At 38.4% G+C, this 57,671-nt stretch carries 43 protein-coding genes and 2 pseudogenes (1 of these 45 running past the window's edge); 39 read left to right on the top strand and 6 right to left on the bottom strand.

All coding sequences use genetic code 11. The annotated features are described in order from the left end of the window. Nucleotides 1–1,422, bottom strand: partial view of a YccS family putative transporter gene (yccS, locus tag A9260_RS08470; RefSeq protein WP_068698031.1) — the 5' portion only. 732 nt of this gene lie to the left of the window's left edge; the window shows 1,422 of its 2,154 coding nt (coding positions 1–1,422); its start codon is at nucleotides 1,420–1,422; its stop codon lies off the left edge, out of view. 506 nt (nucleotides 1,423–1,928) lie between these two features. Between yccS and helD the strand changes: the two genes are divergently transcribed. Both helD and A9260_RS08460 read left to right on the top strand, forming a co-directional pair. Beyond that, a complete protein-coding gene (gene helD, locus A9260_RS08465; RefSeq protein ID WP_068698029.1) occupies nucleotides 1,929–4,007 on the top strand; it encodes a DNA helicase IV in 2,079 nt (692 codons plus the stop codon). A 39-nt stretch (nucleotides 4,008–4,046) separates the two neighbouring features. After that, nucleotides 4,047–4,286 carry a hypothetical protein gene (locus A9260_RS08460; RefSeq protein WP_068698027.1) on the top strand — a complete coding sequence of 80 codons (240 nt, stop codon included), beginning with the start codon at nucleotides 4,047–4,049 and terminating at the stop codon, nucleotides 4,284–4,286. Between the two features lie 84 nt (nucleotides 4,287–4,370). Here A9260_RS08460 and A9260_RS08455 read toward each other — a convergent pair whose 3' ends face one another. After that, nucleotides 4,371–4,826 carry a methylglyoxal synthase gene (locus tag A9260_RS08455; RefSeq protein WP_068698025.1) on the bottom strand — a complete coding sequence of 152 codons (456 nt, stop codon included), beginning with the start codon at nucleotides 4,824–4,826 and terminating at the stop codon, nucleotides 4,371–4,373. Between the two features lie 181 nt (nucleotides 4,827–5,007). Here A9260_RS08455 and queC point away from each other — a divergent pair, with 181 nt between their 5' ends. The 28 genes and pseudogenes from queC to A9260_RS08320 all read left to right on the top strand — a co-directional run bounded on the left by queC (nucleotide 5,008) and on the right by A9260_RS08320 (nucleotide 37,078). Continuing rightward, nucleotides 5,008–5,694, top strand: a complete 687-nt coding sequence (gene queC, locus A9260_RS08450; RefSeq protein ID WP_068698023.1) for a 7-cyano-7-deazaguanine synthase QueC — start codon at nucleotides 5,008–5,010, stop codon at nucleotides 5,692–5,694. Nucleotides 5,695–5,896: 202 nt separating this feature from the next. After that, on the top strand, nucleotides 5,897–6,244 hold the full coding sequence (locus A9260_RS08445) for a helix-turn-helix domain-containing protein (RefSeq protein ID WP_068698021.1): 348 nt from the start codon (nucleotides 5,897–5,899) through the stop codon (nucleotides 6,242–6,244). A gap of 147 nt (nucleotides 6,245–6,391) precedes the next feature. Then, nucleotides 6,392–7,375, top strand: coding sequence for a bile acid:sodium symporter family protein (locus A9260_RS08440; protein ID WP_068698019.1), 984 nt, complete (start codon nucleotides 6,392–6,394; stop codon nucleotides 7,373–7,375). Nucleotides 7,376–7,932: 557 nt separating this feature from the next. After that, the gene (locus tag A9260_RS08435; protein ID WP_231892586.1) at nucleotides 7,933–9,210 is read left to right on the top strand and encodes a polysaccharide export protein; all 1,278 of its coding nucleotides are present in this window, start codon (nucleotides 7,933–7,935) and stop codon (nucleotides 9,208–9,210) included. 25 nt (nucleotides 9,211–9,235) lie between these two features. Beyond that, nucleotides 9,236–9,661 carry a low molecular weight protein-tyrosine-phosphatase gene (locus A9260_RS08430; RefSeq protein ID WP_068698017.1) on the top strand — a complete coding sequence of 142 codons (426 nt, stop codon included), beginning with the start codon at nucleotides 9,236–9,238 and terminating at the stop codon, nucleotides 9,659–9,661. A gap of 105 nt (nucleotides 9,662–9,766) precedes the next feature. Beyond that, nucleotides 9,767–11,950: a polysaccharide biosynthesis tyrosine autokinase gene (locus A9260_RS08425; protein ID WP_068698015.1), complete on the top strand. Its 2,184-nt coding sequence runs from the start codon at nucleotides 9,767–9,769 to the stop codon at nucleotides 11,948–11,950. A gap of 283 nt (nucleotides 11,951–12,233) precedes the next feature. Further along, nucleotides 12,234–13,106: pseudogene (locus tag A9260_RS08420) on the top strand (ISAs1 family transposase). A gap of 338 nt (nucleotides 13,107–13,444) precedes the next feature. Continuing rightward, entirely contained in the window at nucleotides 13,445–14,956 is a 1,512-nt protein-coding gene (locus A9260_RS08415; protein ID WP_068698013.1) for a hypothetical protein, read from the top strand. Between the two features lie 52 nt (nucleotides 14,957–15,008). After that, entirely contained in the window at nucleotides 15,009–16,025 is a 1,017-nt protein-coding gene (locus A9260_RS08410; protein WP_068698012.1) for a nitroreductase family protein, read from the top strand. A gap of 85 nt (nucleotides 16,026–16,110) precedes the next feature. Continuing rightward, entirely contained in the window at nucleotides 16,111–17,205 is a 1,095-nt protein-coding gene (locus A9260_RS08405) for a polysaccharide pyruvyl transferase family protein (protein ID WP_068698010.1), read from the top strand. A 324-nt stretch (nucleotides 17,206–17,529) separates the two neighbouring features. Further along, the gene (locus tag A9260_RS08400) at nucleotides 17,530–18,357 is read left to right on the top strand and encodes an EpsG family protein (RefSeq protein ID WP_068763685.1); all 828 of its coding nucleotides are present in this window, start codon (nucleotides 17,530–17,532) and stop codon (nucleotides 18,355–18,357) included. Nucleotides 18,358–18,364: 7 nt separating this feature from the next. Then, nucleotides 18,365–19,468, top strand: a complete 1,104-nt coding sequence (locus A9260_RS08395) for a glycosyltransferase (protein ID WP_068698006.1) — start codon at nucleotides 18,365–18,367, stop codon at nucleotides 19,466–19,468. A 5-nt stretch (nucleotides 19,469–19,473) separates the two neighbouring features. Further along, nucleotides 19,474–20,535 (top strand): glycosyltransferase, encoded by a 1,062-nt coding sequence (locus A9260_RS08390; RefSeq protein ID WP_068698005.1) that lies wholly within the window; start codon nucleotides 19,474–19,476, stop codon nucleotides 20,533–20,535. A gap of 530 nt (nucleotides 20,536–21,065) precedes the next feature. Further along, on the top strand, nucleotides 21,066–21,818 hold the full coding sequence (locus tag A9260_RS08385) for a glycosyltransferase family 2 protein (protein ID WP_068698003.1): 753 nt from the start codon (nucleotides 21,066–21,068) through the stop codon (nucleotides 21,816–21,818). Between the two features lie 478 nt (nucleotides 21,819–22,296). Then, nucleotides 22,297–22,554, top strand: coding sequence for a transposase (locus tag A9260_RS08380; protein WP_068698001.1), 258 nt, complete (start codon nucleotides 22,297–22,299; stop codon nucleotides 22,552–22,554). 155 nt (nucleotides 22,555–22,709) lie between these two features. Next, nucleotides 22,710–22,886 carry a hypothetical protein gene (locus tag A9260_RS16910; protein ID WP_156684021.1) on the top strand — a complete coding sequence of 59 codons (177 nt, stop codon included), beginning with the start codon at nucleotides 22,710–22,712 and terminating at the stop codon, nucleotides 22,884–22,886. A 115-nt stretch (nucleotides 22,887–23,001) separates the two neighbouring features. After that, nucleotides 23,002–23,638, top strand: a pseudogene (locus A9260_RS08375) (ISAs1 family transposase). 270 nt (nucleotides 23,639–23,908) lie between these two features. Next, nucleotides 23,909–25,075 (top strand): nucleotide sugar dehydrogenase, encoded by a 1,167-nt coding sequence (locus A9260_RS08370; protein WP_068697999.1) that lies wholly within the window; start codon nucleotides 23,909–23,911, stop codon nucleotides 25,073–25,075. A gap of 189 nt (nucleotides 25,076–25,264) precedes the next feature. Next, a complete protein-coding gene (galU, locus tag A9260_RS08365) occupies nucleotides 25,265–26,131 on the top strand; it encodes a UTP--glucose-1-phosphate uridylyltransferase GalU (RefSeq protein WP_068697997.1) in 867 nt (288 codons plus the stop codon). Between the two features lie 523 nt (nucleotides 26,132–26,654). Beyond that, complete coding sequence (gene wecA, locus A9260_RS08360) at nucleotides 26,655–27,731, top strand: UDP-N-acetylglucosamine--undecaprenyl-phosphate N-acetylglucosaminephosphotransferase (protein WP_068697995.1); 1,077 nt, start codon at nucleotides 26,655–26,657, stop codon at nucleotides 27,729–27,731. A 739-nt stretch (nucleotides 27,732–28,470) separates the two neighbouring features. Next, complete coding sequence (locus A9260_RS08355) at nucleotides 28,471–29,658, top strand: CDP-glycerol glycerophosphotransferase family protein (RefSeq protein ID WP_231892592.1); 1,188 nt, start codon at nucleotides 28,471–28,473, stop codon at nucleotides 29,656–29,658. Further along, nucleotides 29,655–30,767 (top strand): glycosyltransferase family 4 protein, encoded by a 1,113-nt coding sequence (locus A9260_RS08350; protein ID WP_068697991.1) that lies wholly within the window; start codon nucleotides 29,655–29,657, stop codon nucleotides 30,765–30,767. The genes A9260_RS08355 and A9260_RS08350 overlap by 4 nt, the downstream gene beginning before the upstream one ends. Before the next feature lie 2 nt (nucleotides 30,768–30,769). Then, nucleotides 30,770–31,165: an adenylyltransferase/cytidyltransferase family protein gene (locus A9260_RS08345; protein WP_068697989.1), complete on the top strand. Its 396-nt coding sequence runs from the start codon at nucleotides 30,770–30,772 to the stop codon at nucleotides 31,163–31,165. 8 nt (nucleotides 31,166–31,173) lie between these two features. After that, on the top strand, nucleotides 31,174–31,944 hold the full coding sequence (locus A9260_RS08340) for an ABC transporter permease (RefSeq protein ID WP_068697987.1): 771 nt from the start codon (nucleotides 31,174–31,176) through the stop codon (nucleotides 31,942–31,944). After that, complete coding sequence (locus A9260_RS08335; protein ID WP_068697985.1) at nucleotides 31,944–32,684, top strand: ABC transporter ATP-binding protein; 741 nt, start codon at nucleotides 31,944–31,946, stop codon at nucleotides 32,682–32,684. The genes A9260_RS08340 and A9260_RS08335 overlap by 1 nt, the downstream gene beginning before the upstream one ends. Nucleotides 32,685–32,689: 5 nt before the next feature. Then, a complete protein-coding gene (locus tag A9260_RS08330; RefSeq protein ID WP_068697983.1) occupies nucleotides 32,690–33,631 on the top strand; it encodes a glycosyltransferase family 2 protein in 942 nt (313 codons plus the stop codon). 1 nt (nucleotide 33,632) lies between these two features. Next, a complete protein-coding gene (locus tag A9260_RS08325; protein ID WP_068697981.1) occupies nucleotides 33,633–35,810 on the top strand; it encodes a bifunctional glycosyltransferase/CDP-glycerol:glycerophosphate glycerophosphotransferase in 2,178 nt (725 codons plus the stop codon). 8 nt (nucleotides 35,811–35,818) lie between these two features. Next, nucleotides 35,819–37,078 carry a glycosyltransferase gene (locus A9260_RS08320; protein WP_068697979.1) on the top strand — a complete coding sequence of 420 codons (1,260 nt, stop codon included), beginning with the start codon at nucleotides 35,819–35,821 and terminating at the stop codon, nucleotides 37,076–37,078. Nucleotides 37,079–37,140: 62 nt separating this feature from the next. Here A9260_RS08320 and A9260_RS08315 read toward each other — a convergent pair whose 3' ends face one another. Then, complete coding sequence (locus A9260_RS08315) at nucleotides 37,141–39,012, bottom strand: nucleoside-diphosphate sugar epimerase/dehydratase (protein WP_068697977.1); 1,872 nt, start codon at nucleotides 39,010–39,012, stop codon at nucleotides 37,141–37,143. Nucleotides 39,013–39,128: 116 nt separating this feature from the next. On the opposite strand from A9260_RS08315, the gene A9260_RS08310 reads away from it, so the two are divergent. The 3 genes from A9260_RS08310 to A9260_RS08300 all read left to right on the top strand — a co-directional run bounded on the left by A9260_RS08310 (nucleotide 39,129) and on the right by A9260_RS08300 (nucleotide 42,462). After that, the gene (locus tag A9260_RS08310; protein ID WP_068697975.1) at nucleotides 39,129–40,094 is read left to right on the top strand and encodes a UDP-glucose 4-epimerase family protein; all 966 of its coding nucleotides are present in this window, start codon (nucleotides 39,129–39,131) and stop codon (nucleotides 40,092–40,094) included. 15 nt (nucleotides 40,095–40,109) lie between these two features. After that, on the top strand, nucleotides 40,110–40,655 hold the full coding sequence (locus tag A9260_RS08305) for a sugar transferase (RefSeq protein WP_068697973.1): 546 nt from the start codon (nucleotides 40,110–40,112) through the stop codon (nucleotides 40,653–40,655). A 451-nt stretch (nucleotides 40,656–41,106) separates the two neighbouring features. Then, nucleotides 41,107–42,462 carry a Fic family protein gene (locus tag A9260_RS08300; protein WP_068697971.1) on the top strand — a complete coding sequence of 452 codons (1,356 nt, stop codon included), beginning with the start codon at nucleotides 41,107–41,109 and terminating at the stop codon, nucleotides 42,460–42,462. A 152-nt stretch (nucleotides 42,463–42,614) separates the two neighbouring features. On the opposite strand, the gene malT is transcribed toward A9260_RS08300, so the two are convergent. Then, complete coding sequence (gene malT / locus A9260_RS08295) at nucleotides 42,615–45,320, bottom strand: HTH-type transcriptional regulator MalT (protein ID WP_068697969.1); 2,706 nt, start codon at nucleotides 45,318–45,320, stop codon at nucleotides 42,615–42,617. Nucleotides 45,321–45,889: 569 nt separating this feature from the next. On the opposite strand from malT, the gene A9260_RS08290 reads away from it, so the two are divergent. From A9260_RS08290 to A9260_RS08270, 5 genes are all read left to right on the top strand, one after another. Further along, nucleotides 45,890–48,343: a glycogen/starch/alpha-glucan phosphorylase gene (locus A9260_RS08290; RefSeq protein WP_068697967.1), complete on the top strand. Its 2,454-nt coding sequence runs from the start codon at nucleotides 45,890–45,892 to the stop codon at nucleotides 48,341–48,343. A gap of 166 nt (nucleotides 48,344–48,509) precedes the next feature. Then, on the top strand, nucleotides 48,510–50,696 hold the full coding sequence (gene malQ, locus A9260_RS08285) for a 4-alpha-glucanotransferase (RefSeq protein WP_068697965.1): 2,187 nt from the start codon (nucleotides 48,510–48,512) through the stop codon (nucleotides 50,694–50,696). 458 nt (nucleotides 50,697–51,154) lie between these two features. Beyond that, nucleotides 51,155–53,332 (top strand): 1,4-alpha-glucan branching protein GlgB, encoded by a 2,178-nt coding sequence (gene glgB / locus A9260_RS08280; RefSeq protein ID WP_068697964.1) that lies wholly within the window; start codon nucleotides 51,155–51,157, stop codon nucleotides 53,330–53,332. A 297-nt stretch (nucleotides 53,333–53,629) separates the two neighbouring features. Then, nucleotides 53,630–54,010, top strand: coding sequence for an MAPEG family protein (locus A9260_RS08275; RefSeq protein ID WP_068697961.1), 381 nt, complete (start codon nucleotides 53,630–53,632; stop codon nucleotides 54,008–54,010). 142 nt (nucleotides 54,011–54,152) lie between these two features. Further along, the gene (locus tag A9260_RS08270) at nucleotides 54,153–55,022 is read left to right on the top strand and encodes an alpha/beta hydrolase (RefSeq protein ID WP_068697960.1); all 870 of its coding nucleotides are present in this window, start codon (nucleotides 54,153–54,155) and stop codon (nucleotides 55,020–55,022) included. Nucleotides 55,023–55,284: 262 nt separating this feature from the next. Here the strand turns inward: A9260_RS08270 and A9260_RS08265 are convergent, their stop codons facing one another. Beyond that, nucleotides 55,285–56,469 carry an NnrS family protein gene (locus A9260_RS08265; protein ID WP_068697958.1) on the bottom strand — a complete coding sequence of 395 codons (1,185 nt, stop codon included), beginning with the start codon at nucleotides 56,467–56,469 and terminating at the stop codon, nucleotides 55,285–55,287. 326 nt (nucleotides 56,470–56,795) lie between these two features. Here A9260_RS08265 and A9260_RS08260 point away from each other — a divergent pair, with 326 nt between their 5' ends. Further along, the gene (locus A9260_RS08260) at nucleotides 56,796–57,374 is read left to right on the top strand and encodes a class I SAM-dependent DNA methyltransferase (protein ID WP_068697956.1); all 579 of its coding nucleotides are present in this window, start codon (nucleotides 56,796–56,798) and stop codon (nucleotides 57,372–57,374) included. Between the two features lie 30 nt (nucleotides 57,375–57,404). On the opposite strand, the gene A9260_RS08255 is transcribed toward A9260_RS08260, so the two are convergent. Further along, a partial coding sequence (locus A9260_RS08255) for a transposase (protein ID WP_197485277.1) occupies nucleotides 57,405–57,671 on the bottom strand: 267 nt, incomplete at its 5' end.

Raw genomic sequence — 57,671 nt, 5'->3', positions numbered from 1 at the left:
CACACTAGAAATCACGATAACAAACAGTTGTCCTTCCACATCAGGGATCAGAGATAGCATGATCACGCCAATAATTAGACCGGCAAATGTCCCGCTAATTCGATGAAATAACTTCTGTTTGGTAGAACTGAAGTTGTGCTGACAAACAAATAAGGTCGTCAACAGTATCCAAAAACCATGTTCGATAGAGAACAGTTCAATAATTGCATAACCTGCTGTTAATGCGAGAGAAAGCCGAACTGCATGACGAAATAACATCGATGAAGGTGACAGACTATCGCGAATTCGTTGCCACATCTGAGAGGCTGTATGCGCCGTCTTATCATCAAGCACATTATCACTCGAGGGAGCGTCAGGGTTATTGACGTTATTTAGTAGGCGGTCAACAGTGCATAAGTTATCAAACAAGTATTGAAGTTGTCTTAATGAATGCTGCCATTGCGGATTATTTTGTTGTTGAAGGTGATTCATTGCCCCTTGCAGTTCATCTAATGCAAACACAGAGCTTTGGCTACGAACATAGGGTTGATTTAGTCGTATCGATTTTGCAATATCTCGACATTCTTTGGCATAAGTTTGCAGCAAGTGCTTAAAGCGAAATAAGACGTCAGAACGCTCAAAGTGTGAGGCTAAATCGTTATAGCGGTAGTGACTGGAATTCAAACGTTCGTGAATATCTTGAGCTAAAAAGTAAATACGCAAAAAACGATCGCTAGGGCCATCAACATGCCCTTTTTTCGAACGCTTGATAAAGGTATCTCGACATAAGTCCAATGCGGTAACCGTATTTGCATTTAGCCTGGCTTCTTCGATGCGCATAGACTGAGAGTGATTACCTAGCGAAGGATGAAAGCGACTACTTTTAGCTTGCAGATAATAAGACATCTGTAAAAAGGTTTGTGACAAGCTTAATTGGACGGGTTGCATTGGCCATAAGCTTTGCCAAATCAACGACAGCAAGTAATACCAAGCAGCGCCACTTAATAGCAAAATTGGCTGAGTGAAAATACTGCTGCTTTCACTTGCTCCGAGCATGGTGTATATCGCAATAAGCAAAGAGCCAAAGGCAATGCTTGCATAACGAGCACCAATAGCGCCTAGCATGATAAAGACGAAGGTCGATAAACAAAGACCTAGACCAAATAAAATCGGGTAGGGGTATAAGATCTCGATAGAAAGGCTGGCAATAGCAAAACAAATGAAGGTTAATACCAAAGCTTTGAAGCGACCCCAGAGGTTGTCATCGGTCTCTGCAAGAGCTGCCGCAATGACCCCCAGAACTAAAGGTGTGATCTCCGCATATTGTTCCATGTACCAACATGGCACCACCACCCCTAGCATTGTCACTAAGATCAGTAGGCTGTAATTGATTGTTTTACTCGCCAACATTTGACGAAAAGAGACAAGAGTCTTTACTGACATTTAACGCTAACCTTATGCAATACAAGGATACTTTACACAGGCTTGTGCGGTTTTGCACTTAATTGAATAGGCCACCCATGAATATTTCACTTTTTAGTCAAAAAATACACAAACTGATCCTTCTACGAGAATAAGATAGATCACGCATTTCTAATTTTAATCTGGACACCCATAGTTAAATTCATGAGTTTAACTATGGGTGTCTCTATTTTTCTTCTTCTCTCGAGTTTCGATCTAATAGCGGATACCGAGAGTTGACCCACTTACATTTTATCTTGGGTGTCCACATTTATAATGACCCAGCTTAATAAGGCCAAACAAACCACAACAAAGGCAAAGCCAAATTGAAACGTGAAGAATAACTAGATATCGACTTAACTATGGGTGTCCAGATTCTGGGAAATACAAAGAAAAATACAAATTTATATCCCGCATGATGCGCTATGTTGATGAATCATAGTAAACTGAGTGGGTTAAGCCCTATTTTCAAGGACAAGAAAGCCCTCATGCAGTTGCAAGCGACCTCTTCGGCACAGTTTTTTTTACAAGACGAATACTTTGATATTAAGTTGGAAAAGGATCAGCTGATTCTTACTTCTCAACAAAATCAGACCTTGATTCCTTTTTCTGAGTGGAGTGGCAAAACTTCAATTGAGCGCGGTGTCGTATGGGGGAATATTACCTTTTACGGCTATGAGCAAGAATTGCCTAGTGGTGATTTTGAGCGAAGCGCTTGGCGAGTTCAGGGGTTGCCGTGGGGGAAAGCGAAATCGTTTGGGCGCACTGCGGTGCAATATTATGAAAAATGGCATCGCTTGCAATGTCGTCAGCTCAATTTGTATTTACCTAAATGGCAGCAAAAATTACAATTATTGCAAAAGCAACCTGCATACTTAGCCAACTCACAGTGTCTCGCTTGGCAAGAGATGGTGCTGAGCGATCTTAAAGAAATGAACATCAGCCTCAATGACGCCAACCAACGTTTGTCGGACGGCATGCAGGAAGTCAATGCATGGCTTGCCGATAGTGCAGATGTGGTGACGGCGCGTAATGATGTCTGGTTAGAAAACGAAGTGAACAACTGGCAAGTGCTGTTTAATCAAATTGAACACTCACCGCTTAATCCATCGCAGCAAAAAGCCGTATTGCTAAATAATGATCACAACTTGATTCTTGCAGGAGCCGGTACGGGTAAAACCAGCGTGTTAATGGCAAGAGTGGCCTACCTGTTACAAAGCCACCAAGTTCAGGCTGAAGAAATTGCATTGTTGGCGTTTGGTAAGGATGCGGCAAGTGAAATGTCGGAGCGCTTGTCTAATAAAATTGGTGTGACTTCGCAAAAGGTCAATGTCAGCACGTTCCATAAAATGGCGCTGCAAATTATTCAGCAGGTAGAGGGTCAACCTGCCAAGGTCAGTTCTTTGGCCTATGAAGCGAAACAAAAGCAGCAATGGTGTGCCATGTGGCTAAAAGGCCACTGGACTAATGCCACCAATTTTAAACGCTGGGAAAAGCACTTATCTTTATGGCCCATCGCCTTTTTAAAAGGGGATATAGAGCTAGACAGTCAATATGAAAACCCGAAGTTAATTGCTTGGCTTGATCAACAAGTCGACCAACTTTGCACTATGGGTGTGACCAAGAAAAGCATTCAACAACAGCTGGTGGATCACCCAGAATATTCTCGCTTAAATAGTGAGTTGCAGTTGGTTTGGCCATGTTATCAAGCATGGAAACAATACTTAAAAGACCAAGGCGAACTCGATTTTCATTCGATGATTGAAAAAGCGACCGATTACGTCACTAAAAATCGTTTCAAAGCCCCATGGCGCGCAATTATGGTGGACGAATATCAAGATATCTCACCGGCACGCCTTGCATTGATAGAAGCGCTGATCAATCAGCCATCAGAGCAGGGCAGACGCTCATTATTTGCTGTGGGTGATGACTGGCAGTCTATTTATCAGTTTGCTGGTTCGGATGTGAATTTAACCACACGTTTTGTCGAACGATTCCCGTATGCAACAACCCATTATTTAGATACGACTTATCGCTTTAATTCTCAGATAGCGGATATTGCTGGCGAGTTCATTTTACAAAACCCGCACCAGTTGAAAAAAACTTTAACCGCTCACAAACAGCAAAAACAAAAAGCGGTGTCAGTGGTTAAAGAATCGAAATTGCAAAACACACTGCAGCGCATCAACAACACGCCTAAGCCCCTATCTGTATTAGTCTTGGGGCGCACACACAAAGATGAGCCAAGCCAATTAAAACAGTGGCAGAATGAATATACTCATTTACAGCTAAGCTTTATGACCTGTCATGCAAGTAAAGGTAAAGAAGCCGATGTAGTGTTGATCATGGGTGTCAATGAAAACAACTTCCCGCAAAAAGAGCGTGCGCCGCATTTAGATGTCGCACTTAAATCAACCAACGAATCTTTCCCATTTGCCGAGGAGCGACGTCTATTTTATGTCGCATTAACTCGCGCAAAACAAGAAGTGGTGGTCAGTTACGATCTTCAGCCATCAGTGTTTGCTACAGAACTGCTAGAAGGCCAATATTCGGTAAAGAAAAAGTAGTAATCAGGCTTAGTTTGGATAAACACAAGGAGGTGTTAAGTGAAGAAAAAAGTAATGACATTATTCGCCGTGATTTTCATGGCAACCTTGGCCGCTGTAAATATGGACTCTAATAGTCAGGTAATGGCGCACACTACTGTCTATGAACAAGGCATCAGCATGTCATCAAGCATTGATGTTGCGGAAAATAGAGCCGGCACTAGCAATGATGACAGAGCAAAGCGTCGCTCTTCTAAAAAGTCCAAAGATTGCAAGCCACAAACAAGCAAAAGCGCTTAGCTATATATGAAAATGAACCTGTTAATACCATGGTCGTAATTGGCTGATAACAGGTTCATCTATTATACGAATACATTTGAGCAACTAAGTGCGTTTTTCCAAATAGCTCTGATAATCAGGAATAGAAATCTCTACTTCTTGGTCAATAAGAGAAGAGTCAAATAAGAAGCGAGCGGTCGCGCGGTTAGTGGCAATTGGAATATTCCACACACTAGCAATACGCAGCAGTGCTTTTACATCAGGGTCATGGGGGGCGGCATTTAATGGGTCCCAGAAGAAAATCATGACATCTATTTTGCCTTGCGCGATTAATGCACCCAACTGCTGGTCGCCACCCATAGGGCCACTCATTAAGCTTTCTATTTCAAGACCCGTTTCACGGCTTAAAAGGTTACCTGTTGTGCCGGTGGCGTAAAGTGTGTGCTTCTCAAGCTTTGCTTTATTTTCTTCAGTCCAGCTTAGTAACTCTTGTTTGTAGTGGTCGTGGGCAACGAGGGCAACATGCTTATGCGCCTTCATAGTACGGGTGGTTTTTTCCATGGTTTAGTTACCTAATGTTGTTGTTTAAATAGATACTATCATTAGTCTAATTAACTTTGGCAGTATGAAGATGGAATTTATCTTTCTTACATCAGTAAGTCAGATAAATTTACTCAATCTGAGAGATTTGTTAAATTGTCAGCGCAAACTAACATCATCATTATCAATCTAGGAATACACAATGAACAAAGCCGTAGTTATCTTCAGTGGAGGTCAAGACTCAACGACCTGCCTAGTGCAAGCCTTAACTCAATTTGATGAAGTTCATGCCATTACTTATGACTACGGGCAACGTCATCGCCAAGAGATCGAAATCGCGCAAAAGATGGCGAAAAAGCTAGGCGTGAAAGCGCACAAAGTCATGGATGTGACGCTGCTTAATGAACTTGCAGTAAGCTCGCTCACTAGAGATGATATTCCTGTCTCACATGAATTAGCCGATAACGGATTACCCAACTCGTTTGTTCCGGGGCGTAATATTTTGTTCCTGACGTTAGCGGGCATTTATGCCTACCAAGTAGGCGCGAAGACATTAATTACCGGCGTATGTGAAACCGACTTTTCAGGCTATCCTGACTGCCGAGATGAATTTGTCAAAACCATGACCTCAGCATTGGCACTAGGTATGGATTACCCACTGCAAGTCAACACCCCATTAATGTGGCTAAATAAAGCGGAGACATGGGCAATGGCTGATCACTACAATGCATTAGAAATGGTGCGAGATGAGACGCTTACTTGCTATAACGGCATTGTGGGTAGCGGTTGTGGGGATTGCCCTGCATGTGACTTAAGAGCCAAGGGGCTTGAGCAGTATCAGCAAAACTCACAGCAAATTATGGCGGATTACAGACAGAAAACCGCATAAAACGACTCAAAACTGCTACCTATTTGAATTGATTAGCAATAATAACCAGCCTCAATGATTTTCATTGGGGCTTTTTTATCACTCGATAATGTCACGTTACTCAATCTGTCGTTATGCAAACAGTAACCTTACGCTGAATTGACAATTGAGTAGCGTGGCAAAGCGACACTATTAGCAATCAATCGCTACCCAGAAAACCCTCATGGAATTTACCGAACAAGATCGCGCTGCCCTTTATGACACTTGGATGTCACAAAAAGCCAAAATGCGTTTAACCCAAATGGACATTTCCCGAAAGCTCGGCGTTTCACAAGCCGAATTTGGCCAACTGTTGCGTGGCAAAGGCTCCCTAACGTATCCTTTTGTGACACGCTTTTGTGAATACTTAAAGATCGATCCTGCCTATGTGATTCCTTCTTTAAGAGTGAACGTTTCAGCTGAAAATAGCATCATTACGTTATGCTCAAGAATGTCCGTCGACGGCAACATCCGTAACGTATATGTAGATGGTAATCAGGTGGTAGTGGAATATGAGCATAGAATTGGGTAGGGGTTAGGCCCTGGGAAGCTGGAACTCAGAGCCCAGGACATAGAACCTAGCGCGCGCCTATCCCCCACACCCAGAAACTGCTAGCATCGTGCTCATTCAAATCGAGCCAGATTGTAGCTCGATAAAGCGCATGATAGAGATATATACATGTCCTTACTCAACAGGCTAAAAAAAGAATGGTTCTTGGTGGGAATGGTGTTGGCGATTGTGCTGGCAACCCTCACGCCCAATTGGGGTAAGTCGGGCGGCATACTGCATTTAGATACCTTCACCGTACTGGGCATCGCCTTAGTGTTCTTTTTACATGGTCTTGGGCTATCTCCTAAAGCCATTGCGCAAGGTGTGGCCAACTGGAAGCTTCACTTATACGTGCAATGCGCCACCTTTGTCGCCTATCCACTGCTTTGGCTTATATTTGGTCAAGGCATGCTGACTTATATGCCCGCCGCACTGGCGTTTGGCTTTTGTTATCTGTTCGTTTTACCCAGCACCATCTCATCATCGGTTGCCATGACCGCAATTGGCAAAGGTAACTTACCCGGCGCCATTTTCAATGCCTCTCTATCTAGCATCTTAGGCGTATTTATTACACCGCTGCTTATCCAAGCCTTTATGGGAATGGAAGGTGCCGAGCTTAATTTGCTTGATTCAGTACTGTCCATTTCAAAAATGCTGTTACTGCCCATGATAGCAGGGCAATTACTTCGCCCGTTATTACTAGAGTGGATACAAAAACACAAAGCGGTGGTCAACAAGCTCGATAAATACGTGATTCTTGTTATTGTTTACAGTGCGTTTTGTGATTCGATAGAGCATCGCATTTGGCACGACTTCTCTTTGCCTCTGCTTATCGCTTGCATTGTTATTTGTACTATAGTGTTGCTAGTGATGGTGCACAGCATACAGTGGGGCGCAAGAAAGGCCGGTTTTGCACTACAAGATGAAGTCACAGCAGTATTTTGTGGATCCAAGAAAACACTGGCGGCAGGTATACCTATGGCTAAAGTGATTTTTGTCCACAATCCAAATTTAGGCATGATTTTATTGCCGATCATGCTCTATCATCCTATTCAAATTTTTTATTGTGCGATGCTGGCCAATCGATACGCAGCGAAAGTAAAAGCTGATTAGATGGTAAAGAAATGAGTATTTGAAATACAGAATTAAGCTAATCATATGCATGTTACGCGTATATAAAATAGCACGTATATGTTTTTTGAAAGTTTGCAATATTTGTTGGAAATAGAAGCGGTTTAGGCGTAATCTAATAGCCCTAAAGTATTACTAATTGTAACTGTGTCATATATTTTAAATATAATTGTGACAGAATCCATTGCTGGGCGTTATTGTATGACTAATAGCATTTAACCTAATCATGAATTGTGGATAGCACTGCTATAAAAACCATCAATAGCTAGTTTGTGTTGCTACAGATCAATGCTAATACAGCGATTTTGCGGTCTAATGCACCGGCAATGTGACGCACCTCACAAAGGGCTGTTTCGCTAACAATGTTTGCTTAGTACTATAAATCTATAAGCAATAAAACGAATAAGCAAACAATATACTATCGAATCGTGGAATTTCGAATAATCCTCTGGGCGGTAGCGTACCTAAAACATTCTTTTTCCTGTACTATATCGCGAACCGAAATAGACTTATCTCACTTAAAGTTAAGCCGTTAAATTATGAAGCCAATTTTTAAGACCGTATTGCCATTAGCAGCATTGCTTGCCATTTCAGGCTGTACTATGCCTGGTTCTAGTGTTGATTTAGACAACAAACAAGTGTTTAACACCACACCAGATGAATCTCAGATGTCAGAGCAAGAACTGGCTCAAGCGCCAGTCAACGTAGTGAATGTGTACCCTCTATCGCCTTCTTTTGTAAATCGCTACGCCTCTTTTTCTAATGTTGAAGCTCATTCTCGAAGTAACCCCGTGTTAGATGCTGAGATTGCAAACTATGAGTATGTAATAGGTCAAGGTGACATTCTTAATATTACGATTTGGGATCACCCAGAATTGACCATTCCTGCAGGCTCTTATCGTAGCGCTGAAGAGGCCGGTCACTGGGTTCATGCAGATGGCACTATCTTCTATCCGTATATAGGCTTTGTAAAAGTTGCAGGTAAAACTGTAACCGAAGTGCGTAAAGACATTTCAAAACGTCTAGCACGATACATCGAAAGCCCTCAGGTGGATGTGAATATCGCAGGCTTCCGCTCACAAAAAGCCTACGTTACTGGCGAGATTCGTCAACCAGGTTATCAACCACTAACCAACGTACCTTTAACCTTCCTAGATGCAATCAATCAGGCGGGTGGTTTAACTGGCGATGCCGACTGGCGCAATGTGACATTAACGCGTAATGGAGAAACAGAAACATTATCACTGCATGACCTAATGCAAAACGGTGACCTAACCGAAAACCGCTTATTAGAGCGTGGCGATATTATCCATGTCCCTCGTAACGACGCACAAAAAGTGTTTGTGCTAGGTGAAGTAAAAGATCCTCAATTGCTTAAAATTGATCGTTCAGGCATGACATTAACTGAAGCGCTTAGCGAAGTGGGTGGTATTAATGAACTGGCGGCCAACGCAACTGGCGTGTTTGTGGTTCGCAGTGGGCAACGTGATAAGTCGCACGAAGAATATTTAGCTCAAGTTCGCGATCAGTCTTTAAGCGCAGATGAAAGAGCACAGCAACAAGAAGAAAAAGCCGAATTGGCTAAGCAGGGTAAACAACCTCGCCCAGAAAGAATTGTTGCTAACGTTTATCAGCTTGATATCAGTGACGCAACCGCATTAGTTACAGGTACAGAGTTCGAACTAGAAGCTTACGATGTTATCTATGTCACCGCAGCGCCTATTGAACAATACAACCGTGTTGTGCGTCAATTATTGCCAACCATTGGTGGCTTAAATGACCTTTCAGAATTTGCTGCGCGAATTCATAACTGGTAATTGCATTAGCTAAGAGACGAATTAAATGTTTGATAACATTTTAGTAGTTTGTATCGGCAATATCTGTCGCTCACCTATTGGTGAAGAGTTGTTAAAACAAGCATTGCCTGCAAAAAAAATCACTTCCGCAGGCCTTGGCGCTCTGGTCGATAAACCCGCCGATCCTAAAAGCGAACAAGTTTGCCAAGCACACAATGTGAGCCTATCACAACATGTAGCAAGACAAATCACCAGCGACATGATTGCAGAAAGTGACTTGATTTTAGTGATGGAAAAGAAGCACATAGATGCCATCACCAAACTAGCCCCAGGCGCACGCGGAAAAACAATGCTATACGGGCATTGGTTAAATAAAGAAATCCCTGATCCATATAAGCAAAGCATAGAAGCGTTTGAGCATGTTTATAAGCTAGTCGAACAGTCTGCCGATGCTTGGATTAAACGTCTTTAATTAAGAATTAGCTTTAGTTATTAGTGTTGTAGATAACTAAGTCAAATACCTCCCTTTATTTCAGTCTACTTTCTGAAATTGTGACAAAAAGAATATATATAAAACATGACTCAAACAAATCGTTCAAACCGTCCTCAGCAAGCAACCCAGCCGGATGTGATAGATCTTGGGAAACTGCTTGGTCTTCTACTTGATGGTAAATGGATAATAATATTCACTACTTTCGTTTTTGCTGTTGGTGGCGTTGCTTATGCACTGCTTGCTACGCCAATTTATAAAGCAGACGCGTTAGTTCAAGTTGAACAAAAATCTTCTGGCTTTTCGGCATTGACCGAAGGCATGAGTGACATGTTTGCCCCTGAGTCACAAGCCTCTACTGAAATCGAAATTATCAAATCTCGTATGGTATTGGGCAAAACTGTCGATAGATATAACCTTACAACTGTCGCCAACCCAATCTATATGCCCGTTATTGGCAAAGGTTTAGCAAAACGTCTTGGCGAAGAAGCGGAAATCAAAGTTGAACGATTTGATATTCCTGAATATGCCAATACAGGGGGTTACATAGTTACCCTAGATAACCCAAAAACGGGCGAATACAGCGTTATTGATGCCAATGAAAAGCTTATTGTTAAAGGTAGAGTTGATGAACTTGCGATGAGCGATGGTGCAATGCCTTACTCTTTGTTTATTTCTTATCTTGACGGCAAACAAGGTCAACAATTTAGCTTAGGAAAACGCACAAAACTGGATGCAATTCAGTGGTTGAGTAGTTCATTATCTGTGAGTGAGCGTGGTAAGCAGTCCGGCATTTTGTCCTTTGGCTTTGAAGGTGAGCATAAAGCAACAATCATTAATATACTCAATGATATTGCCAATAACTACTTCTTACAAAACGTCGACCGCAACGCAGCAGAAGCTGAAAACAGCCTTAAATTCCTTGCTAAAAAGCTACCGGAAATTAAAGCTCAGTTAACTATTAATGAAGATAAACTAAATCAATATCGTCAGGATAATGATTCAGTAGATTTAGGATTAGAAGCTCAATCTAAGCTTAAAGTAATGGTGGAATTAGAAGCGCAACTTAATGAATTAACATTTAAAGAAAGTGAACTTGCTCAGCGTTTTACCAAACAGCACCCTGCTTATATCGCAGTACTAGAAAAGCGTAAAACCCTCGAAAATCAAAAGCACAGAATGGAAGCTGAGATTAAGAAGTTACCTAAAACTCAGCGTGCGGTATTGCGTTTAACTCGTGATGTAGAAGTAAACCAACAAATATATCTACAGCTTTTAAATAAATCTCAAGAGCTAAGCGTTGTTAAAGCAAGCACTGTAGGTAATGTTCGCATCTTGGATAAAGCAGAAGTTTACAGCAATCCAATTAAACCAAAGAAACCACTGATTGTAGTGTTAGCAACATTACTTGGTGGAATGTTAAGTGTTGCCTTTGTATTGCTTAAAGCTGCATTCCATAGAGGCATTGAAAGCCCAGACCAAATTGAAGAGCTTGGCTTACCTGTTTATGCCACTGTTCCAAAATCGGAGCAACAAGATAAAATCAACCGTTTGTCCGATAAAAAACGCAAAGGCAAAAAGTATTCCGCACAAGAGTTATTACTTTCAGAAGTTAATCCTGCCGACCTATCAGTAGAAGCATTAAGATCACTTCGCACCAGTTTGCACTTTGCAATGATGGAAGCAAAAAATAACATTATTATGATCAGTGGTCCTTCGCCTACAATCGGTAAATCATTCATATCATCAAACCTAGCTAATATCATTGCTTCATCAGGTAAGAAAGTGCTGACCATAGATGCTGACTTACGTCGTGGTCATCTAGGCAAGCACGCAAATCTGCCTCATGCATTTGGTTTGAGCGATATACTGGTTAATGATAAATCAGTAGATGAAGTCATGCATTCACAAATACTAAGTAACTTAGACTTTATTGCAAAAGGTAAAACACCACCGAACCCGTCTGAACTCCTAATGCATCCACGTTTTGAAGAGCTACTATCATGGGCAAGCGAACATTACGATATCGTAGTGATTGATACGCCACCTGTTTTAGCGGTTACAGATGCGGCAATTATTGGTCGTCAAGCAGGCACCACGCTAATGGTTGCCCGTTTTGGATTTACAGCGCCAAAAGAGCTAGAAGTGGCCGTTGATCGTTTGGACCAAGCAGGGATAGAAACCAAAGGCGTAATTTTGAATGCAGTAGAGAAGACAGCTTCTAGTTCGTATTCTTATGGGTATTATAATTATGCTTATAAGAGTGAGTAATCCTAAAAACTCACACTGAGTTGAGCTTTTTCACTCTGAAGAAGGCCTAAGCACATTCTGGTCTTCACTAAAGTTCGAAGCAAAGCATGCCTAGGTTCAATAGCAGGGAAATCGCATGAACATTCCCATTTAAAAAGGGTTAAGCCTGCGAAAATTTTCAAACACTAGTCCATTTATTACTTATTTCATCACATACGTCACATCTGTATTGCTTAATAAAGGAGTAGATTTTAGATCATTTTGATTGTTGTCTAATAGCTTCATATTCATTTGGAGCCAGATAATGACAAAAATGACCAATCCATTTATGCACTTCTCAGCTATTAAAGATTACCGCCAAGCTGCAAAAGTTAATCATAAATTGTCCGATATTATTTTGCTGACAATTTGTGGTGTTTTGTCAGGTCAAGATACCTGGGAAGGCATTAGCGATTTTGGTGAAATACGATTAAGTTTTTTGAAACATTATGGTGATTTTGAAGCCGGTATTCCTTCAGCTGATACGATAGCGAGAGTRATGGGAATGATTAGTCCGAAYGCAATGCAGAGAGCTTTTGTAGAATGGATGAAAGAGTGTCATMAGCTMACTGATRGGGAAGTTATTGCGATTAAATGGTTCKCGGCTCTTATGATAAATCTMGTGGTCAATCTGCAATCCATATGGTGAATGCATTTGCKACTGCAAATGGTGTTTGTTTAGCGCAATCAAAGGTCAATGAGAAGACAAACGAAATTACAGAAATCCCAAAGCTATTGGAAATGCTAGATATTGCGGGTTGTTTGRTGACGATTGATGCGATGGGTTGCCAACGAAAGATAGCGCAAAAAATCATAAATAAAAGTGCAGATTACTTACTTGCAGTAAAAGGTAACCAAGGGCTTCAGCTCTAAAGATTTAACAGCAGAAGAGCTTCATAATGCAACCCGCGCACATTGGGGCGTAGAAGCTATGCATTGGCAGTTAGACATGGCATTTAAAGAGGACGCTTGTCGCATTCGAGTTGATGATCGAGCAGAGGCTTTTTCAAGGATCAGGCAGGCTTGTTTGAACCTTTTAAAAGATGAAAAAAGTTTTAAAGGTGGTATCACGCGCAAACGAATGATGTGTGCGATGGATGAAAACTACCTAAGTAAGGTTCTCGGAAGCGTTGCATAACGGTGATGTTCATGCGATTTCCGTGAATCACCTATAAGCACGCATCCGAAAACCTGTCCCGAATTCGTCAAATGTGCATGAACTTTATTAAGCTTGTAGAGATAAAAGGGACCTTAAAACGCCGACAATTGAAATGCGCGTTAAATACAGAGTTCCGAGAGAGAGTTTTGTTTGGAACTTAAGTATTTTAACATTTTCGTAACTCATGCAGGAACCCTGCAAAATGGATGAAAAGTGTTTCAAGATGAATCGTTTATTACATTATCATCCAAAGAAACGCGTTTACCTTTGTTAAGTATTTGTCAAAATTAATCTTGTCTAGTGATCAGAATATATAAATGAGTAACAATACAACAATTATTAAAAATAGCTTATTTTTACTATTAAATCTTTTAGTGAAAATATTTATCACCTTATACTGTTCTAGGGTTGTATTACAGGAACTAGGAGTTATCGATTATGGTATATATAATGTAGTCGCTGGTATTGTTACGTTACTCTCTTTTCTCACAGGATCCATGACTTCTGCGACACAAAGATTTTTATCTGTTGAAATAGGCTCTGGTAGTGGAAAGTCAGATAAAATATTTAGTATGAGTATCAATGTATATATCGTTATTGCGTTGATAGTGGTTGTGATCAGTCAATTCATTGGTATTTGGTTCATAGAAAATGGTCTTAATATACCTGATGAACGAGTTAGTGCGGCAAGATGGGTTTATCAATGCAGTGTAGTCTCTTTTGTTTTTATTATTCTTAGTGCACCATTTAACGCTGTTTTAATCGCATTTGAAAAAATGAAAGTATATTCTTATATTGGTATAATTGTACTGTTCTTTCGTCTTGGCTTAGTACTAAGTTTATTGTTTATTGATGGAGACAAACTAGTTATATATTCGTTACTAGTTATCGTAGTCTCATTTTTGGGCTTTATTGTACCCGCTTATTACGTAAAAAAAGAAATTAGAGGTATTAGTTACCGCTGGACTCCAGACTTATCCTTATTCAAGGAAATGCTTTCTTTTACTGGTTGGAGTCTATACGGCAACTTAGCCGGTGCGGGTTTTAATCAGGGTATTTCTATACTATTAAATGTTTTTTTTGGCCCAAGCATTAATGCCGCAAGAGCGGTATCGAGCCAAATTAATGGAGCACTACTAGGAGTGGTTAGTAACGTCAATGTTGCAGCTAATCCACAAATTATTCAAAATTACTCCAAAGGTAATCAAAAGAGAACGATAGAGCTTGTATTTTCAGCATCAAAATACTCGTTCATATGTCTTTGGTTTATATCGTTGCCTATATTGTTTAATATTGACTACATCCTGAGTCTATGGTTGGGAAATGTTCCAAAACATAGCGCTGAGTTTGTCAAATTAATAATTATAGATGGTTTAGTTTGTGGATTTTCCGGCAGTCTAATAACCTCTGTTCAAGCAACGGGGAAAATTAAGTTCTACCAACTAACAATAGGTTCTATTTTATTGTTAAATATACCATTTTCGTATATATTATTAAAAAATAATGAGAATGTTTTTATTCCTTTTTTTGTAATGATAATGTTGTCATTTGTAGCTTTTAATTTTAGATTGCTTTTCGTCAAGAAGTATTTACATATCTCTATATTAGAGTACTACAAAATAGTAGTGTTTCCTTCAGTTTTATCACTTGTGATTACAATTTTTAGTATTAAACTATTAAGGAACAATTATTATACTATTGAGCACAGCTTTTTAATTTCATCAGTCGTAACTATAATTTTGTCTTTGATTTTTATTTGGACTTTTGGACTCTCCAAGAATGAAAGAGGAACAATTAGAAAAGCTGCGAAATCGACTATGAGTAAATAACAGCAGCATAATGGTAGAGTCATGTAAATAAACAATAATTTTGGAGAAATAAATGACTAAAAAATTAAAAACACGTATTAAAGGTATAATCGGCCAAAAAGTAATAGATAATACTAGGAACTATCCTGCGCTACTTTCGAATTTTTTTGCTGATATGTTACTATACTATAAGCACTCTACTGTCTTTTTTAAGAACACTTCAAAGAAAATTGAGTGTCAACTTATACTAGATTACCACTCGGTAGAGAAGGGGTTATTGTTCGAGAAAATGAAACCGAGATTTGCTAGAGACAGAATTGTCAGTTTGCACAAAAACCTTGTATCTGATTCAATAGTTTGCAGAGTTACCGACTCTCAAATTAATATAGCCTATAAAGTGATGTGCGAATATTATGAGTTACATCAAGTAAAAAACATTGATATCAGCAATTACTTTACTGAAGAGCAGTATAATTACTACAAGGAGTTGTTATCTGATAGCTATAAAACTGACTTTAAGGGCGCTATAACGTACACGAAAGATGATTTTTATGAAAATATAAACGAAGACTTTGTTCACTTCTCCAATAGTCGAAAAAGTATTAGAAAATTTACAGGAGATAAAGTTGATAGAGAAGCTATTGAGAAAGCTATAACTTTAGCTCTCAATACTCCCTCTGTCTGCAATAGACAAGCTTCAAAAGTTTACTTGATCGACGACAAAGATAAAGTGACGAATATACTAAAACTTCAAGGAGGTTTGTCCGGATATACTGAAAATATAAGTCAACTTCTCATTTTAACAACAGATCGAAACTTGTTTTATACTATTGGAGAGCGAAACCAATTTTATATAGATGGCGGAATGTTCCTTATGAATCTATTGTATGCACTTCATTTTTATCGAATAGCTAACTGTCCTGCTAATTGGGGTAAAACTATTAAAGAGGAAAAAAGACTCGAACAATTTTTTAAAATAAATAGTTCGGAAAAAATAATATGTATTATCCCGATTGGTGTGGCTGAAGATGAATTCAGAGTAACTCTATCAAAGCGAAGGGATTTAGATGAAGTACTTATTAAGTCTTGATATTTTGCCGATTATTAAACTGATAGTGTGTCTCAGAAGCGAAATTTAAGAATGACGATATTTAATATTTAGGACGAAGATAATAATGAAAATTGCAGTTATAACACTTCCACTAGTTAACAATTATGGTGGGATAATTCAGGCATATGCTTTAGTGGAGTATTTGAAGGAACTAGGACATCAACCAGTGTTAGTAAACTTGCAGTCGGACGGTAGAATAAAAGCACTCAGTAAATACTGGGTGAAAAAATATATATTTGCATTTTCAGAAAGAAGCAAGAATAATCCAAAATTAGTCAAAGATCATAAACTACAAATCTTCATTACTAATAAGATAGTCCCTAAGACAAAGAAAATAAAAAATAGTAGTGCGTTATACAAATTATTTGATGAAGAAAACTTTGACGCATGTATAGTGGGAAGTGATCAGGTATTTTCTAGCATGGGTGCTATGAATTTTAAAGGAGATTTTTCTCTTGGATTCGTTGCTGATGAAGTTATTAAACTATCGTATGCTGCATCTTTTGGTGGCAATAGTTTTCGTGGGGACAAAAACCTTATACCGACCCACTCGAAAAATCTTAAACGATTTGATGGTGTATCTGTAAGAGAGCAGAGTGCCGTTGGTGTCTGCGAGGATATATTTGGCGTTGCATCTACACATGTTCTTGATCCTACAATGATGATAAGTAAACGTAAATATCTAGACCTGTGTAATAGTGAAAATTGCGCTGAAAGCACCAACAATTTATTTTGCTATGTACTTGACTCAACTGACTATAAATCACAAATAATACGGAGTTTTGCAGAAAGTAAATCAATGAGGGTAAAGCAATTAACTGATGGTAATAAAACCGGTAAAATTATAAGTATGGAAGAATGGTTACGTTCAATAATATATTCAGAATATATAATAACTGACTCATTTCATGGGATTGTTTTCTCAATTATATTCAATAAACCATTTTATTGCTTTGTTAATAAGGAGCGCGGAGCCGACAGATTTTACTCTCTATTACAGAAACTAGGTTTGGAAGATAGGATTATTTCAAATGAAACAAGAGTTATCCACGACTCTAACATTGACTGGGATCTGGTCAACGAGAAGTTGAGAGTACTAAAGTATAGATCAACATCGTTCCTCACTGAGAGTTTATCAGGTTATAAATCTGTCGAATAGAATTATAGCTTTAAACTTACTGAGAATGTATTGGGGTAGTTTTATTCTCAAAATAAATATAAAGCAATTGGACGTTTTCTGTAGATTTTTATGAGTAATTTATGTTAAGAACATGTTTAACAGAGTCTATAAAGTATTTAATTAGTGGAGTGTACTTCACGTCGAATGATTTTTTTGTGGCGATTTCTAATGATCATATGTGTTGTTAATAGAATTTTTCGTTATTTGCTACGTGTTTTAATAATATTTCCTATTATTTATTTTTCAAGTAAGCCGTTCATATATACTCCGGAAGTCGATATACCATCTTACTTATCAAATTATATGAATTCTAATTGGTCTTATGAGATTGGTTTTGAAATTATAAACAGTTTTTTTCGTAGAGTATTAGTTTTCGATGCGTATGATTACTGGCATGGCTTACTAATATTGCAGGTATTATTGGCAGCATTAGTATATAGGAAGACCACAGAGGCATTATTAGGTTTTATAGGTTTGATTTCTATTTCTTACGGGGTATTAGGAACTCAAGTTCGATATGCAATATTTTGTTTTGTTTTTGTCCTTATATTTAGGTTGAGCAAGAATATTATCGTTCTTATACTTGCGAGTTTATTTCATTCCGGAGGTTTTATAGCAGCGTTTATTTCAACTGTTACAAGTTATTTAGAAAACAAAAGGAATATTTTTTATCATATAACGACACCGAATATATTTTCCTTTAGTCTATTTGCAATATTATTATGTTCATCGTTATTAGTTACTCCTTTGATTACATATGCTTTGACTTTTTGGGAACGCTTTGCTTATTATTCTGGTTCTGATACCTATATGGTTAAAAAATCTCTAGTATCTACTGTTTATATAGTATTGAGTCTGTTTATATTATTGTACGCGAAAGTGTCTCTTGTTGATTATAATGGCGACACTTATTTTGATAAAAATTTACACCTTATAGACTTTAGTATCTTTCTATTGTTTACATGTGTTTTAACATTGGATATGGCTGTGCTATCAGGCCGTTTACTAATACTATATATGGTTATTGAACCCATTTTGGCAGTATTCTTAATAAAGTATCGAGTAACTTCTCTATTAGGTTTGTCTATGTCACTAATGATTGGGACTCGAGCTATAATTCATATGATCTAGGACAAAAATGAAAATATGTCATATAACCTATTTAAGGTTTAAAAATGGAAATGGAATAACTAATGCTGTTGTTAACATTTGCAATAATGAAAATAAACATAAAGAAGTGGAATCATCAAAAGTAATTTCAATAGATTCATTTGAGCCTAATGTTGAAAATGAACTGTATACTAAATTTATTGATGAAAAGATGGGGCTTTCTCTAACTGGTGGTTTGTATGGGACAATATATAGTCTAATTTCATTCAAACCTGATATTGTTAATTTTCATGCTATATATAAATTAAAAACAGTTATTCTTTCATTCGTCTGTTTAATTTTAGATATTAAATATGTTATCACTCCCCATTCCTCACTAATGAAAAAAGCACAGAAAAAAAATAAGTTTGCTAAATTATTTTATAATTTTATATTTTTGCGATTCATTATTCATAAGGCTAATTGTGTATATTTTTTAAATAAGCATGAACTTGTAAATTCCACTACACTTGGAAAGAGAATAAAATATGAACTTTTGCCTAATGGCGTTCCTGACAATGACAATGTTAACTCTTATAATAAAAAAAATGAGTTTAATTTACTATTCTTAGCTCGATATGATATTCACCATAAAGGCATAGATATTATGCTAGATTATGTCGAGAAAGAGAAAGAATTTTTTGAAAAATACAATATAAGAATTAGAATGTATGGTGAAGGTAATAATAATTTAATAGAAGAGCTACTGAAAATCAAAGAAATCGATAATATTGTAAGTATGAATGGATTGGTCTTTGGCGAAAATAAAAAGAAGGCATTTCTTGAAGCAGATGCATATATATTAACATCAAGGTACGAAGGCTTGCCTATTAGTGTATTAGAGGCGTTGAGTTATGGATTGCCATGTTTGTTATCTGAGTATTGTAATATGCAAGACGCTGTTGATTCTGGATGTGCATTTTTATTGAAGAATCATATTGATCTTCGGTCTAGTATTGAGCATTTATTAGAGTCAAAGAACTACGATATGATTTCAAAAAACGCATCTAAATTTATTAGTGAAGACTACAGTTGGCCTGCTATTGTAGATACGAGAGTGAAACAATTTTCTGGTTTTTTATTGGAGCGGTAATCTAAGTGAAAATATTACATTTGGTAAGTGGCCTTGATGTTGGTGGCGTAGAAAGATGGCTTACAGATCTTACAGAAATACAAAATAAAAATGAAATTCATTTTTTGAAGCAAAACAATACTGAAGGTTTTTTTGAAGAAAGTATTCTATCTCATGGCGGGAAGATTCATTCAATCCCGTTTAGCAATAAAGTTAGTGGTCTATGGAGTTTTTATCGTTTATTAAAAACTGAAAACTTTGATATCGTCCATTCGCACGTGCATCGCTCTTCCGGTATATTGCTCTTGATTGCATATTTAGTAGGTGTCAAAAAACGAATAAGTCACAGTCATTTAGATGATCGAAGTATTTGCAAAGGTTATTATTTTATTTATAGTATTATTATGCAATGGTTTATCTTAAAATTTTCTAATGTGATGATTGCATGTAGTGAATCTGCAAGTGAGTGTTTATTTGGAACAGTAAAAAATGTAATAATTATGCCTTGTGGTGTTAAACTTAATAGGCACTTTAAAGTAGACACTAGTCCGCACTCTCAAAATTTCAAATTCTGTCATGTAGGGCGATTTTCTTTTGAGAAAAACCACGAGTTTTTAATTAAGATATTTTACGAATATTATAAAAATAATCAGAATTCTGAGTTGTATTTACTGGGAGATGGTGAGGATAGATCTCATATAGAGAAATTAGTCGAAGATTTAGGGATAAGTAATAATGTTCATTTCGAGGGTAATGTCAATGACGTCTCTGAGATAATGGCTTTTTGTCATATATTCCTGTTCCCCTCTCATTTTGAAGGTTTAGGTTTGGCTTTAATTGAAGCTCAGTTATATGGTTTATATTGCCTATGTTCCGATACGGTTCCTTCTTCTGCAGTGTACGGGAATTGTAAGTCAATCAGTATATCTTCTAAAAACGCCGTCGAATTGTGGCTAAAAGAGATATCTAATTATTCACAGCCAATAGTAGAGAGTAATCTTGTCAAGGTTAAAAGCGAAATACTTTCATCATTAGTCAATATTGAAACAAATTTATCTTTTGTTGAAAAAGTTTATGAAGAGTATTAGGAGGTGAAATTAAAACTAGTTATCGGTCTAATCACTAGCGATCTGAATAGATATAGTCGAGAAGCCAGTTTTTTGCATTTTTAAAAGCTTTATGACCGAAACTGGTTATTGTATTCTTTTTGATTTGAGTTTAAAAAGCACAATTCTTAAAGCTATCGTTCGTTGGAAACTCTTTAGATTAAGGAAGAAGTATCCGATTTACATACCTTTGTCAGTAGATATTGGTCCAATTTTATATTTTGGTCATGCACATGGTATATTTATTAATAATAGTATTAAAATTTGATCCAATGCCAGTTTTAGTGCTGTGATTGGACATTATATATATCGGGTCCGGTGTTTATATCGATGAGCGAGTAAACATTGGAAATGATGTAATTATAGGCGCAGGTTCAGTAGTCATAAAAGATTTATCTGCTAATTCGACTTATGTCGATGTTCCTGCTAAAAAGATCGGAAGTATAAAAGTAAACAGATACACAAGTGACAGATATTACTCTACTTCTAGAATAGGTCAATCAGGAGATTAGATGGAAGCATTAGTTTCGATTATTACACCAACATATAATAGTGAAAAGACGCTTGAAAAGACATATGAGTCTATATTATCACAAAACTACGCTAACTGGGAATGGTTAGTTACAGATGACTGTTCAACAGATGATACTTATTCTATGTTAAAGGGGCTTTCTAAGAAGGACTATAGAATACTTATTAATCGAAATGAAATAAATTCAGGTGCAGCAGTTTCTCGAAATCAATCGATTGATAGGGCTAGTGGTAAGTATATTGCATTTATCGACAGTGATGACGCTTGGGAACCGTCGAAATTATCTACACAAATAAAATTGATGGAAGAAAAATGTCTTAGTTTTACCTTTACGGCTTTTGAAATGGTAGATTCAGATAAACGTCATATTAGTACCGTTGATACACATTTAACCGCGGAACTAGATTACAAAGATATGCTTAAAAAGAAAGCTACTCTTGGTTGTTCTACTGTAGTTTTAAAGCGGGAACTGATATCAGATATACGGATGCCACTTATACGTACCGGTCAAGACTATGCTTATTGGTTGAGTATTTTACGCCTAGGGGGAAAAGCTTATCCTATAAATGAAATTTTGACAAAATATTCAGTTCTTCCAAATTCAATTTCAAGAAACAAGTTTAATAAAGCGAAGCGACAATGGCAGATTTACAGAGAGATAGAAGGTCTAGACTTACCAACATCAATTAGTTGTTTCCTTTTTTATGCGTATAGAGCTGTATTTAGGAAGTGACTCAGTATGTTTTTCTTTTGTTAAGTTTTAAAGCCACAGTAAGAAGTCGTTAAGGATAGTCTTAACGACATCGACTTAAAAAGTTGCGAGACTGAAAAAAGCCACCCAAATGTAAATTAAGTCGCTGGCTCTTGTTCATTTCAAAGTCGGATACTTTCGTATTCAGATTGCTAAGTTTCTTAGGTAACTAGAGCCAGCGTTAATAAATGAATTCAAGTTTTTCTTGAAGAAGAATTAAACGGGTTGCGAGAAATAGGACTAAACTCGATTCGGACACCAACAAAACCACTGGGGTCAGGTTTTTCATTTTGCGCTGGAGATGGAATTGAGTGCTATTTGGTTTGAGGTGAGTCGCAGATTGGTCTGCTGTTGTATTTTTTTATCTAAGCTAATCCGATAGCTATGATTGTTGTTGGTTAGATTGGGTGATGATTTTGAGTAGACCTTTGAGGTAGAGTTTGCTGGCGCGCTATATCGTGTGACTGCGCGCGGTAACGAACGAAATTGGATATTCTTACAAGATGACGATTTCAGCCTCTATTTAAGTGTTCTTGATGAAGTGTGTGAGCGTTTTAATTGGGTTCTACATGCCTATTGCTTAATGATTAATCATTTATTAATTGAAACTCCTGTTGGTAATCTTAGTAAGGGTATGCGTCAATTAAATGGTGCTTTCACCCAGAGGATTAAAATACAGGACACCCATGTATTTGACGCCTCTTTTATCACCAACTAGGCTTATGTTATCTGTATGAATATCAACCACAGGTGATTAAGATGACTCAAGCGCGTTCAACACAAATCTCTGTTCAAGACATGTAAGCGGTTAACGAAACCCACCTATCAATAGAAATCTAGCTTCGTCATAGTATCTTTTTCAAAGGAGATATTATGAATCAAGAACAAAAACGTCATCACTGGGCTCAGATACTTGAGCAGCAACTAAACAGCAACTTGACGATTAAACAGTTTTGCCTCGATAGTGGCATTAACTATCAAATCCAGGGAAATCGCATGAACATTCCCATTTTTAAAGGGTTAAGCCAGCGAAAATTTTTCAAATACTAGTCCATTTATTACTTATTTCATCACATACGTCACATCTGTATTGCTTAATAAAGGATCAGATTGTAGATCATTTTGATTGTTGTCTAATAGCTTCATATTCATTTGGAGCCAGACAATGACAAAAATCACCAATCCATTTTTGCACTTCTCAGCGATTAAAGATTACCGCCAAGCTGCAAAAGTTAATCATAAATTGTCCGATATTATTTTGCTGACAATTTGTGGTGTTTTATCAGGTCAAGATACCTGGGAAGGCATTAGCGATTTCGGTGAAATACGATTGAGTTTTTTGAAACATTATGGTGATATTGAAACAGGTATTCCTTCAGCTGATACGGTAGTGAGAGTAATGGGAATGATTAGTCCGAATGCAATGCAGAGAGCTTTTGTAGAATGGATGAAAGAGTGTCATCAGCTCACTGATGGGGAAGTTATTGCGATTGACGGAAAAACGGTTCGCGGCTCTTATGATAAATCTCAGCTCTAAAGATTTAACAGCAGAAGAGCTTCATAATGCAACCCGCGCACATTGGGGCGTAGAAGCTATGCATTGGCAGTTAGACATGGCATTTAAAGAGGACGCTTGTCGCATTCGAGTTGATGATCGAGCAGAGGCTTTTTCAAGGATCAGGCAGGCTTGTTTGAACCTTTTAAAAGATGAAAAAAGTTTTAAAGGTGGTATCACGCGCAAACGAATGATGTGTGCGATGGATGAAAACTACCTAAGTAAGGTTCTCGGAAGCGTTGCATAACGGTGATGTTCATGCGATTTCCGTGCTAACACCTCTAATCAGGTGGCCAAATTCACTATGCCACTACAATTCATCCCTTAAGATCCTCAGATTCATTGTATGATGATATGGAATTTTGGTGTGGCTTGTTTTGAGATTGTGGATGATTCTTATTAAGAATAATTATTGAACTTCACAGTATTTAAGATTGAAAAATTGGACTTTGTGATCCTAAAAATAATAATTCAGAAATATTTGCAGGCTGTTAAGTCTGCTGTTAAGTAGGTAAAAATGAAAATTGCAATCGCCGGAACAGGATACGTTGGTCTTTCCAATGCCATGTTGTTATCTCAAAACCACCAAGTTACTGCTGTAGATATTATTGAAGAGAAAATTGATCTTCTAAATAATAGACAATCACCTATAGTAGATGCAGAAATATCAGATTTCTTAGCGAATAAAGATTTAAACTTTACCGCTACTTTAGATCAAAAATTAGCCTACAGTGACGCCGTGTATGTCGTGATTGCTACTCCTACGGATTATGACCCCGAAACCAACTACTTTAATACGTCTTCCGTCGAGGCTGTAATTAAAGACGTTATGGAATTTAATCCAAGTGCCATTATGGTCATTAAGTCCACGGTGCCTGTTGGTTATACAGCTCGTATTACAGAGGAATTAGGCTGTGATAATTTAATCTTTTCTCCTGAGTTTTTACGTGAAGGTCGTGCTTTGTATGATAATTTGCATCCCTCTCGCATTATCGTTGGTGAGCAAAGTGAACGCGCAAAAGTCTTTGCCGATCTCCTAGTTGAAGGTGCAATAAAAGAAGACATAAAAGTCTTGTTTACTGATTCAACTGAAGCCGAGGGGATTAAATTATTCTCCAATACTTATTTAGCAATGAGGGTGTCTTATTTTAATGAACTGGACAGTTATGCTGAATCATTAGGATTAGATGCTCGTCAAATCATTGAGGGGGTTGGTTTAGATCCCCGTATTGGTAACCATTACAATAACCCATCATTTGGTTATGGTGGTTATTGCTTACCTAAAGATACCAAACAGCTGCGTGCAAACTATGCAGATGTGCCAAATAATATTATTGGTGCAATCGTAGATTCAAACACTACTCGTAAAGACTTTGTGGCGGATTCTATTTTAAAGCGTAACCCTAAAGTTGTAGGTATCTATCGTTTGATCATGAAGTCTGGTTCTGACAATTTTAGAGCTTCTAGCATTCAGGGAATTATGAAACGCCTTAAAGCCAAAGGCATTGAAGTTGTTGTGTACGAACCAGTCTTGGATGAGGCTACATTCTTCAATTCAAAAGTCATCAAATCATTTGAAGAGTTCAAATCAAGCTGTGATGTCATCGTTTCTAACCGCATGGTAAATGAAATCAAAGACGTTGCCGAAAAAGTGTACACTCGTGACTTATTTGGCAGTGATTAAGTGTTAATTCAATACAATGTCTAGGCTTTAAATTTATTGTCTAGACATTCATCGAATAGACTATTCCTAGTTCTAAATTATCCATTCACGATTTTTATGTGCTAGTAAAGTGAACACCAAGAATGTTTACTAATAAATAGAGCTCACAATAGGGCTCGTTTAAAACAATACTATTATTAAGAGTTATCTATGATTAAACACTGTTTATTCCCTGCGGCGGGCTACGGTACCCGCTTTTTGCCTGCAACTAAATCAATGCCAAAAGAAATGATGCCTATCGTCAACAAACCGTTAATTGAATACGGCGTTGATGAAGCTATCCAAGCTGGCATGACTAGCATGGCGGTCGTTACTGGCCGTGGCAAAAGTTCACTCATGGATCACTTTGATAAAAACTATGAGCTTGAGCATCAAATTCAAGATACTAATAAAGAACCGTTACTTGATGATATCCGTTCATTGATTGACTCGGCGCATTACACCTTTATTCGTCAGCGTGAGATGAAAGGTTTAGGTCACGCCATTTTAACAGGTAAAGAATTAGTGGGTGATAACCCATTTGCTGTAGTGCTGGCTGATGATTTATGTATTAACGAAAGTCAAGGTGTGCTTGAGCAAATGGCAGCGCTGTTTCGACAGTTTCGTTGCTCGATTGTCGCAGTGGAAGAGGTGCCTGAATCTGAAACTCATAAGTATGGGGTAATAGCCGGTGAGCATTTGAGTGATGATCTTATACGCATCACTGATATGGTTGAAAAGCCAGAGCAAGGCAGTGCACCAAGTAATCTTGCGATCATTGGTCGCTATATCTTAACGCCAGATATCTTTGATATTTTGGAAGAGACAGAGCCTGGCAAAGGTGGTGAAATTCAAATCACAGATGCACTTCTCAAACAGGCTCAATCTGGTTGTGTTATCGCGTATAAATTCAAAGGTAAACGTTTTGATTGCGGCAGTGTAGAAGGGTATATAGATGCGACCAATTACTGCTATGAACATGTTTATTTAAAGGGAAGTAAAGTGAGTATTAATAAGTCTTCTACAAAGAAGCTTTAATATTATTATCCTAAAGTATTACTTCGATAATTATTCAAGTTGTTATTCGTATTGCTGATGTTGTGCTACAACGCATTCAGTTTACAACAATGAGCGTAGTCACCAATTAGGTGATGCATTTTGTTAAAGCGATTGAATTTGGTATTAAAGCTAATTAACGATCATTTCGATTAAAAAGTTGCAGTCATTGGGATGCTAAATATTAATTCTTGGGATTAAATGCCAGTGATTTATATGTGTTATATCTGAATATATATTCTAGTTAATGGCTCCATTATCTTCATTAATAAATATAAAAGTGTTTGTTCACACCTATAAATTGTGCATTCCAATATGAAACTAAGTTTTTGCGCCTTAGCGAGCGAATACTGCCTTCTTATTTTTTACTAAAAACCTGTGTTATGACAATTTTTTGTCATAATTGTCTGTTAGTATGACAAGCGAATCATTCAGCCATTAAGCTCGATGCATTAAACGTCTGTCTTTGTTATTTTCCATTCCCATATATTTGTAGGTTCACATCATGTCCATCTTCGATTACCTAATCGAGTTATCAATGTTCTTCTTTTTATCGCTTGCGGTGCTGTATTGCATGCGAAAAGTTGGATACGCTATAGGACTGGTGGATAAACCCAATGCACGTAAGCTTCATCAAGGTAGCGTTCCACTTGTTGGTGGCATCTCTATTTGTATTACTGTCATGTACTTTTTGTACCTCAATGCTGGCCAAATTATGCATGCCAGTTTGTTTTCTGCCTGCTTAACTGCGCTAGTATTAATTGGCGTTGCCGACGATCGCTTTGATATTAGTTATAAGTTCCGCATGGGTATTCAAGCTGTGCTGACACTGATAATGATTCATTACACTGATTTAACACTTTTACACATCGGCAATGCATTAGGTTTTGGAGTTTGGGAATTCCCAAAATATGTAGATGTAATAGTCACTTTATTTGCCGTAATAGGCGCTATTAATGCATTCAACATGGTTGATGGTATAGACGGGTTATTGGGTGGATTAACGGTGGTTGTCTTGAGTTCATTGGCCGTTGTCTTTTTCGCACATGGTTTGACGCTACCGGCATACTTCCTATTGGTACTAATTGTCATCATTATCCCATTCATCCTATTTAACCTAGGTTACTTTGGTAAAGTGAGAAAGGTGTTCATGGGTGATGCAGGAAGCATGATGATAGGCTTTACCGTTATTTGGATCCTCATCGGTGGTACACAGGCCCATTACGGTCACTATGTAATAAGACCCGTAACCGCTCTTTGGTTAATTGCCGTTCCTCTAATTGATATGATGGCAATCATGATCCGCCGTATTCGTAAAGGTCATTCACCATTCCATCCAGATCGTGAACACTTCCACCACATCATGCAGCGCATAGGCTTATCTTCAAGAGAATCATTGGTCTTGATATGTTTAGTGCAAGTGCTGTACTCAACAGTAGGTCTACTAGGTGAATATTTCAGTGTGCCAGAATATGTCATGTTCTATACAATCGTAGCTTGCTTCTTGTGTCATACTTATTGGATGACGCACTCGTTCCAGTTGGCTAAGATGGTTAGGAAGTGGAAGAGATTAGAAGAGTAGTCTTTAATTTAACAATATAGTGGAATTGATAGGAATGCTTCTGAGAGATCAGAAGCTTTTTTTGTTTCTGACGGAAATAAAGTTTCGATGTTTCGGTAGATCTCCATATTTGGTACTTCAAATCTGATATGGGAACATTGTTTTACAATTTTATGAACGTGATCAAATATTGTCGATTTTATGTTCGAAATTAAAGAGGACGTGTGAGATTTTGAATATAAATCGATATCTTGTTGATTAAAATGAAGTTATGTTTGTTTTTTTAATGTTGCAATTTGGTGTGTATAAGGTATTTTTATAGGGGTTCATTGTGCTTGTCGTGAGTTACTAGTTGTTACTCACCGCTTTATAAAAGTAACGGTTTTAATTGTTCTAATCTTAAGTTGTTGATTTTTAATGCAACGATGAGGGTTTGTGCAATTTGTACACTTGAGAACTTTGGTTATGATGCTATGGCTAGCCAAATGACCCGAATTGTTATTTGCTATGGTTAGGATTTTGTCTCTAGTATAGAGAGAGTCCTGAGTAATAGACTGAAAATCAGCCGTTCAATTTTTCGGATATGTTACTTACCTCTGTTCTATGGAATAATCTATTGAAAATTTGCAATTTAAATTCACTGGAGTCTTTGTTATCTAGGGGCGGTAGCGTGGACGAAGATGGCACATGATGAAAATTGTAGAAAAAAGAAAATTATCTTTAAGTGTTACCGACTGCGGAACTTACGTGAGATAGGTTAGTGATTAACTGTAAAATAAGTATAAATAATATGCGCCTTAACTTTAAAAATAAGTATCTACGTTTTATCTGGCAGCTATGCTTAGGTGCGATAAGTTTTCCGTGTAAGTCACTGTGTTTTTTTATACCTGTAAATAACCGTATATGGGTTTTTGGTAATATCTATGGCTACAAGGATAACCCGAGATACGTATATGATTATTTGCACCAAATCAAAGACCCTTCGGTTCGAGCAATATGGATTAGTAAAAATAAAGAAGATATTGGAATTCAGCCTCAGAATGAGCATTATTATTACTTAAGCATAAAAGGTTTGTTTTATCAGTACCGTGCAGGAGTTGCTATGCTAGCTACAGGAATGAATGATATTGCAGCCTTTACTTTAGTCAATAAAAAAATCGTACAGCTTTGGCATGGTGTGCCTATAAAAAAATTACTGTTAGATTCGAAGGAGACATCTCCATTCCCGTCTAAGTTTAAAACCCTCAATCAACTATTTAAGGTTTTGTTGAAACGTAAACTCAGCCGTTACAACATGATTTGTGCTGTTAATCAACAAAACCAACAATGTTTGGCTCAAGCATTTTGTGTACCGATTGAAAATGTCGTTATAACGGGTATGCCAAGACATGATGTTATTTTAGATAGTGTTTCAGAACAATCGTTTTACAATCAAGGCAATAAAAGAATACTGTATGCACCGACTTGGCAGGCTTCTACGAATGATGCAAGAAAGTGGGTTTTTAAGGTTTTGAACCCTGATTTCATGTGTTATTGCCGCAATAATAGCATTGATGTGGACATCTCTATTCATCCATTAAATCAGAATGTCGTCAGCGACGATACTTTACCAAGTGGAGTCAATATTCTACTTTGTCCTGACATAAATGCTGAGTTAAAGCACTATGATTTGCTGATCACAGATTTTTCTAGTATCGCATTTGACTTTGCAGTACTTGGTCGCCCGGTTCTATTTTCATGTGTTGAAATTGATGCGTATGAAAAACAAAGAGGAATTTATTCCGAATTTGCTGATTTGCTACGTTCAAAAAATCTAGCATCTAACCAACTTGTGCAAGCTGTCAAAGATGTGTTTAATAATAAAGAATCTTTGGAAAAATTCTACTCCTACCCACATCTCGGTGAAGCTAGACATCGAGTAATACAAGAAACAAAAAAATTATTATGAAAAAATTATTGTTTGCAATAAATGTTGGGTGGTATTACGACTTACATTGGAAGAGTAGAATTCAATCAAGTATGACTGAAGATTTTGACGTTCATTTATGTATGTCAAAGCCAACAGATCTTAACCAAGCCAATGTCACTAACTTATCGTTGACACGGTCATCAGTTGGTCTGTTTGACAATATACGCACACTTTATCAAGCAGTGAAAACTTTTGTTAAGGTAAAGCCAGACTTTATCCATTCAGTGACAATTAAGCCAAACATTATGTTTGGTTTAATTGCATTATTTGCTCGAGTACCTATATACCTGACTATCCCGGGAATGGGTTCAATGTTTAGTCAAAATACATCGCAAAGTAGGTTAATAGCTAAAGTAATAATTATTATTTATCGATTAATAGGCAATAATAAAAATTCGGTATTTACGTTTGAGAATAATACAGATCGAGAGTATTTTATTACAAATAAAATCTGCTCACAATATAACTCTATTGTAGTTCCTGGTTCAGGTGTGAATGTCGAAGAATATGACGCACCTAAAATTGATGTTGTAGACGCGCCGTTAAAAATCCTGTTTGCAGCCAGATTATTAGAAGGGAAGGGATTACGAGATCTTATTCAAGCCGTTAAGAATGTTCAATTAAGTGGTTATCCCGTGATTCTTAATGTAGCTGGAATCATTGATAATGACAGTAATGAGGCGATTCCGCTAGCAAAACTTGAAACATGGTCTCAAGAAGGAAAAATAAACTGGCTGGGACAAATTAATGATGGAATGCAAAAAGTGATAGCAGATAATGATGTTATCGCGTTGCCGACCCGTTATGGTGAGGGGCTACCGCGAATATTAATTGAAGCAAATGCTTGCAGGAGACCAGTTATTACTACCGATATTGGTGGTTGTAAAGACTTTGTTACAAATGGTCTGAATGGTTTAGTAGTACCAACCTCTGATATTGAAGAATTAACACAAGCAATCATTAAACTTAGTGAGCGAGACTACTGTGCTATGCTTGGTGAGAAAGGTCGAATTCATGTTGTAAACGCTTATACAGATAAACATGTAATAGATTGTTATAAAAGAATTTATAAATTAGATAGAGAGTAAAAATGCGCGTAATTACATTTGGAACATTTGATGTATTTCATATAGGTCATGTGAATATCCTTGAGAGAGCTAAAGATCTTGGTGATTATTTGATTGTTGGCGTATCTACCGATAAGCTTAATTTTTCGAAAAAGCAACGTTATCCTGTTTACAATGAGAATAGTCGAGCACAGATTGTCAATGCTATTCATTGTGTTGATGAGGTCTTCTTTGAGCATTCTTTGGAAGACAAACGCCAATATATCCTAGAGAGCAAAGCTGATATTTTAGTCATGGGAGACGATTGGGCAGGAAGATTTGATGAATTCTCAGATATATGTAAAGTAGTTTATTTATCGCGTACTGCTGATATATCAACAACAGAAATCATAAAAACAGTTCGTGATCACGTTGAGTAATTTATCTTATGAGAAGTAAAACATGTGCAGTGTCGAGAAATCTATATATTTTATATACATTGGCTCACCTTAAACAAAAAGCTAATGTTAGAGGTACTATTTTAGGCTATCTTTGGTGGTTTATCGAACCTCTAACTTTGATTGCATTATACAGTTATGTCGTAGGTGTTATTTTCGGTCATTCTAGCCCAGATAGAATTCTTATGATAGCTATTGGGGTAACGCTTTGGAAGTGGTGGAGTACTGCATTAAGTGTAGCAACTACTTCATTTGCACGTTATAAGGGTATTGTGACTCAGGTAAAAATGCCCTTACCAATATTGCCCATATCTGAAGTGTTTGGGCAAACATATTTATTTATATTTGGTTATGCTCTATTACAAGTTATTTTGGTATACATGGGATATATTCCCGATGTTTTTGCTCTTGTATTAACATTAGTTGCCACAATTATAGTAGTTAGCGCTCTCTCTCTAGTTTTAGCAATATTAAATGTATTTGTTAGAGATACTGCATTTCTTGTTAGTTTTGGTTTGAGAATATTATTTTATATTACTCCAATCATTTACTCTGCCGATAGAATACCGGAAAAACACCGTTGGCTTGTGGATTTTAATCCTCTGGCTCAATTAATCGATTTGTTTTATAAGTCACTTATTTACCCTGAAACAGTTAGTATTTCTCATAATTTTATTGTTTTAGCCTTAGGCACCGCTGCTCTTTGTATTTTACTTTATCTATCAAAGTTGCTAAGAACACACATAATTAGGAATGTCTAATGTCAAATACTAACCTTGTTGTTGAGTTAGATGATGTATCACTTGTGTATACACAGGCTCAAAGCTATTCATTGAAAAAATTATTCTTATCAAAGCACGAGAGGGAAAAGGTTGTTAAGGAATCTAACTCTTTTAGAAAGGCAGCCTTGAATAACGTTAATTTGAAGTTTTACGAAGGTGATATTGTTGGCATAGTCGGTCGAAATGGCGCAGGAAAATCAACATTATGTAAGGTTCTATCAGGAGTCCTATCGCCTACAAAAGGTAAATTTAAAAGTACCGTTGATATCGGTGCATTATTAACCTTAAATTCTTTCTTCACTCGTGAATTAAGTGGACTAGATAATATCTACTTAGCGGGTGCACTTTTAGGAAAAAACAAAAAAGAGATAGAAGATAAAATATCGGGAATAATAGAGTTTTCTGAATTAAAAGAATCAATAAGTAATCCTGTTGAGACCTATTCAAGTGGCATGGTTTCTCGTTTGGCTTTCTCAATTGCCACCTCATTTCGTAGTGATATTTTAATTATTGATGAAGTACTTAGTGTTGGCGATAAGTATTTTAGAGATAAGTGTCTAAAAAGAATGAAAGAAATAATTAAAGAGTCAAAGTTAATAATTATTGTTTCTCACTCAGATAGCGATATAAGAAATATGTGTAATAGAGCTATTTATTTGGATAAGGGTACAGTTTTATTTGATGGTTCTGTTGAAGATGTTCTTGCAGAATATAAGTAGACTAAATGGCTATTAAATATAGTATTATCGTTCCTGTATATAATGTAGTAAACGTTTTAGATGAGTGCTTAAATTCGATCTTTACTCAAAGTTACCCTGATTTTGAATTAATACTTATTGACGATGCATCAAATGATGGTTCGACTAACTTATTAATGGTCGCTGAAGAAAAGTCAAATGTTAAAGTTATTTATCTAAATGAAAGCTTAGGCCCAGGAAATGCGAGAAATATTGGTGCTAGAGTTGCTGTAGGTGAGTATATATTATTTGTTGATTCTGATGATAAAATATCACCAGAATTACTCGCATGTTTGAGTGAGTTCTCTAGTGAGTTGATTATATTTAATTTTTTGCGATTTTGGTTGAACAGTAAACAAATAATTAATCCAAATTCAAAAATATTAAGCGATTTGAAAGGGAAAAATATTACTAACATTGAAGACAGAGAACTATTATTTTCGAATTTTCAAGTTTGTTGGAATAAAGCTTATAAAAGAGAGTTTTATTTAAGAGAGATGTTATCCTTCAAGGAAGGATACTATGAAGATATTTCATTCAACTACCAGGCTTTGCTTAAATCTAGAACAATAGTAACAACATCATTTGTGGGTTATTATTATAGGCAGCGCACAGGTAGTATTCTAAATTCAAGCAGTGATAAGCATTCAGATATTATAAGTCAATATTCCACAGTTTATGACGATGTTATTAATATAAAAAATAAGAAAATATTAATGACAATAAATGATATTTTTATTGGTCATACATTTAACATTATAATTAAGCAACGTAAAAGGTTAACTGATAATGCATTTATGAATATCATCGATGGCTTTTCAGTACTTAATAATAAATACTTGATTTTTAATAATTCTGGGATAACAAGTAAAGTAAAGTGTATGTTATTACTTTTAATAAAATTAAAACTATCTTTTAGGAACCATTAGGATGATAAAAAACCCACCACTAATTAGTGTCATCATACCATGTCACAATGCTGAGGAAACTATAGAAGGAACATTACGCTCAGTGTTAAGTCAAACATATAATAATATTGAAATTATATGTATTGATGATTGTAGTACCGATGACACTCTGAATATTCTTTTAGATCTAGAAAAACATCATTCTAAAATCTCTGTATTTAGCAATGATATTAATTCTGGAGTCGGCATAACACGAAATAATGGTATAGGGCATGCTAAAGGTGAATTTCTGTCATTTATTGATGCTGATGATTATTTTGAACCAAATTTATTATCATCTCTCTGTGAATCATCAATAGACAATAATTCTGATATATCGCAATGTCTAATTCGATATGTATATGATGATCGTAACTACATGGTAGGTTCACCTACGGGAATTATTAAAGGTGAACATTGTGCTTATAGAATAGATCTAAATGATGGTTTGCCTTTTCTAACACCTCAAGTCTGGAATAAGCTATATAGGAAATCATTGTTTGACGATGTTAATTTTGTATCAATGTATCTTGAAGATGCCCAAATTCTACCATTTTTGACTAAGCGGTGTAATATAATATCCTGCATTGATAATACTCATGTTCATTATAATAAGCGATATTCTACACTTACTGGGAATGTAAAACGAGAAGTAGAACGATTACCTAACTTCTTTGGTTCTATTATTACATCTATAAAGCCATATTTTGAAAATGAATATTTGGACCATATGAATAAGTGGGGGGCTAAGGTTCCTACATGTTGTTATGCTAATACAAATAACTTTTTGAAAAGTTTGATTAGTACTAAGAGTTTATATTCTAAAGAAGAGTTACAACAGATAAATGTGTATTTTGATGAGTTTTCAACTGAATTAATCAACGTAGTACCGATTGAGTTTCAGGAAAAATACTTAAATATTTTTAATGGTTTTTGTAAGGTGATGGAATTTGACTTTAATTCGAAAATTATTAAAAGTAGTAATCCTTTAATTAAAAGGGTAATACTTTGGATGTCTGAAAGAAGTATTTCTATACTAGATAGACTCGTTCCAAAAAGAAAGGATATCTGGCTATTTACTAGTTGGGCTCGTCATGAAGAACATACGTTAGATAATCCTAGAGCATTGTTCGAGAAAGTTAAGAATGATCGTTCAATTAGAAAAGTAGTAATTTTAAATAGCAACAAGAAAGTAGAACCTGATATTGAACATAACATTGTTTTTTATCCATTACATTCGGTTAGAGCAATTTTATCCATGCTTCGTTGTGGCAAAATTTTTACGGGTTATAGTTTACATGCCGTGTTTGGTTACAGAAAATTAGGTAATTTAAATAAACGAAAAATAATTCAACTTTGGCATGGAATACCGATTAAAAAGGTAGGATTGGCAGTTTCAGAAAATTTAGAGAATCACTGGTCTTTAGAATCAAAGCGGTATGCCATTACCATTGCAAATTCAGTTGATGATAAATCCGTTATGGAAAAAAGTTTTTCTCCCAAAGCTCCAGATAAAGTTAAATTAACTGGTTTACCTAGGCATGATTTTCTTGCTATGGATGAAAGTGAATTACCAAAAGATTACAAACTTCATCTTGATTCTTTACACTCGAGAGTTGCTGGTAGAAAGTTAATATTATTTGCTCCAACTTGGCGATATAATGATGAATCTCCTTGTGCATTTGGTATTGAACAGTTAAAGATTTTGGACGACCTATGCAAGAAAACAAATACGGTGTTCGGAATTCGTGTTCATGCAAATATGTTAAGACAGCATTCAAAATCTTCACTTTTATCGGATAATATTATTTATTTAAATGATTATCCAGATGTGAATGTTATAATGAGAGAAACTGATGTTTTAATTACAGATTACTCCAGTTTATATCTTGATTATATGGTAACAAATCGACCTGTATTGTTATATACGCCTGATATTGATATATATAAATTAAATCGTGGGTTTAATTATTCATCTGATGATTTTATTCCACATGAATTTATTATTGATAGTTTTGATTGTTTAATTGAACATATTCATAATGTTGTTATTAATAGTGATTATGTATTAGATAAACAGTATGAAAAAATCAAAAATAAATTCCATAAGTTTGATGCGGATGGTAATAATGCATCGCGTGTACTAGATTGTATTAAGTGAGAACGATAGTGAAAGTTTTAATTTATAGCCAATATTGGCAGAAAGGTGGGATTGAAAAACTCGTTACTTACATGGTTGATTATTTTCCAGCGGAATATCAATTTAGTATAGTAACTGAGGATGTACCAGATCCTAGAAATCAGTACGAATTACCACTCAATACACCAGTATATTTTCAAAAGTTCACTCCATTTTCGGAGCCAAATAAAAGAAAATTACGTGCATTTGTGGAGTCAATTGATCCTGATGTGGTTATTTCTATGGGATCCAATCGTTCTCTGTATAAAATGTCCCGTGCCTGTGTTGATACTCCATACCCTGTAATAATTTCCGAGCATAATTCAGATAAAGAAATTCGTCGGTCATTGTATCGTGATCGGGATTTTTTAAATGCTATTAGGCATTCTGCTGATTTAAATCACGTTCTATTTGAAAGTTTTGCTTCAGGGTATACAAACCCTGAAAATATTCGCGTAATTACTAATCCTGTATTGAGTAGTCCACTAACAAATCAATTTACTAAGCGAAATATAATTGTAAATATTGCTCGCTATCATCTCGAACAAAAACAACAGGATGTTTTAGTGAAAGCATTTTCTGTAATCGCTAAAGATTACCCTGATTGGAAACTCCATTTATATGGGGGTGATTGGTTTGGTGGGAAGAAAGAAATACAAGCGTTGGTTACTAAACTTGGCTTAGACTCTCAAGTTGTAGTAAATGATTCCATTGATAATGTACATGAAGTATTGTCAGTTGCTAGTATTTTTGCTTTTCCATCTGCATTTGAAGGTTTTGGTTTGGTTGCAGGTGAGGCAATGTCTGTTGGTTTACCTGTTGTTGCTTTTGCAGATTGCGAAGGTGTAAATCAACTTGTTACTAACAACTATAATGGGATTTTGGTCGAGTCTCATTTGAAAGATAGTGAACGATTTTCCGAAGCATTAAAGACTCTTATTGATGATGAATCTATAAGAAGCACTTATTCAACGAATGCCCTTAATATTACTAATGAGTTTTCATTAGATAAATTCATATCTGGTTGGAAAGATATTATTGATGAAGTCGCGCTACTTAAGGGACATAATAAGCTATCAAACTTGTCAGAAATGGAAAAACACTATATGGAGTTGGTGGTTTCTGGAATGTTATTTGATAAATCTTACAGAAGTCAACCAAAATATAAGTTAAAGAACAAAGTCAAAATGTTGGCAAGGAAGTATAAATTAACCAAATATTTAAGAGCTTTTTATCGAAGATTTAAATAAATATTAAGTGATTAAAATTTCAATAGTGGACTATGTTCACTATTGAAATTTTCAATATATATTTACTTGATTATTTTATTTCTACAATAATTCAACGGCAGTTCCTTAAGTAGTTTTTCTACATATTTAATGTCAAAATTATGACAGGCTTTATCTAATTCTTGAATTACTCTATCAAGTTCATCATACTTCAAACTAGATTCTCGAGCTGTCATGATTTTCTTGTGACTTGTGCCTTCCACATTTTCTCCAATTAATAACTCTTCATAGAGCTTCTCACCGGGACGTAGCCCAGAAAATGTAATGGCTATATCTCCATTATCCTTACCCTCTTCAGTCACTCTCATTCCCATTAAGTGAATCATGCGTTTAGCTAGGTCTAATATTTTTACGGGTTCACCCATATCTAATACAAACACTTGACCATTTTTCGCCATTGAACTGGCTTGAATTACGAGTTGTGCAGCTTCTGGTATTAGCATGAAATATCGAGTGATATCGGGGTGGGTGACTGTAACAGGGCCACCTTTTCTAATTTGTTTCTTAAATAATGGAACAACTGATCCAGACGAACCGAGGACATTACCAAATCTAACCATTGTAAATGTTGTGTTACTGTCTTTTTCTACAAAAGCTTGTAGTACTAATTCAGCTAAACGTTTACTTGCTCCCATGATGTTAGTGGGTCTAACAGCTTTGTCTGTTGATATTAAAGTGAAGTTATTTACACCGGTTTCTATTGCCGCTTTGGCACATGCTCGAGTACCGAAGACGTTATTTCGTATACCTTCGATAATATTGTCTTCAACGATCGGAACGTGTTTATATGCTGCTGCATGGTAGATAGTCTCTACTGACTGTGCGCTCATTATATTCACAAGCCGATTTTCGTTTTGTACTGAACCTAAACAAGAGACTAATTCACAATGAATGTTTAACCTAATGACTGTCGCTTTTAATTCTTGATCTATTTTATAAAGGTTATATTCATTTAGTTCAAAAAGAACGAGTGTTTTTGGTTCTTGAGCGATAATTTGTCTACACAGCTCCGATCCAATTGACCCTCCAGCACCGGTAACCATAACCACTTTATTCTTAATATTCTGATTCATCAAAATTGGATCTGGAGCAATAGGCGCTCGCCCGAGTAGATCCGCTATATCTAAGTCTTTAACTTCTGTTGCGCTACCTTTACCTGCTGCAATATCTTGCAAGGACGGTACTGATTGAACCTCAATGGGCCAGTGTGATAATTCATCTAAAAGTCTTAATCGCTTTCCCTGGCTGATGTTATTAATAGCGAGCAATAGCTTTTTAGGACTATAAAGAGAAGATAGGCGTTGAAAGTGACTGCTATGATAAACTCTTAAGCCATAAATGATATTACCGTCTTTTTCCTGATCATCATCTAGTATTGCTACTGGATGGTATTCATCTCCTTGTAATAGTGAGGAAGCTAGATTTCGCCCTGTTTCCCCTGCACCATAAATGAGAACGTTTGGTTTCTTTCTACGGTAATAGTAGTGGAATAGTGTTCTGATTAGGATTCTTGGTCCACCAAGCGTGAGTATAGCAATACCTGTGTATATAAATGGGACACTGCGAGGGATAAAGGATTTGAAAAAGAATCCGGATAGAGCAAGTACTAAGGAGGAAATAAGAACAGCTAAGAAAATATTTCCCAGTGCTGGGATCATCATATAACGCAAAACTGCGCGATACATTCCAAGTTTAGTAAAACAATAGAGAGTTACAATGACCGTTAGCGTGATACTTGCAAGTTCGTCTAGACCTAATGGAATGTAAATCGTACCTAACCTTACGGCTATTGAAAGATAAAGAGATAGCGCAATCGCAAAAATATCATAGGCGATAGTAATAATACGCTTATTTTTACGCTCTGTTGACAGAAAGAATCGATAAGGGCTGCGCATTAGATATATACTTCTCACTATTTTTAAATAATCATTATTATTCTAAATTTGTTTAACAGTTTATACTAGAGACTTTTTTATATTTAATGTTTTTGTGTTTGCTAAGAGGATGAATTTTGAGACTTTTTGTAACAGGTGTTACGGGATTTGTTGGGCATCGCGTAAGTTATTTAGCTTGTAAAGATGGATACCAAGTTATTGGGCAATCTAGATCTCAATCGACACAAAACAGAATAAATCACTTTTCAGCAGATATCAATCCTATAACAAATTGGGATTCTGCTTTTAAAGAGGTGGATTGTGTTGTCCATTGTGCTGCGCGAGTACACCAAATGAGCGGCCCGTTGGATCAGATTGAATCGTTATACGATGAAGTTAATCACCTTGGTACGATAAATTTGGCAAAGCAAGCAGCTGCCCAAGGTGTTAAGCGTTTTGTTTTTCTTAGTTCGATTAAGGTAAACGGTGAAAGTACTGTTTTAGAGCGTCCGTTTATAGTTAAGCATTCTTGTACACCAACGGATCCTTATGGAGTCAGTAAATGGAAAGCTGAGCAGGCTCTTAAGCAAGTATCAAAGGATACAGGAATGGAGGTGGTGATAATTCGTCCGCCATTAGTCTATGGGCCTGGTGTTAAAGCTAATTTTAAATCTCTTTTAAATTGGATAGATAAAGGTATTCCACTTCCTTTAGGTGCAATTAATAATCAGCGAAGTATGGTGTATTTGGATAATTTGGTCCATTTGATTTTAGAGTGCTGTTACAATCCTAAAGCAGCAAATGAAACGTTTCTAGTTTCAGATGATTACGATATTTCGACTTCGGTTTTGTTGCGGCAAGTTGCAAAATCCATGAGGAAATCGAACCGTATGTTACCTATACCAGAATTTTGGCTTAAACTTGGATTGAGATTAGTAGGTAAAGAGGCGGTAGGGCTAAGATTATGTAGTAGTCTTCAGCTTGATATATCTCATACTAAAAAGCGTTTAAATTGGACTCCACCGATATCATTTGCTCAAGGGGTTCAAATGACAGTGGATGCTTATTTAGAAGATAAAAATGATATTGGACGTTGTAAGTAATAAGGAAGTTGTGTAGTGATACGAGTATTAGATTTTATTTTTTCATTTTTTGGCTTGTTATTTCTTTGGCCAATCTTTGTGGTTCTGTGCATTATTGGATATTTTGACACAGGCTCACCATTGTTTAGGCAAGAAAGAGTAGGGAAAAACCAAACAATATTTGTGTTGATCAAGTTTAGGACAATGCCAGTCGATACAGTTTCAATTGCGACACATCTAGTTGGGGCACATTCCGTTACTAAATTTGGAGGCTTTTTGCGTCGGACAAAGTTAGATGAGTTACCACAACTATGGAATGTACTTAAAGGCGAAATGAGTTTAGTGGGCCCAAGGCCTTGCTTACCAAATCATCAGGATATGGTAGATGCAAGAGAAGCTCTGAATATATTCGCAGTAAGACCAGGTATCACAGGTCTTGCGCAGGTAAATGAAATTGACATGTCCACACCTGATTTACTTGCTAAGTGGGATGCCCAAATGATTGGTTCTATGTCTATGACTCATTATTTTAAATATATTTTTCAAACTGTGCTTGGTAAGGGGGCGGGAGACCGAGTTTGAGTTAAGTATATTTAGTTAAATTGTCAGCTTAGTTTTATTCTGGTCAAGCACAACTTAACATCAAGGAGTTGCTCTATTTTGACTAACCAGTAGTGAATGGCGGTGATTTTCTTGAAGGTATAAGTACTAGTCAGTATCACAAAGTGGCAAAAGTCCGTGACTAGACAAATGTCTGTCCAAGACAGGGCGTATTATCACTGCATTTTTCGGTGTGTACCCCGCGTTTTTTTTTGCGCTGGGGACAGTGAGGAGCTTAATTTTTATGCGCGCCATACCCATCAGGTATGGGTGTCGGGTATAAAATCATGATGTGTAGGTTTAGTAAAATCTGTGTAAGTCAGCGATCAAATTCAGCCGTTTACTGTGACACTATTATTGTTACTAAACGATAAATACGCCATAATCATGACACATTGCTCAATAAGACTGTCACAATTAAAGGGTTTTTGTCATGAATAGGTTTGAGATCCAATGTCATATTGAGAAACAATGTCACCCTGTATCAATTTCAGATATTATTATCGCTCATCCAGAATTAATACGTCGTACGCTTCAGCGTTGGCTTAATAAACTTATTGAAGACAAACAGATAGAAGCTATTGGTGACGGTCGTTCTCGTAAATACATTGCGTGCACGGTTAGAGAAGATATATCCAATGCAAGCACTAACGAGCACGATGGTTTTCCCAAATCCATCCCGCTATCACCTGACAGTTATGACATTCTTGATTATCTAAGTAGGCCTATTTTTGAGCGTGATCCTGTTGGTTATTCACGTGATTTTTTAGATGACTACACTCCAAATAAAACATACTACCTTCCTGAACCTATTCGTCGTCAGTTACAGCGTATGGGACAGACCATCTATGCGACACAGCCCGCGGGCACATATGGAAGAGACATCTACAATCGTTTACTCATTGATTTATCTTGGGCATCAAGTCACCTTGAAGGTAATACCTATAGCCGACTAGATACGATGGAGTTAATTGAGCATGGCCAGTCTGCGCAAGGAAAGGGCATCATAGAGACACAGATGATTTTAAATCATAAATCAGCGATTGAGTTGCTGATTGATAATATTGACTTTATTGAGTTTAATTGTTTCACTATATTGAATCTGCACAGTGCGCTTTCAGAAAACTTATTAGCTAACCCATTTGATGAAGGGCGAGTGCGTAGTCATGTTGTAGAGATTGGGGGCAGTGCTTATAAGCCAATGTCATCCGAAGAGATACTTTCTATCCAACTGGAGTTAATTCTTAATAAAGCCAATCAAATTATCGATTCATTTGAGCAATCATTTTTTATAATGGTGCATTTACCTTACTTGCAACCATTTGCCGACATTAATAAACGCACCTCTCGTTTGGCTGCGAATATCCCGCTGCTTAAAGCCAATGTATGTCCTCTTACATTCTTAGATGTACCAGAGGAAGCCTACAGTAAGGCGATGCTTGGGGTTTATGAAATGAATAGAATCGAGCTCCTTCGTGATCTATATCTATGGGCGTATGAGCGCTCAACAAAAGAATATCTAGCGGTGAAACAAGAGCTCGTTAAACCAGATCAACAACGCCTACAATATAGAGCGAAGGTAAAGGAGGTTGTTAAACAAGTCATTCTGACACCCGAATCTCAACCTATTGATCTCATTGAATCGTTTATCTTCAATGAACAAGAAGTGGATAAACAAAACATTATAGCCCTTGCATTAGAAGAGCTAAGACGAATCCACGAGGGAGTATTGGCACGATACGGGCTAAGACCATCTCAATTAGAAAAGTGGCGCCAGTTTCATGGGTAAAAAAGAATATACTGGGCACCCATGTATTTGACGGCCTTGGAAGAAAATAAAGGAGAGTGAAAAGGCATTACTGCATTACTGCATTACTGCATTACTGTATTGGCTACAGCTAATTGCCGTTTTAATTGCCCACTTTACTTTAACCTTTCGCATTAATACCCCATCAACCGCAACAAATTCTCCGCCGTTTCAATCGCTTCCTTTCTGTTCGCTATATTTAACTTCTGATACAAATTCCGAATATGGGTTTTAATTGTGGTTCCTGCCACGTCCAGTTCTTGGGCGATTTGTTCGTTGCTAAAGCCGGAGTAGATGAGGTTGAGTACTTGCCATTCTCTTTGGGTGAGGGGGCTTGTGCGGATAAGTTCTGGAATATTTTGGTGGTTAACTAGTTGATTTACAAAGTCTTCATCAAAGTGTACGGCGCGGCTGCGTTGTTTATTGCCAATTTCTTTTAGTAATTGTAGGGCGCGGTGGCGCTCTAGATCGGCGAGTTGGCCTTTGTTAACCAATTTTTCGAGTTGTTTGCTGATGCTTGCGCCATCTACGATGAAGTTTCCGAGCATGCCGGTTTGATTGGTCATGCTCAGTGCCAGTTTAAGGTGTTCACTGGCTTGGCTGTCGTTTTTCTGTTTGATATCAAGCACAGCTTGGACAATAAGATTGCGATTGTTGTCTGTAATTAGGCTATGTGCGTTGGCTTGTTGTTGTAATAGTGCGAGGGTTTGCTCGGCGTCGGTTAGCATGTCACAGGCAATTTGCGCTCGTGCAATATTGCGCAGTTGCAGTTGATTAAAGTGGTTGCTGGCATCAAGGGGTTGCTCTGTTTTGACTAACCAGTTGTGAATGGCGGTGATGTCATTGCAGGCTTGCCAGTACAGCAATTGTGAGTAAGACGCATTGGCTGACCAGTCGATGTGATAATTAGACTCAGCTAGCAACTCGTCGATATTTTTCACAAAGCGTCCGGCTTTATCTAATTCACCTCTGCCTAGCGCAATGCGGGTTAGTAACGAATAACTGTGTAGGTGACTGCTTTGCTGATTGGCTAATACTTCGATGCCTTTATAAGAGGCTAGTTCAGCTTCATCCAGTCGGTTCCAGCACCATAATATTTGAGCGCGGGTTCGCAACAAATGCTCGTGCAGAGGCACTTGTTGGAAGTGGTGTTCTTCGATGACTTTGAATGCTTGGTCTTGAAGCTCAAACGCCGTTTGAATGTAGCCTTGCGCAATTAAGATTTCGCTTTGTTGGATCAGAGCCCACAAAACATGATGATAAACTTGATATTGGCGGGCCAGTTTTTCAGTCTGTTGCATCATAGGTAGGGCTCTATCTAAGCGCCCGAGTACGTGGTTGACCTCACCAATGACCGAGGTGCCAACGATGCGGCTTCTAAAGTCGGTATTATCAATTTGGCTTAATGCGAGCTCGGCCATTTGCAGGGCTTGTTCGGCGTTACCTTGGTTTATAGCCACTTGCGCACGCAGTGCATTTACTTGCCCTTGCTCTTGCTCAGACAGTTCGATATTACGTTTTTTAAATTCGACTTTCGCTTCAGATAATAGGTCACCAACGGTGTTAAATCGATGCTGGCTCTGCGCAAGCCAAGCTCTTAGTAGTGGAAGCTTAGCGGTTTTATACAGTTGATCTTTATCTAATTCAGCAATGGCGTTTTCTAGAGTCGTTAACTCGCCATTATTGAACATTCTCCAGCCGTGATCTTGCATGATATCTGAACATAAAGTGGAGTCTTTAGCTCTTTGTGCATGCACTAATGCTTCGGTAGGACGCCCCAGTTTTAACCATGATTGAGCAGCTGCGGTTTGCAGTTTTATTTCTTGCAATGGCATGTGCGTTAATCGCTGATGGGCAAGAAACTCACTAAATAAATTGTGGAAACGGAACCAATTATTTTCAGTTGACGAAGTGGTTAAGAATAAGCCAAATTTATTTAGGCTATTTAACATGGCTAATGCGTCTTCACGCTGGGTCATATCAATAATTAATTCATCATTAAAATGGTTTAACACTGAGCACTGCATTAGAAAGGTTTTGGTGTCGCTATCAACAAAGTCAAAGACCTCTTCTGCAAGGTAGTCCCATAAGTGGTTATGGTTAATTTTGCCGTTTGTCGCGATTGATTGCTGAATCGGCTTATTTTGTTGCAGTGATTGCACGGCGATAAGCTGCATCGCCGATGCCCAACCTTCGGCGTAGTTGCAAACTTCGTTGGCGGTTGACTCGTCAATCTCTTCTTTCATTCGTAAATTAAAGAAGCGTGTTGTTTCTTCTAAATCAAAGGCTAACAGGTCGTCGTTAATTTCAATCATGAGATCGCGCACGCGAAGGTTTGCCGTGCCAAGTGGCGGATTTGAGCGACTTGTGACAATAACGGTAAGGTTATCGGGCATGTGCTTGATGAAAAAACGCATCGCTTCATGAATTTCTTCATTAGTGATGAGATGGTAGTCATCAAATACTAAATAAGCTTGGTGTACGTTATTGGTCAGTTCACCGAAGATCTCGCCAAATAAAGTATATAAAGAGGAATACTGGCGTTTTTCAATCAGCGCTTGAGAATTGCTACAGGCGTTGTCGGTTGCTTTATTAAGGGCTTGGATAAAGTAGTTAGTAAATTGGTAACTGTCATTGTCTGTTTCGTCGAGGTTATACCATCCCACATGGGATTTATCTGTTAGCCATTGGGCGGCCATTGTTGTCTTGCCATAACCGGCGGGGGAGCGCAGTAATACCAGTTTATAGCAGGTGGCTTGTTGCAGTAAATCCAATACGCGGGGACGCACGATGGCATTGTGAAGGCGTCCAGGACGAGTCAGTTTTGAAGGGATCCACATGTTCAACTACCTACTACTATAATTAACAAATCAAGAATTAACAAATCAAGGCAGTCACGCTAAATAAAAACCATGACCACAGACGAACGACCTATTTGTTTGTACCAACTATTTCATCTTACGTTTTGATCCTGCTATGTATTTTCTCAATAAGCTTCTATTTCGGCGTTCTACGCCTCAGATTTGTGATGCGCGTCGATTATATGCTGATATTTTTGTGTCTGTACGAATCTAATTGCACATATTTATCTCGATTTAGTTCGTTAGCAAAACTTAACGTGATCATTTTCACGTTTATTTAATGTTATTAAAATGATATCAGATGCATATTATGCGCATATTTTGCACTTTTGTTACATTCTTGTGTGATGCTGATCTCGCTATGTGCGTAACTCCCCCCCTGTAGTGAGATCTTGCTCAATATGTGTTTTTTCTCCTTCCCCCTACGCCCTAACAACTCATCCTAGTCCTCCTTTTAAAGGGAGGATGAAGCATTGCATTGGTTAACGGATGATGGCTATAGACGGAAATAACTACAACCAAATTAATATAACGATGAGAGTTCCTTTATGAAACCAGCTCAACAAAAACAATTTGATAAGAAACAATTTCAAGCAAGCGTTAAGAACCACCTTACTTCTACTTATGCTACTACTGAAGAAAACGCGTCTACACATCAATGGTATTTGGCGATGGGTCAAGCCCTAGCGGAATTCACCACTCTTGATTTGCTTCAAACTGAATCAGATGAAAAAATTCAAAATGCAAAAAGTGTTAACTACCTATCTCTAGAATTTCTTATTGGCCGACTAACGGGTAATAACTTGATCAGCATGGGCTTATACGAGCATGTAACTGATGCGATGGGTGAGTTAGGCTTCAACTTAACCGACCTTCTAGAAGAAGAGCGCGATCCATCACTGGGTAACGGTGGTTTAGGTCGTCTTGCGGCGTGTTTCATGGATTCATGTGCCGCTCAAGAGTTCCCAACCGTGGGCTATGGTCTTCACTACGAATACGGTCTATTTAAGCAATCATTTAAAGAGGGTGCTCAACAAGAAGCGCCAGATGCATGGCGTGGCATAGAAGGCTACCCGTGGGAGCTCGTTCGCCCTGAAATTGCACAAGAAATTGGTTTTTACGGCAGCGTTGAAACTGTGATTGAAAATGGCGAAGAGAAACGTCGTTGGGTTCCGGGAATGACGGTTAAGGCGATGCCTTGGGATCTGCCGATTGTTGGTTACGAGTCGAATACGGTTTATCCGCTTCGTTTGTGGGAATGTCAGGCGATTGCTCCTTTCTCTCTAGAAAGCTTTAACAACGGCGATTACTTTGAAGCGCAGCATTCACTGATTGATGCAGGCAACATTACTAAAGTGCTATACCCAAATGACAACCACGAGAAAGGAAAAACACTGCGCCTAATGCAGCAATACTTCCACTCGGCAGCGTCTATTCGCGATATTTTGCGTCGTCACGAAGCGGCCGGTCATGCATTGGTTGACTTACCTAAGTACGAAACTGTACAGCTAAATGATACTCACCCAACGGTTGCTATCCCTGAATTGATGCGCATTCTTGTGGATGAGAAAGGCTTTGGCTGGGATAAAGCATGGTCTATTTCAACTAAGACGTTTGCTTACACCAACCACACTTTGCTTCCTGAAGCACTAGAGACATGGTCTGAGTCGTTAATCCAGCGTCTACTTCCTCGTCACATGGAAATCATCTACCGCATTAACCACGAATTCTTGATGGAAGTTCGCGCTAAATGGCCTGGGGATGTAGAGAAGCAACGTAAGCTTTCTATTATCCAAGAAGGTTTCCACCGCATGGTGCGTATGGCTAACTTGTGTGTTGTGGGCTCGTATGCAGTCAACGGCGTAGCGGCGCTTCACTCGGCACTGGTTAAGAAAGACTTGTTCCCTGAGTTTAATGAGCTATACCCAACTCGCCTACACAACGTCACAAACGGTGTAACGCCGCGTCGTTGGTTGAAATTCTGCAACCCAGGATTATCAGCACTGATTACCGATAAAATTGGCGATCAGTGGGCGGCAAACCTAGACCAACTTTCTGATATTTCTAAATTTGCTGAAGACGAAGAATTCCAACAGCAATACATGGCTGTGAAGAAAGACAACAAACAGCGCCTTGCTGATTGGGTTAAAGAGAACATGGATATCGAACTTGATACCAATGCTATCTTTGATGTTCAAATCAAGCGTCTGCACGAATATAAACGTCAGCACCTTAACATGCTGCACATCTTGTCTTTGTACCACCGCCTATTGAACGATGCTGAGTTTGATATGACGCCACGCGTCGTGTTCTTTGCGGCAAAAGCGGCGCCGGGTTACCACCTAGCAAAAGAGATCATTTACGCAACCAATAAGATTGCCGAGAAGATCAACAATGATTCTCGCATTGGCAACAAGCTAAAAGTGGTCTTCATGCCAGATTACCGCGTAAGCCTTGCTGAAATCATCATTCCAGCTTCTGACGTTTCTGAGCAAATCTCTACCGCAGGTAAAGAAGCATCCGGTACAGGTAACATGAAAATGGCGCTGAACGGTGCATTGACTATCGGTACGATGGACGGCGCTAACGTTGAGATTCGTGAAGAAGTGGGCGATGAGAACATTTACATCTTTGGTTTAGATGTGGATGGGGTGAATGATATTCGTGCTCGTGGCTACAACCCATTTGATTACTACAATTCTGACCATTTGCTAAAAGCGTCTATGGATCTATTGCTGGGTGAAGAGTTCACTCCTGGCGAACCTGGCAAGCTTCGTGCAACGTTTGATAGCTTACTTGATGGCGGCGACCCGTACTTATGTCTTGCTGATTTCGCATCGTATGTGAAAGCACATGAAGACATGGGCGAGCAATATAAAGACCAAGCGGGTTGGGCGAAGAAAGCAATTCTTAACACCGCGCTAGTGGGTAAATTCAGCTCTGACCGTTCTATTCGTGATTACGTTAATAACATCTGGAAACTAACACCAGTACACCGTTAATTGTCACGAAAATGGCTCTGGCTCTGTGACTAATCACAGAACCAGAACCAAAAGGCAAAGGGGTCGTTTTGAGTCTTTGCCTTACTATCAAATCTAAATTTTTAATATTAATTAAAAATAACAACAGCAAAATGTTTGAAGGCGTGTTTCGTCTTCGGAGAGAGCGATGAAAAATCAATCCGTACTAAAAAAAGTCGCCGAGATGGCTGGTATTGCCGATAGCTATGTCAGTGCTTGGGGAGACCCTGCAAGCGTTGAAGATGAAACCATTGAACGTTTGCTTACTGCACTGGGCTACGACACAAGCTGTGACGAAGCACTGCTAAAATCCGCTGAGAAAAAACACAAAAAAGAAGTACTTGCCCCTGTGCTGGTGGTTCGCGATGATCAATTGATCGAAGTGGAACTTAACCTAGGTGTCAGCGCTCGTGAAAGCGAATTTGCATGGCGACTAGAAACAGAACAAGGCCAAGTATTAGAAGGTTATCTTCAATCTCAAATTGTTCGAGATTCTCGAAAAGAAGGTGGCCCGCTGGTATTTGCATTGCCTGCCGACATTGAGTGGGGATACCACAAATTACTAGTGACTCGTAAGCGACGCAAAGCGCCTTATGAGATGACCCTGATTGTTGCGCCACAAAGTTGCTTTAAGCAGCCAGAGCTTGCCAGCGATAAAAAGCTTTGGGGCCCAAGCATTCAGTTATACACCTTACGTACCCCACATAACTGGGGTATTGGTGATTTTGGCGATCTAAAACAACTTGTGGGTGATATTGCCGCAAGAGGTGGTGACTTTGTCGGTTTAAACCCGATTCATTCTCTGTTTCCGGCTAATCCAGAAGCGGCTAGTCCTTATAGCCCATCATCACGTCGCTGGTTAAATATTCTGTACATTGATGTGAGCTCTGTACCTGAGTTTGCCTTATGTGCACAAGCGCAACAAAAAGTGGGAAGCGCCGAATTTCAACAGCGCTTACAAAAGGCGCGTGAAGTTCAGCATGTCAATTACAGCGAAGTGTCTGACTTAAAAATGTCAGTCTTACCGCTATTATTTGCCGAATTTAAATCTCGTCATTTAGATAACAAAACGCAACGCGGACAAGCGTTTATTGATTTTGTGGAGCAAAGTGGTGAGAGCTTAGTACATCAAGCCGCCTTTGATGCGATGCATAAAACGTTCCGTGATACGGATGACTGCGTGTGGGGATGGCCAGTATTCCCAGAGAAATATCGTCGTTTTGACAGTGCAAGTTCGCAGAAATTCATTAAAGACAATAAAGTTCTTGTTGATCTTTATATGTATTTACAATGGATTGCGGATGCGCAAATTAATGAAGCTCAGGCATTGGCGCAAGAAAAAGGAATGCCTTTAGGGCTGTATCGTGACCTTGCGGTTGGTGTGGCGGATTCTGGCTCAGAAACTTGGGCTGACGAAGGTAATTTAATCCTAGACGCAAGCATTGGTGCGCCGCCGGATATCTTAGGTCCATTAGGGCAAAACTGGGGCTTACCACCACTTAATCCACAAGCTTTGCAGGCAACGGGTTACGACGCGTTTGTACAATTGTTACGTGCCAATATGAAACATTGTGGCGCATTGCGTATTGACCATGTGTTAGGGCTTTTGCGTTTATGGTGGATACCGAAAGGGGAAGGCGCGACCAAAGCCGCGTACATGTATTACCCTGTCGACGATATGCTTGCCATCTTAGCGCTTGAATCTCATCGCTATCAGTGTTCTGTGATTGGTGAAGACTTAGGCACAGTGCCTGATGAAATCATTGATATTTTACGTGATGCTGGTGTGCATTCGTATAAGGTTTTCTTCTTTGAAAATAACCCTGATGGTAGCTTTATCGACCCTGCGAGTTATCCGCAACAGTCGATGGCAGCCTTGTGTACTCACGATATGCCAACCTTGCGCGGATTTTGGCATTGTGACGACTTAAAATTGGGTAAAGAACTGGGCTTGTATCCAGATGAAGCACAATTAGCTCGTTTATTTGATGAACGTCTGCAATGTAAGCAGGGGATTTTAGATACCATGCGAGCGCATAACCCGCAGTTTTTATCATCAGGTATTGGTGAAAATGCAGCATGGGTTCCAATGGATCGTTATCTTGCTGAAGGACTGCAATTGCACGTTGCTTCGGGCTCATCGTCACTGCTGAGTGTTCAATTAGAAGATTGGCTTGAGATGGATAAGCCGGTCAATATTCCCGGAACGGTGGATGAGTACCCGAACTGGCGACGTAAATTGTCAGTGAATTTGGATGAAATGTTTGGTCAAGACCACATTAACCATATTGCGAAGCGTTTAACGCAAGTACGTGATCAATCCAATAAGGCATAAGTTGAAGGTTAAGATAGAAGAGTAAAGTTCAAAACTCTTGTATTGCTCAAATTTTCTGCTTGTGAATTTTGTTACAGTTGTCACAGAATTGAAGTGCCCGCGATTCAGCGGGCATTTTTCGTATTCGTTTTGTTTTTAAATCACCATCAATAATAAAAAAAGCCTGATTAATGGGCTCAAAGTAATAGGGCGAACGCATGAGTCACTTATCGACTAATCATGTGCATCATTTCCACAAGACGCCGTGATCTCACCCTGCACAAAATAAGATGGAGTTTTAATAAAATGACGATATGCAATCATGACTTTATTATTCGGCATTTTTAAAGTGTATGTTTCTGTAACCAATATAGCTTAGTGGTAATAGTATCGCTAAGATGGATAAAAAATGGCTAGAGTGAAAGCCACGCGCTTTTACTAATAAGAATTATAAAATTTAATATCAAAGGAGATTGGGCGTGGAAAAGGCTCAGGATAAAAATAAATTGGCTTATCAACAGTTGAGTCAGGCAGCATGTACTGCCCCATTTTCGCTGTTAGGACCCTTTGTCAGAGAACAAGGTCGTAATTTGACCGTTTGGATGCCAGGAGCACATAAGGTTGAAGTGCTGTTTGATGACAAGCGTATTGAATTAGAACGTGATGAAATGGATGCGTTCATTTTGACGCAAGATTACGATCTTAGTTTTAAACATTACAAATTAGCGGTTGATTGGGGGGAAACTGAGCAAATCATCGATGACCCTTATCAGTACCATGGGTTGTATGAAGAGTTTGAACATCTGCATACACCAAAAGAAATGTATCAGCATATGGGTGCGCAATTTGTCACTTTAGAGCGTGATGGCAAAAGCATTGCCGGTACTCGTTTTCTTGTGTACGCACCGCATGCACAAGCAGTGAGCTTAATTGGTGACTTTAACCAGTGGGATGGCCGTCGTCATCCAATGCAGCGCCTTGATTACGGCATCTGGGGCCTATTTGTCCCTGAGCTTGCTGAAGGCACGCAATACAAATTTGAATTGAAAGGCCCGCAAGGGGAAACCTTGCCACATAAGCAAGACCCGTGGGGTTTTCAACATGAACAATACCCATCATTTGCTTCTGTTACTTACGATCAAACGAAATATCAGTGGCAAGACAGCGCATGGCAAACTCGCCCTGTAACGCAAAAGCGTAAAGAGGCGTTATCTTTTTATGAATTGCATGCGGGTTCTTGGAAAAGAAATGAGCAAGGTGAGTTTTTAAACTATCGCGAACTGGCTAAAGAGCTGATCCCTTATCTGGTTGATTTGGGTTATTCGCATGTGGAATTGATGCCAATTTCTGAGCATCCGTTCTATGGTTCTTGGGGTTATCAGCCAATTGGTTTGTTTGCGCCAACTAGCCGTTTTGGTACGCCAGATGACTTTAAATACTTTGTCGATCAATGCCACCAAGCCGGTCTTGGCGTGGTATTGGATTGGGTTCCTGCTCACTTCCCATCGGACGATCATGGTTTAGCGAATTTTGATGGTACGCCTTTGTATCACGATCCTGATCCACGTCGCGGTTGGCATCAAGATTGGAACTCATTTATCTATGATTTAGGTCGTGAGCACGTACGCCGCTTTATGGTGTCTAACGCTTTGTTCTGGTTTGAGCATTATCATATTGATGGCATTCGTGTTGATGCTGTGGCATCCATGTTGTACCTAGATTATTCTCGCGAACACGATCAGTGGATTCCAAACCAAGATGGTGGTAATGAGAACTACGATGCCATTGCCACATTAAAGTGGATGAACGAAGAAGTGTATAAGCACTTCCCGAATGCAATGACGATCGCAGAAGAATCGACAGCGTTCCCGGGTGTCTCTGCACCGACATTCCTTGGCGGATTAGGTTTTGGTTTTAAGTGGAATATGGGTTGGATGCATGACAGCTTGTCTTACATTCAACAAGATCCTATTCATCGTAAATATCATCACAATACGATTACCTTCCCACTGATGTATGCGCACAGTGAGAACTATGTACTGTCTTTATCTCACGATGAAGTGGTTTATGGTAAAGGGGCGATCCACGATAAAATGCCGGGTGATGAGTGGCAGAAGACCGCAAACTTACGTGCTTACATGGGCTATATGTACGCTCAGCCAGGTAAGAAATTGAACTTTATGGGCGCAGAATTTGGTCAAACGGCTGAATGGAACCATGATGATCAGTTGCAGTGGTTCTTATTGGATTATGAACGTCATCAAGGCGTGCTCAATCTGACGCGTGATTTAAATAAAATCTATAAGCAAGAGTCTGCGCTGCATGCCCTTGATTACGATCCAAAAGGGTTTGAGTGGCGTTTGCAAGATGAAGCAGAAGCCAGTGTTCTAGCGCATGAACGTATTGATGAAAATGGCGAGCGAGTGTTAGTGGTTTCTAACTTTACTCCTGTGCCTCATCTTGAGTTCCGCTTAGGCATCCCGAATGAGTCGGAGTATCAGTTGTTATTAAATACTGACGACACTAAATACAATGGTGCAAACGTAACAGTGCCAGCAAGTTTGAAAACTGAGCAGATTGAAAGTCAAGGATTGCAACAATCTGTGCACATGGTTTTACCGCCACTATCAACGGTATTTTACAAGAAAGTAAAATAACCAGTTAGTGCAGGGGGAGATCACGAACGTTATTTGAACAAAATCATGTGCATTATCGGAACAAGCCTTTGTGGCATGGATGCCACAATGAAGCCATCAAGGATGATTTCACGGCGTCTTGTGGAGATGATGCACATGATTGGTCGATAAATGTTCACTCATGCGTTCGCCCTACCAGTTAGTACTAGATTGAAGATAGGGAATCTCAGCAAACTGTTGGGATTTCTTTTCTTTATCAATATTTTATCTACACTTATACAAACAGTAGAAATACTGATTAATTAAAAATGGACTTTTATGATCACTTCTTTGTACGCGGCAATTTTGGCCGTCTGGATCTGTTATTTATCAATTCAGGTTATTAAGTTAAGGCGCAAGCACCAAGTCTCTCATTCTGATGGAGAGATAGAAGAGCTGTCTGTTGCCAGAGGCGCGCACAGTAACGCAACCGAATACATTCCGATTACTTTGCTGCTGCTTATCCTTGCTGAGATGAATGGCTTATCACTTTGGGCCGTGCATTTATTGGGTGTGTCGCTGGTGGTAGGACGTTGTATGCATGGGTACGCTTTATTGAACAAAAAGATGAAAGGTCGAGTGGTGGGCATGCTGACTACCTATGCAGTGATTGTTGTGCTCGCGGTGGTTAACCTTGTACAAGCTTTTTGTCATAGCTAATTGAGCCGTTCCGATAAAGAAGCCGCTTAGCTATACTTAAATAGATATACCTAAATAGCTACACCTAAAATCGCTAAGTGGATGTTAATCCTAAAACTTATGCTAGAGTATCGACTCTAGCATAAGTTTTTTACGGATAATCATGAGCGACAAGATCTACTTTAATACCTCGCAAAAATTCAACCTGCGCCGTTCTTTAATCAATGCAGGCACTCGCATTCATCACAAAGTTGCACCGAAACATGCTCGTAAAGTGGCTCGTCAGCTTTTGTTAACGCCCGTACGAAGCAAGCCTAAAAATGCTCAGCCAGCAGGACTCATAATAGGAACAGTGAGCTCCGCGCATGGAGATCTGACAACCTATACCTTAGGTGAAGGACCTATTTGGGTGCTAAATCATGGTTGGTCTGGCACGGCAAATCAGTTTTTCCCTTTAATGGAAGCGATTGCTAAACAAGGCTTTACCGCTGTGGCTTACGATCAACCCGCGCATGGCACCAGTGGCGGCGCTTATGGCCATATCCCTGCATTTGTACAGGGCTTGGAAGCGGTATTAGAAAGTGTCGGTGAGATACAAGGTATTATTGCGCATAGCATGGGCACAGCATCAACTTTAGAGTGTAAGCATGAGAAAGCACTCGGTTGTCCGTTATTATTGATTGCGCCAGTGCTAGAGTACTTAGAAAATTTATTTGGTAGTGTGAAGCGCTCGGGCTATTCGATGAAGTTGTTTGAAGAAGTAGTGGAGCAGGTAAGTGATGAATATCATTATCCTATTCATAGCATTGACCCGTATAGCAAGCTAAAGCAAAGAGCAAACACCACCATTATTGTGCATGATGAAGCGGATAAGTTTACCTCTTTTGAAGTATCTGAGCGCGCCGCGCAAGAGATGGATAATGTCACCTTGGTTGCGACAAAAGGGCTAGGGCATGGCCGCATAATGAACAGCGACCCTGTGAAACAAAGTTTTACTCGCCTAACTGAGCATTCATTTAACACGCTAGAGTGAGTACTTATCGACCAATCATGTGCATCATCTCCACAAGACGCCGTGAAATCATCCTTGATGGCTTCATCGTGGCATCCATGCCACAACCCATGCCCCAAAGAGTTGCTCCAATAATGCACATGATTTTGCTCAAATAACGTTCGTGATCTCACCCTGTTAATGGCGACAATGGCTGATAACGATTTGTAAAGTAGATAACAATAGGCCCCTAATATCATGATGATTTTAGGGGCCTATTTAGTCAGTTTACTTAATAATGGGTTTAACCTGGGTGACCATCGCTGCGCGGTGTCATCAACATTTTACCAAACTTGAGTAAGTACATACCAAAACTCAACATCCATAAAACCGTTGCGACATCAAGAAGTTGCATCATGTATTCAGGGTAAAGACCAATACCAATGCTTCTGATTAATGCAGATAAAATCAGTGATGCAAATGCAATGCGCATTTGTGGACCTTGGTAAATATTACGCCCAGTATGACCCATAGTGACACGAGTAATCATGGCTAAAATAAGCCCTGCAATTGCGCCAATGGCAAACAAATGCAAAGAGGTATGAGATAACCAAGCATTGGTGGTTAAACCTTTAAGCAATAGGTATGCTGGAATACACAGGTAAGATAAATGCAGTGACCATACCAGTGGCTCACCCCATGTTTTCCATGGTTTCCAACGCAGTACTTTAATTAACTGAAAACAGCCAGCCCAGACTAGTAGCGGTGTTTCAAGCACACTTAAAGTTAGTGGGAAAAAGCTTAATACGAATAGCAGCACTAATGGGAAGTTACCCGCAACTTCTATCCATAAAATAGGTTGTGGTTTGTCAAATTGCATACGACGTGAGGTGAAGAATGGGATAACGCGACCGCCCATAACAGACAGCAGTAACATAAACCACCATAGCATCGCTTGCCAGACTGCCATTGCCGTAAAGGGGGCAACACCTTTGATGGTCGCGTAGCTTGCAAAGTTAGCGATGATGGCAAGAATAAACAAAGGAACGAAGAATAAGTTTCTCCAACCTTTTGATTTATAAACTCGAATACCCATCTCATAAGCAACAGCCAATAAAAATAGACTTTCAATAATAGAAATTAGCCATAACGGTGCAGGAGTCCAAAATAGGATTCTTGGGGCTAACCATAAGGCAACTATTACGCCCAAACGAGCGCCTTTTGTGCCATTCACTCCAGTCCAGTTTTGGACTGCGGTAAGGGCAAAACCTGCCACAATCGCCATGGAGAATCCAAACAACATTTCATGAGCATGCCACCACAGTGCCGGAGCACCTAAAGCTGCAGGTTGTCCATTCTGATAAGCGTAAATCCATACTGGAATTGCGATAAAAGCATACAATGCGCCTAATAGGAAAAAAGGACGAAACCCAAGTCTCAGCAATGGTGTAATTGCTTCCTCTTTTGCTTTGTCTGTGATGTTTAGCATGACAAAAACCTTAAAGTTGTAAATTAAATGCAACTTTAAATTAGAGTGAGTGATATTGCAAGTATAGTGTGAACTTAAGTGCTTACTGCTAGTGATGTTTTTTATTGTGTGCGGTGTTTTGTCATAAGTATGAAAGCAGAGCGTAAGGTCAGCTAATGCTGCCATTAGTTGTCGAATGGTTGTCGAATTTCCAGTAAGTGCTTGAAAATCAACCAAGGCATGATCTAAACCTCAATATCTGTTTGTATTAAATTCAATTTGGTATCTTTTTTTATCTAGATTTGCTTTACTCAGCAAAGAGAAAAGATTTTAGGATGGACAGGCACATGGTACACAATTGGGATGATTATGCTGCGAAATGGGAAAGTCACTCAGCAACGACTCAATTCTCCGAACTTGCATTTACTGAACTGAAAGCACTGCATTCATTAAAAGGTGCAAATGTACTGGATTTTGGTTGTGGCACGGGCTTATTGAGCCAACAAATGGCCCCCTTGGTGCGCAGTATTGTTGCTCTGGATGCCTCCGAAGCCATGATTGAAGAGCTTGATAAAAAAATGCTCAGTAATGTTGAACCTGTCGTCGATCAACTGACTCGTGGTTTAGTTGCGCAGCATCCTGCTTTTAGAAAACAATTTGATCTCGTTGTCGCGTCATCTGTTTGTGGTTTCTTACCTAATTTTACCGAAGTTGCGAGTGTTATATATTCACTGCTTGATGAGCAAGGTATCTTCGTTCATTGGGATTGGCTAACTGATGGTCAAGAAAGAGGCATGACTCAAGAAGTCGCACATGCAACTCTGCATAATGCGGGCTTTACTGATATTGAAATCTCTATTCCTTTTGAAGTGACCATTGAAGATGGTTCTGTACAACCTGTATTAATGGCTGTGGCTTACAAATAGAGGCTGTAACAGATTCTGTGTAACTGACATTTAGTTTATGTGCTTCTCGACACGGTCTTCGAACTCGATGATAAATCGACTCATCGCCTGACGCCAGTTTTGAATGGGCATAGTCCATTTTTTACTGGCATCTTTAATCGCTAGATAAACCATCTTAGTTGCCGCTTCATCATTTGGGAAGATTTTACGCTTCTTCAAAGCCTTACGTATCACGCTGTTGAGTGATTCAATCGCATTGGTTGTGTAAATTGCTTTTCGAATATCTTGCGGGTAGTTAAATAGCGTATTCAAGTTTTG

Source organism: Vibrio sp. UCD-FRSSP16_30, from assembly GCF_001676025.1.
GTDB lineage: Bacteria > Pseudomonadota > Gammaproteobacteria > Enterobacterales > Vibrionaceae > Vibrio.
This window is presented reverse-complemented; position numbering and strand designations above follow the sequence as displayed.

Bases quoted from the DNA above. Each gene is read 5' to 3' on its own strand.
- helD (WP_068698029.1), top strand. From the start codon at position 1,929: ATGCAGTTGCAAGCGACCTCTTCGGCACAGTTTTTTTTACAAGACGAA.
- A9260_RS08455 (WP_068698025.1), bottom strand. From the start codon at position 4,826: ATGGAAAAAACCACCCGTACTATGAAGGCGCATAAGCATGTTGCCCTC.
- queC (WP_068698023.1), top strand. From the start codon at position 5,008: ATGAACAAAGCCGTAGTTATCTTCAGTGGAGGTCAAGACTCAACGACC.
- A9260_RS08445 (WP_068698021.1), top strand. From the start codon at position 5,897: ATGGAATTTACCGAACAAGATCGCGCTGCCCTTTATGACACTTGGATG.
- A9260_RS08440 (WP_068698019.1), top strand. From the start codon at position 6,392: ATGTCCTTACTCAACAGGCTAAAAAAAGAATGGTTCTTGGTGGGAATG.
- A9260_RS08435 (WP_231892586.1), top strand. From the start codon at position 7,933: ATGAAGCCAATTTTTAAGACCGTATTGCCATTAGCAGCATTGCTTGCC.
- A9260_RS08430 (WP_068698017.1), top strand. From the start codon at position 9,236: ATGTTTGATAACATTTTAGTAGTTTGTATCGGCAATATCTGTCGCTCA.
- A9260_RS08425 (WP_068698015.1), top strand. From the start codon at position 9,767: ATGACTCAAACAAATCGTTCAAACCGTCCTCAGCAAGCAACCCAGCCG.
- A9260_RS08415 (WP_068698013.1), top strand. From the start codon at position 13,445: ATGAGTAACAATACAACAATTATTAAAAATAGCTTATTTTTACTATTA.
- A9260_RS08410 (WP_068698012.1), top strand. From the start codon at position 15,009: ATGACTAAAAAATTAAAAACACGTATTAAAGGTATAATCGGCCAAAAA.
- A9260_RS08405 (WP_068698010.1), top strand. From the start codon at position 16,111: ATGAAAATTGCAGTTATAACACTTCCACTAGTTAACAATTATGGTGGG.
- A9260_RS08400 (WP_068763685.1), top strand. From the start codon at position 17,530: ATGAATTCTAATTGGTCTTATGAGATTGGTTTTGAAATTATAAACAGT.
- A9260_RS08395 (WP_068698006.1), top strand. From the start codon at position 18,365: ATGAAAATATGTCATATAACCTATTTAAGGTTTAAAAATGGAAATGGA.
- A9260_RS08385 (WP_068698003.1), top strand. From the start codon at position 21,066: ATGGAAGCATTAGTTTCGATTATTACACCAACATATAATAGTGAAAAG.
- A9260_RS16910 (WP_156684021.1), top strand. From the start codon at position 22,710: ATGAATCAAGAACAAAAACGTCATCACTGGGCTCAGATACTTGAGCAG.
- A9260_RS08370 (WP_068697999.1), top strand. From the start codon at position 23,909: ATGAAAATTGCAATCGCCGGAACAGGATACGTTGGTCTTTCCAATGCC.
- galU (WP_068697997.1), top strand. From the start codon at position 25,265: ATGATTAAACACTGTTTATTCCCTGCGGCGGGCTACGGTACCCGCTTT.
- wecA (WP_068697995.1), top strand. From the start codon at position 26,655: ATGTCCATCTTCGATTACCTAATCGAGTTATCAATGTTCTTCTTTTTA.
- A9260_RS08350 (WP_068697991.1), top strand. From the start codon at position 29,655: ATGAAAAAATTATTGTTTGCAATAAATGTTGGGTGGTATTACGACTTA.
- A9260_RS08345 (WP_068697989.1), top strand. From the start codon at position 30,770: ATGCGCGTAATTACATTTGGAACATTTGATGTATTTCATATAGGTCAT.
- A9260_RS08340 (WP_068697987.1), top strand. From the start codon at position 31,174: ATGAGAAGTAAAACATGTGCAGTGTCGAGAAATCTATATATTTTATAT.
- A9260_RS08335 (WP_068697985.1), top strand. From the start codon at position 31,944: ATGTCAAATACTAACCTTGTTGTTGAGTTAGATGATGTATCACTTGTG.
- A9260_RS08330 (WP_068697983.1), top strand. From the start codon at position 32,690: ATGGCTATTAAATATAGTATTATCGTTCCTGTATATAATGTAGTAAAC.
- A9260_RS08325 (WP_068697981.1), top strand. From the start codon at position 33,633: ATGATAAAAAACCCACCACTAATTAGTGTCATCATACCATGTCACAAT.
- A9260_RS08315 (WP_068697977.1), bottom strand. From the start codon at position 39,012: ATGCGCAGCCCTTATCGATTCTTTCTGTCAACAGAGCGTAAAAATAAG.
- A9260_RS08300 (WP_068697971.1), top strand. From the start codon at position 41,107: ATGAATAGGTTTGAGATCCAATGTCATATTGAGAAACAATGTCACCCT.
- malT (WP_068697969.1), bottom strand. From the start codon at position 45,320: ATGTGGATCCCTTCAAAACTGACTCGTCCTGGACGCCTTCACAATGCC.
- A9260_RS08290 (WP_068697967.1), top strand. From the start codon at position 45,890: ATGAAACCAGCTCAACAAAAACAATTTGATAAGAAACAATTTCAAGCA.
- malQ (WP_068697965.1), top strand. From the start codon at position 48,510: ATGAAAAATCAATCCGTACTAAAAAAAGTCGCCGAGATGGCTGGTATT.
- A9260_RS08275 (WP_068697961.1), top strand. From the start codon at position 53,630: ATGATCACTTCTTTGTACGCGGCAATTTTGGCCGTCTGGATCTGTTAT.
- A9260_RS08270 (WP_068697960.1), top strand. From the start codon at position 54,153: ATGAGCGACAAGATCTACTTTAATACCTCGCAAAAATTCAACCTGCGC.
- A9260_RS08265 (WP_068697958.1), bottom strand. From the start codon at position 56,469: ATGCTAAACATCACAGACAAAGCAAAAGAGGAAGCAATTACACCATTG.
- A9260_RS08260 (WP_068697956.1), top strand. From the start codon at position 56,796: ATGGTACACAATTGGGATGATTATGCTGCGAAATGGGAAAGTCACTCA.